The sequence below is a fragment of the Ruoffia halotolerans genome, assembly GCF_014049385.1.
Classification (GTDB): Bacteria; Bacillota; Bacilli; order Lactobacillales; family Aerococcaceae; genus Ruoffia; species Ruoffia halotolerans.
Window position 1 is genome coordinate 1 of the sequence record NZ_JACAOA010000018.1, and the last position, 46,443, is coordinate 46,443.

General features: G+C 36.7%; 42 protein-coding genes and 1 other annotated feature. Of the genes, 31 read left to right on the forward strand and 11 right to left on the reverse strand.

What is annotated here, in order from left to right:
- The 3 genes from HW423_RS07265 to HW423_RS07275 all read right to left on the reverse strand — a co-directional run.
- A partial coding sequence (locus tag HW423_RS07265; RefSeq protein WP_218931274.1) for a hypothetical protein occupies positions 1-767 on the reverse strand: 767 nt, incomplete at its 3' end.
- A complete protein-coding gene (locus HW423_RS07270; RefSeq protein WP_218931275.1) occupies positions 767-2,791 on the reverse strand; it encodes a hypothetical protein in 2,025 nt (674 codons plus the stop codon). The genes HW423_RS07265 and HW423_RS07270, both read right to left, overlap by 1 nt.
- Positions 2,788-5,592 carry a Z1 domain-containing protein gene (locus HW423_RS07275; protein WP_218931276.1) on the reverse strand — a complete coding sequence of 935 codons (2,805 nt, stop codon included), beginning with the start codon at positions 5,590-5,592 and terminating at the stop codon, positions 2,788-2,790. Before HW423_RS07275 ends, HW423_RS07270 begins: the two co-directional genes overlap by 4 nt.
- Before the next feature lie 242 nt (positions 5,593-5,834).
- Between HW423_RS07275 and HW423_RS11425 the strand changes: the two genes are divergently transcribed.
- The 6 genes from HW423_RS11425 (at position 5,835) to HW423_RS07305 (ending at position 12,217) form a co-directional block, all read left to right on the forward strand.
- Positions 5,835-7,013, forward strand: coding sequence for a phospholipase D-like domain-containing protein (locus HW423_RS11425; RefSeq protein WP_218931277.1), 1,179 nt, complete (start codon positions 5,835-5,837; stop codon positions 7,011-7,013).
- A gap of 90 nt (positions 7,014-7,103) precedes the next feature.
- Entirely contained in the window at positions 7,104-8,327 is a 1,224-nt protein-coding gene (dcm, locus tag HW423_RS07285) for a DNA cytosine methyltransferase (protein WP_218931278.1), read from the forward strand.
- A 101-nt stretch (positions 8,328-8,428) separates the two neighbouring features.
- On the forward strand, positions 8,429-9,418 hold the full coding sequence (dcm, locus tag HW423_RS07290; protein WP_218931279.1) for a DNA cytosine methyltransferase: 990 nt from the start codon (positions 8,429-8,431) through the stop codon (positions 9,416-9,418).
- A gap of 134 nt (positions 9,419-9,552) precedes the next feature.
- A complete protein-coding gene (locus HW423_RS07295; protein ID WP_218931280.1) occupies positions 9,553-9,972 on the forward strand; it encodes a nucleoside 2-deoxyribosyltransferase in 420 nt (139 codons plus the stop codon).
- Positions 9,973-9,974: 2 nt separating this feature from the next.
- A complete protein-coding gene (locus tag HW423_RS07300; protein ID WP_218931281.1) occupies positions 9,975-10,313 on the forward strand; it encodes a nuclear transport factor 2 family protein in 339 nt (112 codons plus the stop codon).
- Positions 10,314-10,486: 173 nt separating this feature from the next.
- Entirely contained in the window at positions 10,487-12,217 is a 1,731-nt protein-coding gene (locus tag HW423_RS07305; RefSeq protein WP_218931282.1) for a DUF1002 domain-containing protein, read from the forward strand.
- Between the two features lie 111 nt (positions 12,218-12,328).
- On the opposite strand, the gene HW423_RS07310 is transcribed toward HW423_RS07305, so the two are convergent.
- The 5 genes from HW423_RS07310 to HW423_RS07330 all read right to left on the reverse strand — a co-directional run bounded on the left by HW423_RS07310 (position 12,329) and on the right by HW423_RS07330 (position 16,658).
- On the reverse strand, positions 12,329-13,234 hold the full coding sequence (locus HW423_RS07310) for an ABC transporter ATP-binding protein (protein WP_138405226.1): 906 nt from the start codon (positions 13,232-13,234) through the stop codon (positions 12,329-12,331).
- Entirely contained in the window at positions 13,231-14,280 is a 1,050-nt protein-coding gene (locus HW423_RS07315; protein ID WP_235956390.1) for an ABC transporter ATP-binding protein, read from the reverse strand. The genes HW423_RS07310 and HW423_RS07315 overlap by 4 nt, the downstream gene beginning before the upstream one ends.
- Positions 14,281-14,288: 8 nt before the next feature.
- Entirely contained in the window at positions 14,289-15,362 is a 1,074-nt protein-coding gene (gene opp3C, locus HW423_RS07320; protein WP_218931283.1) for an oligopeptide ABC transporter permease, read from the reverse strand.
- Positions 15,363-16,304 carry an ABC transporter permease gene (locus HW423_RS07325; RefSeq protein WP_218931284.1) on the reverse strand — a complete coding sequence of 314 codons (942 nt, stop codon included), beginning with the start codon at positions 16,302-16,304 and terminating at the stop codon, positions 15,363-15,365.
- Positions 16,305-16,397: 93 nt separating this feature from the next.
- Entirely contained in the window at positions 16,398-16,658 is a 261-nt protein-coding gene (locus HW423_RS07330; RefSeq protein ID WP_218931285.1) for a hypothetical protein, read from the reverse strand.
- Between the two features lie 489 nt (positions 16,659-17,147).
- Positions 17,148-17,379, reverse strand: a binding site (T-box leader).
- 164 nt (positions 17,380-17,543) lie between these two features.
- Between HW423_RS07330 and pepT the strand changes: the two genes are divergently transcribed.
- Positions 17,544-18,797, forward strand: a complete 1,254-nt coding sequence (gene pepT, locus HW423_RS07335) for a peptidase T (RefSeq protein WP_218931286.1) — start codon at positions 17,544-17,546, stop codon at positions 18,795-18,797.
- A gap of 61 nt (positions 18,798-18,858) precedes the next feature.
- On the opposite strand, the gene HW423_RS07340 is transcribed toward pepT, so the two are convergent.
- Positions 18,859-20,502 carry a peptide ABC transporter substrate-binding protein gene (locus HW423_RS07340; protein WP_218931287.1) on the reverse strand — a complete coding sequence of 548 codons (1,644 nt, stop codon included), beginning with the start codon at positions 20,500-20,502 and terminating at the stop codon, positions 18,859-18,861.
- Between the two features lie 188 nt (positions 20,503-20,690).
- Between HW423_RS07340 and HW423_RS07345 the strand changes: the two genes are divergently transcribed.
- From HW423_RS07345 to HW423_RS07365, 6 genes are all read left to right on the forward strand, one after another.
- A complete protein-coding gene (locus HW423_RS07345; protein WP_218931288.1) occupies positions 20,691-20,927 on the forward strand; it encodes a DUF1659 domain-containing protein in 237 nt (78 codons plus the stop codon).
- A gap of 48 nt (positions 20,928-20,975) precedes the next feature.
- A complete protein-coding gene (locus HW423_RS07350) occupies positions 20,976-21,203 on the forward strand; it encodes a DUF2922 domain-containing protein (RefSeq protein ID WP_138405218.1) in 228 nt (75 codons plus the stop codon).
- 73 nt (positions 21,204-21,276) lie between these two features.
- Positions 21,277-21,543 (forward strand): hypothetical protein, encoded by a 267-nt coding sequence (locus HW423_RS07355; RefSeq protein WP_218931289.1) that lies wholly within the window; start codon positions 21,277-21,279, stop codon positions 21,541-21,543.
- Entirely contained in the window at positions 21,530-21,760 is a 231-nt protein-coding gene (locus HW423_RS11165) for a phage holin (protein WP_235956391.1), read from the forward strand. Before HW423_RS07355 ends, HW423_RS11165 begins: the two co-directional genes overlap by 14 nt.
- A complete protein-coding gene (locus HW423_RS07360) occupies positions 21,735-23,087 on the forward strand; it encodes a CHAP domain-containing protein (protein ID WP_235956392.1) in 1,353 nt (450 codons plus the stop codon). The genes HW423_RS11165 and HW423_RS07360 overlap by 26 nt, the downstream gene beginning before the upstream one ends.
- Positions 23,088-23,344: 257 nt before the next feature.
- Positions 23,345-23,593 (forward strand): hypothetical protein, encoded by a 249-nt coding sequence (locus tag HW423_RS07365; protein WP_218931291.1) that lies wholly within the window; start codon positions 23,345-23,347, stop codon positions 23,591-23,593.
- A gap of 412 nt (positions 23,594-24,005) precedes the next feature.
- On the opposite strand, the gene HW423_RS07370 is transcribed toward HW423_RS07365, so the two are convergent.
- Complete coding sequence (locus HW423_RS07370; protein WP_218931292.1) at positions 24,006-24,197, reverse strand: hypothetical protein; 192 nt, start codon at positions 24,195-24,197, stop codon at positions 24,006-24,008.
- A gap of 195 nt (positions 24,198-24,392) precedes the next feature.
- Between HW423_RS07370 and HW423_RS07375 the strand changes: the two genes are divergently transcribed.
- The 10 genes from HW423_RS07375 to HW423_RS07420 all read left to right on the forward strand — a co-directional run bounded on the left by HW423_RS07375 (position 24,393) and on the right by HW423_RS07420 (position 35,441).
- The gene (locus HW423_RS07375; RefSeq protein ID WP_218931311.1) at positions 24,393-25,532 is read left to right on the forward strand and encodes a glycerate kinase; all 1,140 of its coding nucleotides are present in this window, start codon (positions 24,393-24,395) and stop codon (positions 25,530-25,532) included.
- A 143-nt stretch (positions 25,533-25,675) separates the two neighbouring features.
- A complete protein-coding gene (locus HW423_RS07380; RefSeq protein WP_218931293.1) occupies positions 25,676-26,548 on the forward strand; it encodes an ROK family protein in 873 nt (290 codons plus the stop codon).
- 13 nt (positions 26,549-26,561) lie between these two features.
- Positions 26,562-27,527, forward strand: coding sequence for a LacI family DNA-binding transcriptional regulator (locus HW423_RS07385; RefSeq protein WP_218931294.1), 966 nt, complete (start codon positions 26,562-26,564; stop codon positions 27,525-27,527).
- Between the two features lie 94 nt (positions 27,528-27,621).
- Entirely contained in the window at positions 27,622-28,515 is an 894-nt protein-coding gene (locus tag HW423_RS07390) for an ABC transporter permease (RefSeq protein WP_218931312.1), read from the forward strand.
- Positions 28,515-29,402, forward strand: a complete 888-nt coding sequence (locus HW423_RS07395; protein WP_218931295.1) for a carbohydrate ABC transporter permease — start codon at positions 28,515-28,517, stop codon at positions 29,400-29,402. The genes HW423_RS07390 and HW423_RS07395 overlap by 1 nt, the downstream gene beginning before the upstream one ends.
- A gap of 47 nt (positions 29,403-29,449) precedes the next feature.
- Positions 29,450-31,084: a type 2 periplasmic-binding domain-containing protein gene (locus HW423_RS07400; protein WP_218931296.1), complete on the forward strand. Its 1,635-nt coding sequence runs from the start codon at positions 29,450-29,452 to the stop codon at positions 31,082-31,084.
- A gap of 2 nt (positions 31,085-31,086) precedes the next feature.
- Positions 31,087-32,523: a glycoside hydrolase family 32 protein gene (locus tag HW423_RS07405; protein WP_218931297.1), complete on the forward strand. Its 1,437-nt coding sequence runs from the start codon at positions 31,087-31,089 to the stop codon at positions 32,521-32,523.
- A 46-nt stretch (positions 32,524-32,569) separates the two neighbouring features.
- The gene (locus tag HW423_RS07410) at positions 32,570-33,670 is read left to right on the forward strand and encodes an ABC transporter ATP-binding protein (RefSeq protein WP_218931298.1); all 1,101 of its coding nucleotides are present in this window, start codon (positions 32,570-32,572) and stop codon (positions 33,668-33,670) included.
- Between the two features lie 303 nt (positions 33,671-33,973).
- Positions 33,974-34,252 carry a hypothetical protein gene (locus HW423_RS07415; protein WP_218931299.1) on the forward strand — a complete coding sequence of 93 codons (279 nt, stop codon included), beginning with the start codon at positions 33,974-33,976 and terminating at the stop codon, positions 34,250-34,252.
- Between the two features lie 37 nt (positions 34,253-34,289).
- The gene (locus tag HW423_RS07420) at positions 34,290-35,441 is read left to right on the forward strand and encodes an NAD(P)-dependent malic enzyme (RefSeq protein ID WP_218931300.1); all 1,152 of its coding nucleotides are present in this window, start codon (positions 34,290-34,292) and stop codon (positions 35,439-35,441) included.
- 84 nt (positions 35,442-35,525) lie between these two features.
- Here HW423_RS07420 and HW423_RS07425 read toward each other — a convergent pair whose 3' ends face one another.
- Positions 35,526-36,635 (reverse strand): Ldh family oxidoreductase, encoded by a 1,110-nt coding sequence (locus tag HW423_RS07425; RefSeq protein ID WP_218931301.1) that lies wholly within the window; start codon positions 36,633-36,635, stop codon positions 35,526-35,528.
- A 758-nt stretch (positions 36,636-37,393) separates the two neighbouring features.
- Between HW423_RS07425 and HW423_RS07430 the strand changes: the two genes are divergently transcribed.
- The 8 genes from HW423_RS07430 (at position 37,394) to HW423_RS07465 (ending at position 46,021) form a co-directional block, all read left to right on the forward strand.
- The gene (locus HW423_RS07430; protein ID WP_218931302.1) at positions 37,394-38,521 is read left to right on the forward strand and encodes an ABC transporter ATP-binding protein; all 1,128 of its coding nucleotides are present in this window, start codon (positions 37,394-37,396) and stop codon (positions 38,519-38,521) included.
- Positions 38,522-38,564: 43 nt separating this feature from the next.
- Positions 38,565-39,548 (forward strand): ABC transporter permease, encoded by a 984-nt coding sequence (locus tag HW423_RS07435; RefSeq protein WP_218931303.1) that lies wholly within the window; start codon positions 38,565-38,567, stop codon positions 39,546-39,548.
- A gap of 31 nt (positions 39,549-39,579) precedes the next feature.
- The gene (locus HW423_RS07440; RefSeq protein ID WP_218931304.1) at positions 39,580-41,283 is read left to right on the forward strand and encodes an extracellular solute-binding protein; all 1,704 of its coding nucleotides are present in this window, start codon (positions 39,580-39,582) and stop codon (positions 41,281-41,283) included.
- A 66-nt stretch (positions 41,284-41,349) separates the two neighbouring features.
- Positions 41,350-42,252 (forward strand): carbohydrate ABC transporter permease, encoded by a 903-nt coding sequence (locus HW423_RS07445; protein WP_218931305.1) that lies wholly within the window; start codon positions 41,350-41,352, stop codon positions 42,250-42,252.
- Between the two features lie 11 nt (positions 42,253-42,263).
- On the forward strand, positions 42,264-43,145 hold the full coding sequence (locus HW423_RS07450; RefSeq protein ID WP_218931306.1) for a metallophosphoesterase family protein: 882 nt from the start codon (positions 42,264-42,266) through the stop codon (positions 43,143-43,145).
- Between the two features lie 16 nt (positions 43,146-43,161).
- Positions 43,162-43,821, forward strand: a complete 660-nt coding sequence (locus HW423_RS07455; RefSeq protein ID WP_218931307.1) for a YesL family protein — start codon at positions 43,162-43,164, stop codon at positions 43,819-43,821.
- A 26-nt stretch (positions 43,822-43,847) separates the two neighbouring features.
- Complete coding sequence (locus HW423_RS07460; protein ID WP_218931308.1) at positions 43,848-45,203, forward strand: MATE family efflux transporter; 1,356 nt, start codon at positions 43,848-43,850, stop codon at positions 45,201-45,203.
- 38 nt (positions 45,204-45,241) lie between these two features.
- Positions 45,242-46,021: a DeoR/GlpR family DNA-binding transcription regulator gene (locus HW423_RS07465; protein WP_218931309.1), complete on the forward strand. Its 780-nt coding sequence runs from the start codon at positions 45,242-45,244 to the stop codon at positions 46,019-46,021.
- Positions 46,022-46,443 lie beyond the last annotated feature (422 nt).

Here is a 46,443-nt window from a genome sequence, read left to right on the forward strand (position 1 = left end):
ATTGCTTTTTGAATAACAAGTATAATAGATGAGACAATAATATTATTTAATGTATACTGATTCATTTTATTCGTATTAGTATAAAGGCGATCATATAATGGATGCGCGCTATTAATTAAGATTCTGATATTTGAAGAGTCAAATGAGTCTGAATATACATCAACCCAATCCATCCAGATTCTCCATAAGCCACTTTCGGGATCATGGAACTCTTCGATAGGGAATTCTGAACCATCTCCATCTACAGAGACAGAATATGCTAGAAGTGGTTCTGAGCTAAGCTGCATCCCGATTTCATCAGCTTGGAAAAGGGAAGTGTTATGTAGTTCATGAACGATTAAATAATATTCAAAAAAGATAGTACCTCGTAATGAATTTGGTTCGAAAACTTCTTCAAAATCAATCTCAATATTTGAATCTTTCATACCGAATTTTTTAAGAATAAGATTCTCAGTAAAGTTTGATGTTCGAGAATGTATTTTTACAGCAATCGCTAAGGTGTTTTCTTGAGCGGTTACACCCTCTAGACCAAATAATTTAGACGGGTGTTTGATTGAAATTGATTGTGTAAGTTGTAGTTCATTTTCGGTAGGTGACCAAATACTATCATATTCATTGATTTTGTAGGAATATGAATCGTCTAACTCTATGGTTTTTTCATCATTTAAGACATCGGCATATGACAGCCTTGGAAGCGAGAGGTAAATGCCTGCTTCTTTCATTAAGTTTTCATCAAGCAGTTTGTATAAAAGAAATTTTGAACTCATTAGTCATCACCTTCTTTTTTGATATGTTCGGTATTCATCGACAAGCTAGGAGCCATAGATAAATCATGTATCTCGATTTCAATCGTTCCTTCGATAACTAATTTTTCTTTATTTGGATTTGGTATTTCGAAACTAGCTGATTTTTTATGCGATGTATCTGTAACATTGTTTACTTTTTTATTAGCGATTTTTGTTAATTTAACTTTATTAATAATAAACGGAAAAGGAAGCGAACCTTCAAAAGTTTTATTCCAACTTTCTTGGTTATATACCTTATCTGTCGTGAGAACAGTAAAGAATAGCGTGCTCTTTGTATCTGCTTGCAAGGTCGCGTTAAATGATACTGAACGTAAATTCTCAGAAACAAACCCAATATCAGTGACATTGATGAGCGAATTCGGTGCCAATGTGTCTTTTTTCTTTTTTCTTTGAGGCTTTTGCTGAATTGTAGCAGATTTACCAAAGTTAGACATAGGTAGGAACATATTACCGAAGTGTCTACTTAAAGCTGATGTACGCCTAGAAGCCTTAGCTTCAGTATTATTTAAATCTGTTGATAATTCTTTAGCAACTGATCTTTTTATTCGATTGACAATAGTCACTCGCCCACTATCAATGATTTTATCAATCCAAGTTGCATGGTCTGCATTCTCAGTATCTCGAAGATAGCTTTCAAGGGTAGAATAATAATTCAAGTATTTCTTATGCAAATTACCATCACTATTAGGTACAAAGACAGCAAAAACATATGAATTTTCTTCAAGGGATAAACCCTTCATCCATTCATTGTCGTTGACAACATATTCAACTACCATCCCTGGCTTTCTCATATAAGCAAGAATATTTGCTCCATAAGGGCTACCGTCTTTAAAAGTCGCGTTACCAATATAATTAATAGGGGAGATAAATCCACTATTTTTATACGCCTTTAAGTCATCGATACTTAATTGCACATAGGCTAGATAACCAATCGGAATCTTATTATTCGACATCCCAGTAGAGGCTAAATGAATCGCCTTTGCTTGAATTCTTTTATGTGGTTTAGGACTCTCAGTTGAGTCTAATTGTATAGCGTATGAATACAATGATTGAAACCAACTAAAAGTCAAACTGAAATTTTCGGGTCGAATGGTACGTCCATTAACTGAAGGAACTAATATAGAATTATTAGTAAACTCACTATAATGGCGGTTATAAATTCTTGGAAAATACCATCTTTGAATAGCCTGTATAATAGATTCTTCAATATCAGTTTCCCAAGGGAAATCATTTTTTGAATTGTCTTCCATAGTTATTTTTGAATCATTTATGAAAGGCACAATTATAGTTGTCCCTGTTTTATCCCCACTGTACGATTTAACCCCTAATGAGCTAATAAAATCAGAGATAAACTGAGAGTCTGTAATCGGTAATGTTTTAGCATAGATATCTGAAGATTCTTTCTCGCCCCACCAAGCAATCCCTCTGTCGTTATTAGGCATAATTGCATCTGATTTATCAGAGTCTTCAATAAGACAGGCCGCTAATCGTTCCTCGTATTTATTATTATGCTTAACGCGTGAGTAGTATATGACAATGCCACTGCCCATTCTGAAGAAACTAGTTTTTCCTAGACCCCATGATCCACCAGCATCTACTTTGTCTTGATTCATATTTAGACCGTAAATTAACTTATATATATTACTGTTATTAAGTTCATCTTTATCATCCGTGTTAAACTTTCCCGTTAAACCGGACGTATTACTATCTCTAATAGCTACAATAGTTGACTCTCTTGGAAATAATTGCTTAAGTCGAGTATCGATAGAGTCAAAATGATGAGCAATTTTATTTGTTGCGATTTTGTCAATGGTTACGTCAATATTTGTTTGATCATTCTTAGGTAAAGTGGCATCAAGGCTATTTTGGAATGATTCACGAACAACTAAATCGACTATTGGTAGCGAATCATTCTGCAAAGACCGTAATATAGCTTTTCCAGAAGGCGCCATTCTGTCATCTATACGTGCAATTTCAATTTTCATTCTTCATCCTCCTTATGGGAATCGCCATCATCCTCATTAATCGGAACAACAATTTTAAGTTTTCTTGCAAGATTTTTATTTTTTCGTGCACCTGGAATCATGAGATTGATTCCGATTAAATCTTTTTCGAAGTTTAAAGGATATCTATTACTTGAAGTACTTCGAGCTTTCCTAAATTCTTCTTCAGTTTGCTTTCCTTTGTCAATTCGATAGATCACTAATTGTGGCACGTTACCCAGTCCATGTTTAGCTCTAAGTTGTTGTGCTTCTCTACCAGAAGGGCTCTTTTTCATATCTTCCGAATTTAATTGTTCGATATCGCTGATTAAATCAGAAGGTGTCCGTAACGCACCAATTGATACTGTTTTTCCATCATTTTGTGCTTGACCTAATCGCGAACGTTGGATGTTCGGTGGGTTATAACCATGAATATCCCAACCTGACTGATTATCCGATACTTTCGGGATATTTCCTTTCGAAGAAAGTATAATATTCCAATTAGCGTAACCATTCTCTTCGCGAGTATCATCGTACCAATCTAGAAAAGCTTTAATATTTGAAAAGGCAGTATCTTTATCACTAAAAATCATTGATTCTAAGTACTTTTTAACAAAATCATATTCAACATCACGCCAAATCATTTTATTTCTAGATAAGTCAAATTCATCAGTAAGAGAGTTCAAAAATTTTTCTGTCACTGTCAAATTATTTTCTAAAACTGATAGCTCGTTTTTAAATAGGATTGTTTGACGATTAAAACCAGAAAAATCAATATCAGATAATTCTGCTGATTGCATTTTATTACTTGAAGTAATTCTTAAAAAATTATTATTAGGTGAATTTTTAATTTTGACTCCAGCTTCATATGGTAAGTAAGTTTTAGCACTCATATCTTGAATATCTTCAATAAGTTCAGAATTTAATTGAGTAATGAATTCAAATCGTCTTTTAGTCTCACTATCCATCCAAACTCGAGGGAATAATTCATATGTAGGACGGTAACCAAACCATCTTCCCATTTGATATAAAGTATCAGCTTGCTTTGTTTGACGGATAAAGTAAGAGCTAACAAGTCCTTCTAAGGTTAAACCTCTAGAAAGAGTATTCCCGCCGACTACAATGAACAGTGGAGCAAAGCTAAGTCTCCTTTCAGGATAAACTAGTCGAACATGTTGGTTCTCAACGCGAGTCTGACTGTTATCTATAACAAGATGGAATCCTTTATGATACTCTAAAGCCTCATCATCTTTTAAACCTATATGATCAACATAATTTTCGTTATTTGAGTTGATTAGGCCTTTAAGTTGGATTAAAATATCCTCCCATTTAGGATAGTCATTGATGAACTCCTTACTTGAGTAAGATGTGACTGCTTCAGAGAAATCCTCTTTAGTAAATTCAGTCGATTCATGTTCAAATAATTCTTTTAATTTATCAAAGTACTCTTCACGATTCTCACGCATGCTCTCTAAATATGCACGAATTAAAGAAGCCACTTTTTCTTGATCAGCAATTTTTAAACTTGTATGAACTAACATTGATACGGGTTTCGTAAAACGTAAGTGCCTTTGCATTGCAGAAACCAACACGAACCAATCAATCGCTTTTTGAAAACTAGGCGGCAAATAGTTAGTATCCCCTTTATGCAGAGATTTTATTAATTCTTTATCTGTATCACTGATTGTTCTAATGATGGGTAAGGAAGGACCTGTCTCTGGTTCTGCTAAACCAAACATTTTATCAGCACCAAGATAGTCGCTTGAAGGTGTTAAGGTATAGATAAAATCTTTAGGGAATAACGAATAATCCCCAATTTCATTTAATACATTTGCATAAGGCGTACCAGTATAAGATATATAGTTGACTGCAAGGGCTTGCTTTCCGTTAAAACCATTTACTAAATCGAGAACTTTTTTATTAATAGTACTTCTTTCTTCATCTTCTAGTTTTTTTGTATTAATACTCGCTTGATCAGCTTCATCATCGATAATGAGTATTTTTAACTGTTTTAATTTATTTGGATCCGAATAAAGCCACTTTGCCAAATTATCTAGTCTAGATTTATTTTTCAATGAAACAACGAAATATTTCTTTTTGCTATGTTCCTGTAAGTTAATATTATTCCAATTATTCGGTGCACTTCTATCTGAAACTTTTGGATTATCAATATTAGTCCAATCCCACCAAGCTGCACCTTTATTTGAGTCTAAATCACCATATAACCTGTTAGCTGTTTGGATACGTAAATTTTCGATCACTCCTGATAGAATAATAAAAAAATTAAATCCGTTATCAGCAGCTATAGACATAACTGCCGCCATATTAGCTGTTTTTCCCGATTGTACATCACCGATCGTTAGCCCTTTAATTGCACCGCTTTCGCGTGTGTCCATACTTAATTGTTGGACTATGTTGAAGGCATCATCTTTAATATTTGCAATGGATTCAGCTGAAAACCCTTTGCTGACAAGTTTTCTCTCATATTGTTTCCATTGAGAATATGGATCGTCTGATAATATTGCATCATTTTTACTATTTTTAGATAATAAAGTTGTTTTTTTACTTTTAGAATCACTTTTCATATATTTAACAAGTTGCTGCCAAGTTGAATAATCAATATCTGTATCATTCGGTTTAAGCATTTGAAACTTAAACTCTTCAAATGCTTCTGAACCAATATCCTTACGTGTATAGAAATCGAAATCTGAAAGTGAGTCCCAACTTGTTTCATAATCCGTTCTGCGTTCTTCGATATAATTTCTATAAATATTAAATTTTTTGTCGCCAAAGTTTATGCTCATATAAACGCTCCTAGTTATTATAATAGTGTCTATATTATAACAAATGTTTGACTGAATAGAAGGGAATAAATTAGGTTTAATAGCATTAATACTGTCTTTTTTTAAATATATTTTCCATCAAAATATCTAATAGTCGACTAAGTGAATTTAATACGATAATATTAGGAAAAGTATAAAATTTAATGCAATTAAAACAGAATATTTTTATAATAGTACGCCATAATTTAAAGGGAGTGATTGGAGTGTCAGAATTATTTTGGAATGATCAATCTGAAAGTCAAAAAGAAGAGTATATTGAGATGTTGAAAATTTTAGGTTCACTATCAAACCTTTTTTCTGATAGCAATTCACCTTATCTTTATTATCGGGCACATGAGAATTTATTTTGTGCTTCATTTGATGCCAAAAACTTATCACGTGGTGACGTGTCTTATGATGCAATAAAAGACAGAGTTGGTATTGGCTTAAAAACATTCTTGCAAAATAATGGACGGACGTATCAAAAGGTCGCAGAGTTTAATGGTGATAGTGATAAGATTCGTAAACTCAAAAGTCATGAAGAGATTGTTTATATGATAGCTGAACTTAGAAATAAACGAATCGAAGTAACTCAAAATATTACAGATGCAACTGATTCGGTTTATCACTTAATTACTAGAGAGCCAGGCAAGATGAATGTGTTTGAAACACCTTTAGATTTAGTGGACATAAATTCTATTCGCATACAAAAGAAACAAAATAAAAATACTATTCGATTTACTGACAAATACAACGAATATTCCTATTCATTATCTAAAAATACACTTCTTAAACGATTTTATACTCAAGAACAAAATAAAATTGTAACTTTTGATGTAGACATCTTAGAAAATCCATTTGAATTACTAAAGTCTATGCAAGTTAAGATTGCTGATTCAAGACTTATTTCAGAATCGAAAGAAAACTATATTGTTTTACCTTTATATTCGCCAAATCGTGGAGATGTACCACAGCGTTCTGGATTAAATCAATGGAATGCTCAAGGGAGAGTGCGTCATCCTGATGAAGTGTACATACCTATTCCAGCATGGATTCATGAAACGTTTGATACATTTTTTGCATACGCGAAACAAAGGAAAGTAAAAGGGGAGAGTGCAAAAGATTCCCCAACCTTTCAAGTGGAGTTACCTAACGGTGATGTCATGAAGTGTAAAGTAGCACAATCCGGAGGCAAGGCACTGATGTCGGATCCAAATAAAGATTTAGGAAGATGGATATTAAGAGACGTCTTGAAGATTGTACCAAATCATCTGGTTAACATGAGCACCTTAAATGAAATAGGCATCGATAGTGTTAAATTAACAAAGAAAGCAGAAGATTATTATCTATTAGACTTCATGGAAACTGGCTCATATACTGAATTTAAAGAAGAAAACGCATAAAATTTAAGGTCAGAATAATTTCTGGCTGCAAATCACGTCTCATAATGATATAATAATAGCTTCGAAAACAAATTATAAAGGAGAGAGCAAATGCAAGAATCTGTAAGTTCTACAATAAAAAGCAAACATACAATTGCGTCATTCTTTGCTGGGGTTGGTGGAATTGAGCTTGGTTTTGAACAAACCGGCGAGTTCAGGGCCGTATATGCTAATGAGTTTGATAAAAAAGCACAAGTGACTTATCGAACAAACTTTCCGAATACATCACTAGATGAAAGAGATATTCATGAAGTCGAAGCAGATGAGATACCTGAAGTGGATATTATTACAGGAGGCTTCCCATGCCAAGCTTTTAGTATTGCGGGTTACCGAAAAGGCTTTGAAGATGAACGAGGAGATTTATTTTTTGAGTTACTTCGTATGATTAAAGAAAAGCAACCGAAAGCAATATTTATTGAGAATGTGAAAAATATGGTTACTCATGATCATGGAAATACCTTTAAAGTAATTCGTGAATCGTTAGTAGCAAATGGTTATTATATAAAATGGAGTGTCCTAAACGGTAAAGATTATGGTAATATACCGCAAAATCGTGAGCGGATATATATTGTTGGGTTCGATAATAAAGCTGCTTATGATACGTTCGAATTTCCAGAAGCAATTAAATTATCAACGACGCTTCAAGATATTATCGATTACGCCTCTGAAAAAGATGAGAAGTATTACTATAGAGAAGGTAAGCAACCTTTTTACGATAAACTTGAAGAAGAAGTTGATTCATATGAATCTGTTTATCAATGGCGAAGACAATATGTTCGTGAAAACAAATCAGGTGTGGTTCCGACCCTAACAGCAAACATGGGAACGGGTGGACATAATGTACCTATTATTTATACTGACTCAGGTATCCGTAAACTTACGCCTAGAGAAACATTTAATGCTCAAGGTTACCCAGCTAATTATGAATTACCTGAGCTTGCAGTTTCACATTTGTATAAACAAGCAGGTAACAGTGTCGTTGTTCCAGTTATACGTCGAATTGCTGATAAAATTTCAGAAGCATTGAGTAAACATGATCATTTAAGCCATCAAAGCTTGAATGAAGATGTTAAATATGCCGTGATTTATACTGACTTTAAAACAAAAAATTCAGGAGAGAGCTATATATTCGGTTATGCGAAAGACATGAATGAAGTCAATGACATGTTAAAAAACAAACCAGATTGGTTCCCAGTGATTGACAACACAGATTATAGAAACATTGTTAAACAAGGAAAAGCTATGGCATTTTATTCTATAGTTGACCTAGACTAGATTAGCCCAGTTAATGGGCTTTTTTTGCTACCATCATCCTTGAAAAGCGAACATATGTTCGCTATAATATAAATATATTATTTTATCTTGGAGGAAGAACAATGACATATAAGGTGGTTTCTTTATTCTCGGGTGTTGGAGGTATTGATCTTGGGTTTGAACAAACTGGAAAGTTTGAAACAATTTTAGCAAATGAGTTTGATATGCATGCCGCAAAGACTTATTCTTTAAACTTTAATAATCAAATAATTGTGGATGATATTCATAATTTAGATGCAAGTGAATTGCCAGATTTTGATGTCTTACTTTCTGGATTTCCATGCCAAGCCTTCTCAATCGCTGGTTATCGAAAAGGGTTTGAAGATGAAAGAGGCGACTTATTCTTTGAAACTCTCCGAATAATTAAGGAAAAGCAACCTAGAGTCGTTTTCTTAGAGAATGTAAAAAATTTAGTTACTCATGATCATGGGAATACGTTCAAAGTAATAATGGAAGCACTAAGTTATCATGGATACTATGTTAAATATAAAGTAATGAATGCTAAAGAATACGGCAATATCCCCCAGAATAGAGAAAGAATTTATATTGTGGGATTTGATAACAAGGAGGATTATCAAAATTTTTCTTTCCCCCAAAGTATAGAATTGACAACACCATTAACAGATATCATTGATTTTAATGGAAAAATCGATGATTCCTTTTACTACACAGCTGATAAACATGCCTACTATCTAGCATTAGCCGAAGGAATTACCTCTCAAGATACAATTTATCAATGGCGTCGTAAGTATGTCCGTGAGAATAAGAGTGGCGTAGTTCCAACTTTGACGGCTAATATGGGAACAGGTGGCAATAATGTGCCATTAATTCTAAGTGATTATGGTATTCGCAAATTAACTCCTAGAGAATGCTTTAATACACAAGGGTTCCCTCGTGATTTTCAGCTCCCTGAGGATATAGCTATATCTCAACTTTATAAACAAGCAGGAAATTCTGTTGTTGTACCTGTTATTCAAAGAATTGCAGAGAATATTGTTGATGCTTTAGATGGAATAATGGCTGAAAGTGTACAATTAGAATTATTTGTATAAAAGGTAAGTCAAATTCAGATATAAAATCAACCACTGATAAATGCTGTAAATAAAGCATTTATCAGTGGTTTTCTTCTTGTGTCATAACCTATTAATGCTACAATAACGATGAAAAACCTAGGGAGGTTACAGTCATGAAAGTGTATTTTGCAGCATCTATTCGTGGAGGTAGGGCGGATATTTCTATTTACAAGCAATTGATTGCTTATTTGTCTAATAACCACGAGGTGTTAACCGAACATATTGGGGACGATAGTATAATTGCCTCTGGGGAAGTTGAACGGACCGATAAAGCCATTCGTGACCGCGATATTCAGTGGATTGAAGAGTGGGATGTTATGGTGGCTGAGACGACTAACCCTAGTTTGGGAGTCGGATATGAGTTGGCTTACGCTGAACATATTGGCAAACCAGTTATAATTATACATCGAACAAATCAGAGTCAATTGTCTGCGATGATCGCTGGGACAGATTATTTTGATAGTATTTATTATTACGAAGAGATTAAAGATGCTATTGGAATTCTTGAAGCACAATTAGGGAAGGAAGAATAACAATGATAGACAAAATTGCACGGGATTTTTCATTAGGTGAATTTGAGTCAGCTTATTCCTATCTTTCTGAAGATATTAAGTGGCATGTCGTTGGCGAAAGTAAAACGCAAGGTAGAGAAGCTGTTATAGCAAGATGTAAGGAAACTCGAGCTTACTTCGATTCAATTAAGACGTATTTTACCGTGTTTAAGCTCATTGAGAGTGGGAATCAAGTGATTATAACAGGTTCAGCTATCATTGATAATAATGGCGCTGTGTCGCGAATTGATGCATGTGATCTGTATACTTTTGATGAAGAGAATCAGTTGATTGAGATAGAATCATATTGTGTGTCGATTTAAGAATAGGGTTGGTAACAAAGCTACATTGTTATCAATCCTTTTTTATTGGAATTTAAAAACAAACTACTAATAACACTCTAATTATATTCAGAATATATATGTACTAAATTTGAATATATGATAAAATTAATTTATAAACATTCTTGTTATATAAATCAAAAAGAGGTGCACTGATGAAAAAAATGTTTCTCGTCTTAAGTAGCATGTTGGTGTTATCAAATGTTGTTGGTGTGTATGCACAAGAGGATATTGAAAGTGAAATTGCTCAGAAAGAAGCAGAGTTAGAAGAGTTACGTAATCAACTTGAAGAAACACAGAGTGATGGTGAAGGTGATCCGGTAGAAGGAACAAATGTAGCGCAATTGGAGAAAAGAGTTGCTGTAGGTAATTCAAATTCAGATGAGCAGATTAGACAGCTATTAGCACTCTTTGGAATGGAGAGTAATGATCAATCTAACTTAATAAAAATTGATGGTGTTACTTTAAATGAACTTATCAGTGACGGTTCAAATGAATCAACAGATGTTTACTCAAGTGTAATGGTCGATATGCCAGAAAGTGGTTCGGGAGTTAATGTTGAAATACTAACTCCAGAAAATATCACCGTGGTGTCTGAATCAGCTTATCAAAATGCTGCAATTACGGCAGGAGCAACGAATGCAGATATAAAAATTGCATCTGTTATCGCAGTAACAGGTGAAGGTGCTTTAGGTGGTGTATATGAAATATTTGATCAAGCTGGTTATCGTTTAGATGCAGAAGATATTCAAACCGCTGAGAACCTTATCCAAATAGAAGAAGTATTATTAAGTGAAACAAATATGTCGGAAAGAGAAGTGTCCCAGTTAGTTACTCGCTACAATTTGGCTATTGTTCATGCAGTAGAAGGTAAGGAAGCATTAACTTTACAAGAAGTTAATGAAATACTTAGCGAAATTCTAGCTGATTACAATTATCAATATAGCGAAAATGTACAATCTTTACTACTAGATCACGGTGTTGCTTTTTCTAAATCATCAGTATCTAAAAACCCTGACACAAGGGCAGCCCTAGAAGAAGCAATGAGACAATACGAATCAATTAACCAAGTTTATAACCATGGTGAAATTCAAGTCGAAATTACCGATATGTATTTAACAGATGAAAGAAATGAATTTCTCTCAGAAAATTTTGATAATGTATTCACAGTTCATTATTCAGTGATGAATACAGGAGAAACGGAAACTCATGCTGGATATGATTTTGCATTGTATGTTAACGGTCAAAAAGCAGATGATTATTATTTAAACGATGATTTTCAGACGGCGGTTTCATCCAATCGCCAAGCGGATGTTAAACAGAGCTTTGGATTTAATGGGACAGCAAACTTAGAGGATATGGAGCTAGAACTAATGGACATGAGATCCTATGGGAAACCTCCGGTTGTAATACCGCTAGATGGAAGCGAGCCTTCAACCCCAGAAGATCAAGCTGCCGATGTAGAAAACGGAGTATCGAGTGAGTTTGCAGAAAGTGTGGAGAATGAAGAACTTGTAGAAATTCTTCAAGCATTTTATGATGCGGGACTTAATGTTATGGAACCTAAAATTATGACGCGTAATGATTATGGAATTGCGCCATTACTAGCTGAAGAAGCTGTTAGTTTTGGAGCACAATTTGCTGAGTTTATTTTTGAGAACGAAGATGGAAGCATTGAACAATTCAATTATGGTAGATTATTTTTAGTGAGAGATGAAAATGATCTTCAAACTATAAAGGCTGTGTATGATGATTTAGGGAAAGAAGCAGCTATGTTATATTCTCATACTTATTCAAAAGGAGATATATTACTTCAAATGGGTGGTGATGTCTCGGATGAAGACTTTGCTTTATATACTGCAGTGATTGATGAGGTAGTGGAATAAAGCAATTAGAGCATCTAACTTTAATTATGATATATAAAACTATCCCGCTAAATTCATGTTACGTGAATTTAGCGGGATGGTTTTAATTTTATACGATATTAAACCTTCAAATCACTGATACACCCAATGATTAGGCTCTGTCTCAATTAATTGATTCTCAGGATTATAGAACGCTTCATCTGGTTTATAAATAATTCGATGACGTTCTTTTTCATAATCTGGATCTGGTAATGGGATGGCTGATAGCAAACTTTGTGTATAAGGATGCTTCGGATGATCATACAAAGTATCAGCGTCCGCGACTTCAACAATTTTTCCTTGGTACATCATACCGATTCGGTCACTAAAGTACTTTACCATTGATAAATCATGGGCAATGAATAAGTAAGTTAAGTTATGTTTGACTTGTAACTCCTCTAGCAAGTTAATAATTTGTGCTTGGATTGAAACGTCTAAAGCAGAAATCGGTTCATCACAGACGATGAAGGTTGGTTCAACGGCTAACGCCCGAGCAATACCAATTCTTTGACGCTGTCCGCCAGAGAACTCATAAGGATATCGCGTAGCATGGTCTTTGTTTAAACCTACGGCCTCAAGTAATTCATAGACACGTTCAGCCCGTTCCTTCTTGTTTCCTACTAGATTGTGTACATCCAAGCCTTCCGCAATAATATCGTTAACCTTCATACGCGGGTTAAGTGATGCGTAAGGGTCTTGGAAGATCATCTGAACTTCTTTATTGAAGGCTAATTTACTTTGAGTGGATTGTCTTTCGGTCCATGACTTACCGTCAAAGATAATATCCCCATCAGTTGGTTGATATAAATTAACGATGGCACGCCCAATTGTTGATTTACCACTGCCTGATTCACCAACTAAACCAAATGTTTCACCGCGGTAGATATCAAAGCTGACACCGTCGACCGCTTTGACTTCATTACGAGTACCTTCATTATAGTATTGTTTTAACTGTTTAATCTGAACAAGAGGTTGTTTCTTTATTGGCTTGTCTGTCATTGAATCTCCCCTCTCTTTAGTTTCAATTCAAAGTGTTCATAGCGTTTTTGAATGGGCTCTGGCACTGTAATTGCTGGCGCCTTTGGATGTAAAAGCCAAGTTGCAGCGTAATGTCCCTGTCTTACTTCGAATAAGGGTGGTTGTTTAACAAAATCAATGGCCAATGAGTATTCATTCCGAAAGGCAAAAGCATCTCCTTCAGGTGGATTTAATAAGTCCGGAGGTGTTCCAGGTATGGCATACAAGCTTCCTTTTGAATCTGGGGTTGGCATTGAGCTTAATAAGCCCCAAGTATAAGGGTGCTGCGGATGATAGTAAATATCATCGACCGATCCAATTTCAACAATCTTACCTGCATACATTACGGCAACTCGGTCAGCCACATTGGCGACGACACCTAAGTCATGTGTAATAAAGATAATAGTCATTTGTTTCTCTTTTTGAATTTTTTTAAGTAGTTCAATAATTTGAGCTTGAATGGTTACATCGAGTGCTGTGGTGGGTTCATCTGCGATTAATATCTCAGGGTCTCCCGCAAGGGCAATTGCTATAACGATTCTTTGTCTCTGTCCTCCAGAAAACTCATGTGGATATTGCTTCATTCGTTCTTTAGGATTGGCTAAACCACATAAATCTAAGAGATTGATCGCTTCATCCACCGCATCTTTGCGGCTCATCTTTCTTTTCTTCTCAAGCACTTCTGTAATTTGTCTTCCGATTGAAAGTGTTGGATTCAAAGCGGTCATAGGATCTTGGAAAATCATCGCAATTTGATTTCCACGAATCGCTTCCATTTGCTTGTTTGTATACTTTAATAAGTCATTATTTTTGAAGATAACTTGGCCACTTTCAATCATCGAATTTTTGCTTAATAGTCCTATAATTGAGCGAGCCGTTACAGTCTTACCTGATCCCGATTCACCAACAATGGCTAAGGTTTCTCCTTGATAAAGATTAAAAGACAAGCCTCTGATTGCTTGTAATTTCCCAGAAAAAGTTTGGAAACTAATGGCTAAGTCTTTTACTGTTAATACTTCTTCCTTCAAAATATCACCTATTCTTTCATTTTCGGATCGAATGCATCTCTTAAACCATCAGCTAAAAGGTTAAATGAAAGCATAATAATCGAAATCACTGCTGCTGGATACCACATGAGATGAGGTAAGAATCGGAATGTTTTGTAACCGTCATTAATAAGAGTTCCAAGGGATGCGTTAGGAGCTGGAATTCCGATACCAATGAAGCTTAAAAAGGCTTCAAAGAATATTGCTGACGGTAAGGCAAACATGACTTGTACGATAATCAAGCCCATCATATTTGGTAAGATATGTTTGAACATAATTTTAATAGTGGGTTGACCTAACACTTGTGCAGCTAAGACATATTCCTGTTGCTTGAGTCGAATTGTTTGAGCTCGCACAACCCGAGACATCGTAATCCAACTGGTTAAAGCAATGGTAATAATAATCGAAACCAAACCGGGATTCATAACTAAAAGCATGAGTACGACAATAACTAAGTTAGGAACACCGGATAGAATTTCAAGCACTCGTTGCATGAGGTTATCCACGCGTCCGCCCATCCATCCAGAAATCATACCGTATGCAATTCCGAATATTAAGTTTATTAGCGCTGCTGCGAAGGCAACTATTAATGATATCCGTGTTCCGAAGATGATGCGAGACAATAGGTCTCGACCTAAACTGTCAGTTCCAAGATAATAATAAACTCCTTCAGGTACACCAGATTGGTCATAACTATCAATTAATGTACCCCCACGGTTTACAGACGTTCCATTGAACCAACTAAACCCTTCTAAACCAGGAATTTTTGGTGGTAGATTTGACCATGCAGGGTTTTGCGCATTTGGATCATGTGGCGCAAAGAAGGGTGCAAACACAGCGATAATGATAATCAAAGAAATAACAAAGAATGATATCATCGCGCCTTTATTCTTTTTGAGACGACGCCAAGAATCTTGGAGGAAGTTTAGTGTAGGAGCGACAATTTCCTCATTTCGATCAGATTCTAATTGAACTTTAGTTGTAAATAGTGAGTCGTCTATATCTTTTGTGTGTTCTACAATTTTTTGATTATAGTTTGTATTAGGAATCTCTGTATGTGACATTTACTTACCTCCTTGTGTAACACGCATCTTAGGATCGATCAATCCGTAAAGAATATCTACAATGAGGATAATGACAACAAGAATAACTGAATACATGATTGTCACACCCATAATAGTTGGATAATCGTTCACTAGAATCGACTTTGTGAACTGTTCTCCAATTCCAGGAATGGAGAAGATATTCTCAATAACGAGTGATCCAGTCATTAAACTAGCAGTTACCGGTCCTAAGATAGTTAATAAAGGAATAATTGCATTTCTTAACGCGTGTTTACTGATAATATATATTCTTGAAAAGCCTTTGGCTTTGGCGAGTTCAATATAATCGCTATTAAGCACTTCAATCATCTCCGTACGAATGAACCGGGCAGCTTCAGCCGTCGGTGAGATTGCTAAAGCAATCGTCGGCAGGATGCTGGATAAGAAGCCATCTCGCCAAAAAGCAATCGGTAGCCATTCTAAGTCGACGGCAAAGATGAATTGAAGTAATACAGCAAAGACAAAGTTTGGAACGGATCGTCCGCCAATAGCAATCGTTGAAGTTAATGTATCAATCCAAGTGTTTTGTTTAACTGCTGCGATAATTCCAAGAATGGTTCCCACAGTTGTTCCAAGCACCATCGCTTGGAGTCCTAATTGAATCGAAGGTCCGGCTCTATCTGCAAGAATTTGTGTCACAGGGATATTATTGAACTGGAAGGAAACACCAAAGTCTCCTTTGAGTACATTTCTTATATAATTAAAGTATTGAATATGAATGGGTTCGTTTAATCCATACTTTTCATATAATAAGGCAAGTTGAGTCTCAGTTAATAATTCTTCGTTGGCAAAAGGTGACCCTGGTAAAAATTGCACCAATAAAAAAGTTACAGAAATAATAATAAATAATGTAACTGCCATTAATGCAACTCTTCGTAAAATATAACGAAAATATTGTGTCATTCTAAACCTCTTTCTATTATATAACTGTGTCATGAATCGGTATACGATCATGATACAATTTGACAATTGACTACACTAGCAACATCTTAATAACTAGCAACGTAAGTCCGTTGAACTACTGAGCAGAAATATATACTTGAGTAAATCATAACTTCGACCAAAAGGTAACACTTTCAAGCCTTTTACTTCTGGGGCAAGCCAGAAAGGATTGTCTCTTTGGTAAATCGGAGCTACAGCTGCTTCTTCTTTAATACTTAGTGTTTCAGCTTCAATTAAAGTTTCCCAACGGCCATCTAAGTCATTTACGATGTCATATTTAGCTGAGCAAATAAGTTCTTCTCGACAGGTCAACATCAGAGACAAGTAGTTCTAAGTCTATTGTATCAAATTCTAGTTCTTCTTTGGCAGTATTCCAATCCGATTAATTATAATGTTCTTTATCGAAGGCTCGAGAAATCGCACGTCTTAAAGCAATGTTGCCCGTGTTTTCACGAGCTGTATTGAAACCTAAGTAACCAAACTTTGCTTTTGGAAGGGTATGAAGAATATCACGTCCTGTTCACTAGCTTTGAATCAATCAACCCCAGTTCTGATTTCTTTTATCACAGATATGTGAGCAACATCAAGGTATACATTCTCAGCGTCCCAATAATTATCATTTTTTACAAAAGTCCATTCCAAGTTTACACCGATCCAACCTCTTCACAGGCAAGAAGCGAGTCGCTAAAAATAACTTTGGAAAGTAATCAGCCTGGTACTCAAGTATAATTTCCAGTGTCTTTTCATCCAATGCCATCCCCTCTTTCGATGAAAAAAAGGCCCTTCTGTCAGAAATGTTCTAACAGAAGGGACGAATTTATCGTGTTACCACCCAGGTTCCGAATTACTTTCACAAGTAATCGCTCAATAAGTATCAATGAATACTTTGCGCGTTATCGGGCGCAACCGTCGATTTAAGTTGAATCATTCGAATGCTCCAAGTTCATCTTCATTCACCTTTAACTATCTGTTTTCACCAGTCAGACTCTCTAATAAAGTTAATTAAGTAAATGACTCGTCTCTTCATTGCATTTTCTCATGGAATATTAATGATATAGTACTAATTATAAAAGCGTTAGTCAATAGTTCTGCTTTTGCTTCTTTTTTATTTTATTCATTTGTTTTTAATAAAAGTTGAAATTTATATTTGTTCTTTTATAATACATCTTAATTATATTACGAAAAGAAAGAAGGACTATGATGTACTCAACAATACTTGAACGATTTATCCGATACGCTCGGTTTAATACACGAAGTAACCCAGCCAATAAACATATGATCCCTTCATCACCAGAACAAGTCGAATTTGCTTTGAAGCTTGAGAACGAATTGAATTTATTAGGGCTAGAAGAGGTATTCTATGATGAACGTGATGGTTTCGTCACAGCTAAGGTATCTAGCAACCAACCAGACGAAGATATTCCAGCGATTGGTTTTATGGCTCACATAGATACAGCTGACTTCCCATCTGAGAATGTAAACCCACAAGTTCATTACAATTATGATGGGAAAGATGTTGTGTTAAACAAAGAGTTAGATATTGTGATGACCGTCAAAGAATTTCCTAATTTAAAAGATTATGTTGGGGAAACATTAGTGACAACGGATGGGACAACTTTATTAGGAGCGGATTGTAAAGCAGGGATGGCATCAATTGTTGAGGTAATGAAACATCTTATCGAGAATCCTGAGATTCCTCATGGAGATATTTGGGTAGCATTTGGACCGGATGAGGAGATTGGGATTGGTGCAAGTCGCTTCATTGCAGAAAAATGGCCCGTTGAATTTGCTTATACCGTTGATGGAGGACGAACTGGCCAACTCGATTATGAAACATTTAATGCGGCGCAAGCGGTTTTAACTTTTACTGGTACGAGTGTTCACCCAGGAGCAGCTAAAGATGTCATGGTAAATCCATTAGCGGAAGCAGCGAAGTTTTACCAAAAAATCCCAGCGAATGAAACTCCTGAAACTACTAGTGGTTATGAAGGATACTATATGTTAGGTGGTCAAACTGGGGACTTAAACTCAGTGACTGCGATTTATAATATTCGCGATCATGACTTTGATAAGTTCGAAGAGCGAAAAGCACAAATTAAGGAATGGGTCGATGAACAAAACGCTACTTATGCTTATCCAAGAATTTCATGTGTGATTACAAATCAATATGCAAATATGGGAAATATAATAAAAAATGATTCAAGATCATTTGATTTAGCGAAGCAAGCTTACGCAGCAGTTGGTGTCACACCGAGAATTAACCCTATGCGTGGTGGAACAGACGGGAGTCATCTCGCTTTTAAAGGCATTGCGACACCTAATTTATTTAAAGGGTCTGAGAATTCTCATGGGCAATACGAATTTGTTACCGTGGAAAGAATGAAATTAGCGAGTGATGTCATACTATCTATAATTGAACTCGTCCAAGATCAACCAGTGGTTTATCACATCTAAACAAGAAAAAAGGTCGAACAAAGAGCGCTAAGCTCCCTGTTCGACCTTTTATTGTGGCATGTTATTCAGTAACATAAGTTGTACGTAAGTTAATTGTACGACCAAATGGATAGACTTCAAAGTTTTGAACACGTGGATCTAGTAAGTAAGACGATGAAGCTTGGTAAATGGATGCAGTAACTGCATCTTCTGCAATACCAATGCGTTCAGCTTCCAGTAATGCTTCACGACGTTGTTGAGGATCAGTTGCGTATTCAACCTGTGCTGCTTCTACAAGAGCATCGTACTCTTCATTTGAATATTCAGCAAAGTTGATTCCGCCATCCGTGCGATATTGTTCAATAAAGTTAATCGCATCTTGGTAATCAGGTGCCCACGTTCCATAGAAGATATCGAATTCTAGATTTCTTTGGAATTCAATACGGTTTTGTAATGGGACACTACGAATTGTTAATGTTAAACCAGGTAGGATTTCTTGTAATTGAGCTTGTAAATATTCAGCTGTACGTCCTGATAGGTCAACATCTGATGTTAATAATTCAAGCTCTAATGAATCCACACCTAACTCATCAAGTCCCGCTTGCCAATCGGCTTGAGCTTGTTCGACATCATAAACTAAGATATCTCCTTGCTCATCACGGAAATCAACACCGTCTTCACTCACATCAAATCCGACAGGTACTAAACCATTTAATGGTGTTGAACCATCTTGAATAACCGATTCTGCATATAATTCTTTATCGAATGCTTGTGATAAAGCACGACGGATATTCGCGTTACCAGTAGCTTCTCTAGTTGTATTATAACTTAGATATCCAACAGTAGATTTAGGTACGGAGTAGAAAAATTCACTTCCAGCATATTGTTGTACAAAGTCATCTGTTAAGACAGCATAGTCGAGTTGTTGCGCATCAAATAAATCAGCTCCCGTACCTGTTTCTTTCACTACTTGAACGAGGACATCTTCTAAGTAAACATTATCAACATCCCAATAGTTAGGATTTTTCACTAGATTCCATTCAAGGTTTGAACCGTTCCAGTTTTCTAATGTGAAGGGTCCATTACTTACAAGATTTTCTGACGAAGTAGCATAGCTACTACCAACTTCTTCTACGAAAGCTTTGCTAACTGGTAAGAATCGACTTCCTGTTAGCAACTTTGGTAAGTAAGGCGCTGGATATTCAAGTGTAATTTCCAGTGTTAAATCATCTAAGGCTACGACGCCCAATTCATCCAGTTCCATGTCACCATTTCGAATACTTGCAGCATTTTTAAAGATTTCGACCGTCGTTGAAGCAACTGAACCTGAATTAGGATCAACCAAACGTTGGTAACTATACACAAAGTCATGCGCTGTAACAGGATCTCCATTACTCCAAGTTAAGCCCTCTCTTAGTGTGAATGTATAAACGAGCCCATCATCACTAATATCAACATCCTCAGCTTGACCTAATTCAACTTCACTCCCCGTTGTTACACGGTACAACCCTTCATTGATTTGACCGATCATATCTGATGTAGGGACATCATTGTATAATGCACTATCTAAAGTCGATAATTCTCCATTAGTTGCGATACTTAATGTTTGTTCAACAGAAGGATCCACCTCTGGTGCATCTTGAGCAGAAACAGGAACACTTGAAAACACGCTACCTAATGCCAAAGTACTAATCAAAAGAGAGACAACTTTCCTTTTTAATTTCATTCTCAACACTCTTCCTTTTCTAAATAATATTTCTTTCAATTTAGCACGTTCAAATAATAAGTCAATGATAAAGATTAAATTAATAAAAAATTAGAAGTATGATAAATAAATAAGTTTAAAGGATTTTTATTATTTTCCCAAAATAGGGGTGACACTTTTTCTAAAAAATACGTTTATAGGGGTGTAAGTTGTTTTACTTACAAACAAAAACGAGGAGGGGTACGATGAACAAAGAATTCCTATCAGCAAGCTTAAAGCTTACTGCGATTAACCCGGTGACGGAGAAAAAAACAACGGTGACGTTGAATGATTTAACTCAGGATGCGCCAGTAGAGGATGTTGAGGCTGTTCGCAATGCACTGCAAAGTGTGATTGAGGAGCCAATCGCAACGGTAGAAGCGGTTCACACATTCGCGTTCGCGTAAATATTGTCAGATAAAGATGCTTAAGTGAAAAGAAGGGTGGTATACACAATGGAAGAAACAAATAATTTAGAATTGTTATTCAAAGACGAAGCAGGATCAAACAAAAAGGTCACACTTCGTAACCCTAAGCTGGGCCTGACAGCACAAGAGGCTCAAGCAGCATTGGACGCAATTGCTGGCGCTGAAATCTTTGTTAATGAGAATGGTGATGCTTACGCGCAAGCAGTAGGAGCTCGCTACGTTCGTCGTACGGTTGAAGACATTTACGCTGCTTAATCGCAGCGCACCCCCAATGCCTCGCTATAGTTATTAGCGGGGCTTATTTTTTTGCGAAAAAGGAGGAAAAGGCATGTCTGTGATTGAATTAGGTAGTTTGGCTGGGGCAATGATTACGGTAATAACGCTCATCTCGAAGATGATTAGTTTAATTACTTCGATTCAAAATCTAATTAACCGCCTAGATACGATGCAAACAGAGCTGGAAGCGAATAAGCATGGTTTAAGTGATTTAACCCAACGGGTCAATAACCATGATGTGAAGCTTCATACCTTAGAGGTGGAACAGATGTCGTTGTCGAATCAAGTAAAGGAGCTGGCCTCTTATGCGTTTAACTAATCGAACGTATGATTTACTGAAGTGGTTTGTCTTAGTGGTTTTACCAGCTGTGGCGGTACTTTTCCAAGGTTTGGGAGAGTTGTATAGCTATGCGGATGTGGAAATACTCGTTTCGACCATTAACTTATTCGCCGTTTTTCTCGGGACGATCTTACAAATTTCAAGTAAATATTACAATGGAGGTGACGGGAATGGCCACAGTACAGTCGTTGCTTAAAGTCGCGCAAAGTTATATTGGTGTGAGTGAGGGGACGAACACCTTCAATAATTTAATTGCAGCCTATAATTCAATACGCCCCATCCCGATGGGGTATCAGGTCAAGTTGACTGATGATTGGTGTGACGTGTTTGTAACGGTTGTTTCCGATCAGGCTGGGATGAGTGATTTGATTGGGCGAGAGTGTGGTGTCCAACGTCATATCAACATCTTCAAAGCGAAAGGGATTTGGTTAGGAAGACAGTTCCCTAAAGCGGGTGACATTATTACTTTTGATTGGGATGGGAATGGTTGGGCTGATCACATTGGGTTTGTGGAGTCGGTGGAGAATAACCAAGTGAAGACCATTGAAGGCAATAGCCAAGCCAAAGTGAAGCGGAATACTTTTCAATGGAATGACAAGCGCATCCTGGGCTACGCCCGACCGAAGTATCAAGTCGTTGGTGAAGTGAAGAAGACCATTGATGAGTTGGTTCAAGAAGTCATCGCAGGGAAATGGGGTGTCGGTCAAGCAAGAATGGCTCAACTTGCTGCTACAGGTTATGACTTTAACCTTGTGCAAAGTAAGGTCAATCAAGTCTTAGTTGATAAAAGTCAGGTGTCGACAGAAGTAGTATCAGAATCCGCTTTGACGTATCAAGGTGCTCAGTTATCGAAAGCACATCTAGATAAGTTACTCGCCTTATCAAAGCAGTATCAAATTTTACCAAGTTTGCTTATTGTTATGTTGCATTTTGAAGGGGTTTGGGGTCAGTCCAATGTCGCAAAATTAGATCATAATTGGGGTGGAATGACCTGGTCAGCCAGCTATGTCGGTAACCCTGATATTAAGAAAGCAAAAGGCAGTCCACGTCCTAAGAGCGAAGGTGGTTACTATCTTCGCTATGCATCGGTGGAGGATTTCTTTGAAGACTGGATATATTTACTGAGACCCGGTGGGATATATAAAGTAAGTGGCCAAAGGAACTTCAAGGATGCAGTCAAAGGACTGTTTCAGGAGGGTGGATCTATGTATGACTATGCTGCTTTAGGTTACACGAAGTACTTAGAACGCATGGAAGCAAGAAGAGTTGGGATAGATAAAGCCAATCCGGGCGTCTTGAAGAAGTTAGATGCAGACTGGTTTGCTGGAAGTGAAGGAAATGAGAAAGTGATTGTATCGACCGATGCGACCACTTGGCAGACCGGTGAGCGGATAGCAACTTGGGTCAAAGGCAAGGCTTTTGATGTATTAGAAACGAAAGAAGTAATGCAAAAAGCTTTTCTATTAGCGGATAATGGGACCGTGTTAGGTTGGCTATTAGGGTCAGATGTGTTGAGTGCTTAATTGAAATAGGAAGAACTTCTCGCGATTGCGGGAAGTTTTTTTATTTGAGATTATTTCGCATTTAAATGAAATTTAATTGATGGGACAAGGATCGTTTTTTTCCTGTGAATGTCTTATTTCTATGAATCATGAGAATGTTGGGACAATAAAATTGTAAGCGGTATGATAAAGCCTATAATGGGTTTAGAGAATCATTTCAATGATTTCAAGAAGTCACAAGTTTTAAGGAATTTGACGATTAAAGAGGGGTGAAGTAGATGGGTATATCACATAAGCTACTAAGAAAAGCATTGATGCCGATGGCTTTTGTAATGATTGATCAGACAAGCCAGAAAGTATTCATAGCAGCCTCTGTCTTTAGAGTGGGGACAAATATATCTGCACCCACAGATAATTTCCGTCGTCATGGCATAAGTGTAGCCGTTGACCCGATGACGGGTCACTTAGGTGAGGGTGCTATGATTCCAACCGATGGTACAGTGACTTGGCATGGGGGCCCACCCTGATAACGGGGTTCAAAAAAAGGGCCTAATTATTCCCCATTGCGACGATGCATTGATGAAAGAGTAATTTATAAATACCTAAAAAATAGTCCTGTCTTCAGTCGAAGCCAGGGCTGTTTTTCTATTCAATGATCTATATTTCATACTATTCATAAGTTAATTTAAATCCTGCTTCGTAGTAATTACCATCACCATTTTGGTAAGCGTAACTTTCTCCTGAGACTTCAGATAGAAAGTCTTCATCTTGATCAAACGTTAGTTTTGATAAGACATCTTTAATACGTTAAGCAGTATTCAATCGCCAGTCTTCATAAGGGCCTAATACTTGATTGTTATTCTATCTTTAAAGAATAGACCATCAGAAGATTCTAGAACTCCAACGGTTGTAACTCCGATACGAGGACCATCTTCAATATCATAAAATAGTAATTGCACAAACTCTCGTAAATCGAAACATCCTCGATGACTTGTTGACGGTATTTTTCATCGGCATCATTTGATCCTCTATCTCTTCCCATTCAATAGCGTCTAATTGCGCTTCTTTTGCTAAGGCGAATGCTTCTTCAACTTTTCTATCGAGAAATGTAACTGAACATAGGCCAATCATACTATTCCTCCTATAATTTAGAGCGCTCACTCTAACTCTATTTCAGAAATGATATGGAGAGAATACAAATTTATTATCTTGTGTTTGCTTACTCTAATTTAGCGAGGAGCATTTTGAAAAGTAAATCTGTTGTGAAATAACCCCAGACCCTTTAAGATAAAATTATATAGAGTGAGACACATTTAAAAAAGGGGGATTTGTGATGAAAAAATATTACTTGCACCAGATTCCTATAAGGGAAGTTTGACAGCGTTAGAAGTGTGCCAAGCGATGGAAACTGGGATTCGGCGGGTCTTGCCGGAAGTTGAGTTGGTTCAATTACCTATGGCAGATGGTGGTGAAGGGACTGTACAATCTTTAGTTGATGCGACCAAGGGCAAACTATTAAAGGCAGAAGTGACAGGACCTTTAGGTGAAGCGGTTGAGGCTCACTTCGGCATACTGGGTGATGGTGTAACCGGCGTCATAGAGATGGCGGAAGCGAGCGGTTTGAACCATGTAAATTCAGTAACTCAAAACCCCCTTGTGACAACGACTTACGGAACGGGCGAATTGATAAAATTATTAATTGAAGCGGGAATTACTAAGATCATATTAGGATTAGGTGGATCAGCTACAAATGATGGCGGTGCTGGGATGGCACAAGCGTTAGGATACGAACTGATTGACTTCAATGGATCGGTCATTGGCTTTGGTGGAGGCGCCTTAGACAAACTTGATAATATTTTGACTGAAAAGGTTCATCCTAAATTAAAGGACGTTTCCTTTATCGTTGCTTCTGATGTGACGAATCCATTATGTGGACCCAATGGGGCTACCAGCGTATTCGGTCCACAAAAAGGGGCATCTTTGGAAGATGTAGATATTTTAGAGGCGAATTTGAAACATTATTCACGAGTCATCGAGCGAAGTCTCGGACATGAAGTGATGGATATACCTGGATCCGGTGCAGCGGGTGGCTTGGGAGCAGGGCTCTTGGCTTTTACCCAAGCAGAGATGAAGCGTGGCATTGACATTGTACTCGAATATTCAGGCTTTAAAGAGAAGGCCAAGGGAGTAGATGTGTGCTTTACAGGCGAAGGTGCGATGGATTTTCAAACGAAATTTGGTAAGACACCTCACGGTGTTGCGAAAGCGATGAAAGAAATTAATCCAGATGCAAAAGTGATTGCTGTCGTTGGTAAAGTTGGTGAAGATATTGAGGAACTATATCCCGAAGGGATTGACGCCGTGTTTCCAACGGCTGCTGGAGCAAGTTCTTTGGAAGAGTTGATTGAGAAGGCTTCGGAGAATGTCAGTCGGACGGTGGAGAATATTGTAAGGGTAATGGGGTAGAGAAGAAAAAAGAGTTTGAATTAAACAAAGATTCAAAAGAGGTAAACAAAAATATAAAAGCCCTTACAAAAAGTTCTTGACATCGACGGGAAATATTTTATAATGAAAATATGAAACGTTTCAAATTACGAGGAGGCAGTTAAATGTTATATGGGGCAATTGAGGCAGGGGGCACAAAATTTGTTTGTGCAGTTGGAAATGAAAAGTATGAAACTGTAGATAAAATTAGTATAGAAACAAGTCAGCCTGAAGAAACATTCGAACAGGTCATAAACTTTTTTAACAAGTATTCAGATGAGATGACTAGTATTGGGATTGGGTCATTTGGACCAATTAATAATGACATGAATTCATCAAAGTATGGATATATTACGAATACTCCCAAGCTATTATGGAAAGATTTTGATTTTTTAGGTACACTAAAATCATCATTTAATATCCCTATGTACTGGACAACTGATGTTAATGCTTCTGCAAATGGTGAGTATCACTTTGGATCAGGGAAAGATTTAACGAGCATTGTGTATATTACAATCGGGACTGGTGTTGGTGGAGGTGCTATCCAGAATGGGGAATACATTGGTGGTGCCTCACATCCAGAGATGGGGCATATGATTGTACATCCATACGATGACAAAGCAGAAAAAGGGATTTGTCCTTATCATGATTTTTGCTTAGAAGGCTTAGCTTGTGGACCAGCCATAGAACATCGAACTGGGGTTAAAGGGAAAGATTTAGATTCTGACAGTAAAGAATGGGATATTGAAGCATACTATATTGCGCAAGCAGTGTATAATATAACTTATATCCTTCGACCTGAACGAGTGATCTTAGGTGGAGGAGTTATGCACAAAGAAATGTTGCTAGAGAAAGTTCAGCTTAAGTATCAAGAATTAGCTGGCGATTATCTCGAGATTGATGATATTAAAAAGTATATTGTCTTACCAGAATTAGGTGATGAAGCTGCTATTAAAGGCTGTTACCAATTAGCGGAGAGGGCAATAAGTATGAAATGAGAGAAGGGTAACCATGGCAACGATGAAGGATGTAGCAAAACTAGCAGGCGTTAGTGTGGGTAGTGTGAGTAATGTATTTAATGGTGTTAAAGTTAAGAAATCGACTTATGATAAGGTGATTTCAGCGGTGAAAGAATTGGATTATGAAACGAATAACTTGGCTAGAAGTTTTAAATTAAATCATACGAACACAATCGCTCTAATTGTGCCCACTATATGGCATCCATTCTTCTCTTCGATTGTTTTTCATTTAGAAGAGATTGCTGAAAAAAATGGTTATCATGTCTTTTTATGTAATTCAAATGGGAGTGCGGATAATGAGCTAAGCTATATAAAAATGCTAAGAAAGAACAAGGTAGATGGAATTATCGCAATAACATATACAGATATAGATTCATATGTAGAAGGATCGCTTCCTTTTGTGAGTATTGACCGACATTTCAAAGATGATATAAGTATCGTATCAAGTGACAACTTTGAAGGTGGAAAATTAGCGGCTAAAAAATTAAGTGAAAAAGGAGCAAAAACGCTGCTATTCGTAGGATCTCATAACCTACGCGCGAATGAGACAACAAAAAGACGGTTAGGGTTTGAAACATATTGTATAGAGAATCATATCGATTATTATATAATTGATCTTTTGGAACCACATAATAATTTCACAAAAGATTTGAAGGTTCTGATGGAAGAGCATCCAGAAATTGACGGTATCTTTGCGATTAATGATTATGTTGGATTGGATATAATAGACACTTTAAAGCAACTCGGCAAAGAAATTCTAGTGGATTATCAATTAATTGGTTTTGACGGTATTAAAATGAGTAGAGAAAGAGGTTATCTAGTATCAACAATCGTTCAACCAGTGGAAGAGATTGCTCACCAAGCTTTTGAAATTTTGATTAAACAAATTAATAATCCAGAATATAGTGAACAAAAAATTCTACCAATTAAATTTGCGGAAGGAGGAACGACATATTAAAAATAGATATTTCTCTAAGCAAAAATGAAACGTTTCAAATTAAGGAGTGAAAATAGTGACGCAAGTAAAACAAGTAAATAATAAACAGAGATTTATGACGAAGTTAAAAAATCAAAAATATTTACTAATGTTACTCATACCATCTGTTTTGATTACATTAGTGTTTAAATATTTTCCAATGTATGGAATCACTTTAGCTTTTAAAGACTACAATCCTATTTTAGGAATTGCAGGTAGTCAGTGGGTCGGCCTTGAACATTTTAGAGATTTTTTAACATCGCCTAATTTCATGAGATTACTAGAAAATTCGTTAAAACTTTCAATTTATGGTCTTCTATGGGGATTTTTCCCACCAATAATAATTGCTCTAATGCTAAATCAAATCATGTCAGAAAAAATAAAAAGTACATTACAAACGATACTGTATATGCCCAATTTTATTTCGACGGTTATCATCGTCGGGATTATATTCTTACTCTTTTCATCGTCAGGACCGATCGTTTCAATTTTAGAATCAATTGGAATAAATGTTCCAAACTTTTTAACTAATCCAGGTTCATTCCGGTCGTTATATATTATTTCAGGAATTTGGCAAGGAATGGGATGGGCGTCACTGCTTTATACAGCCGTGTTATCTGGAATCCCACCAGAGCTATACGAAGCAGCTGATATTGATGGCGCAACCATTTGGCAAAAAATATTATATATTGAATTACCTACAATGAGGCCATTAATCATCATTAATCTGATTTTATCAGTGGGAGGTATTATGAATATTGGTTATGAGAAAGCATATCTAATGCAAACCAGCTTAAACCTTCCAGCATCAGAAATCATTGATACTTATGTGTATAAAGTTGGTTTACAATCGGGAGATTATTCATACTCAACCGCAGTGGGATTATTTAATACAGTGATCAATTTAATACTATTAATAACAACAACATTAATTGTGAATAGTATCAATAGAAGAAAGGAGATTAAATAATGAAAACCTTTACATATGAAGGAAAAGATAGTTTTTTTAAAATTATCAACACAATCCTATTGTTGTTAGTTGTGATATCAATCGTTTTACCTGTCGTTTACATTATAGCAGCAAGTTTCATGAATCCGACAGTGTTAATAAATGAAGGGATTAGTTTTGATGCTAATGATTGGACAGTTGAAGGATACTTAAGAGTATTAGCTGATTCTTCAATCATCCGAGGTTTTATTAATTCATTTTTATACTCACTTGGCTTTGGTCTGATGAATGTATTAGTGACGATGTCAGCAGCCTATCCAATGAGCCGTAAAGATTTATTATTTAAAAAACCACTTATCGCTTTTTTTGTTATTACTATGTTTTTTGGTGGGGGACTTGTTCCAACATATCTACTTATTAGAAATCTCGGTATGTTAGATACACCATGGGCATTGATATTACCAGGAAGCTTGTCGGTATCACATTTATTGCTTGCCACTGTTTTTGTTAGAGGCTTACCTGATGAAATGATGGAATCCGCAAAAATCGATGGTGCAAATGACATACAGATTTTTATAAAAATGATATTACCATTAAGTAAACCGATTATGTTCGTAATATTTCTATACTCATTTGTAGGAATGTGGAATAGTTACTTTGATGCTATGATTTACATAAGTAGTCCGGAATTAGAACCGTTACAACTGGTATTGCGAAGAATTCTCGTACAAAATCAACCCCAATCTAATATGATTGGAGCGCAAACAGCAATGGCAGAGATGCAAAAAATTGCAGAACTTATTAAATATGCAACCATCGTTGTTTCAAGTGCGCCATTGTTAATTATGTTTCCATTCTTCCAAAAATACTTTGAAGAAGGCGTTATACAAGGATCTATTAAAGGTTAAAACTAAAAATACATTATATCTTATACGATATATGAAAGGAAAAAATTATGAAGAAAAAACACTTTACTTTAGGAGCTACATTAATGGCAGCCACATTGGTATTAGCAGGCTGTGGTAACGGTGGTGCATCAGAAACATCGTCTGAAGATTATGAATTAGCAAACGTTGAATTTCCAGTACAAGAAGATGTCACTTTACACTTAATGACAAACTCATCGCCACTAGCGCCATCTGATCCAAACGAAAAATTAATTTTCCAACGTTTAGAAGAAGAAACGGGAGTACATATTGAGTGGAATAATATTGTTGATGATTATGCTGAACAACGTAACTTAGCGATTGCTGCTGGGGATTTACCAGACGGAATGTTCAACTCTGCAGCAAGTGATCAAGAGTTATTATCATGGGCAGAGGATGGTGTCATCATTCCAGTCAATGATTTAGTCGATGAATATATGCCAAATCTAAAAGCTATCTATGAAGAGTACCCAGAATACAAAGCTTTGGCAACTGCTCCAGACGGTAATATGTACTCATTCCCTTGGATTGAGGAACTTGGAGAAGGAAAAGAGTCAATCCATACGGTTAATGGAATGGCCTGGATTAATGTTGAATGGTTAGATAATTTAGGGCTTGAAATGCCGCAAACAACAGATGAATTAATGACAGTGTTGGAAGCGTTTAAAAACGAAGATCCAAACGGAAATGGTGAAGCAGATGAAATTCCATTAAGTTTCATCGATTCACCAGGAAATGAAGACTTTAAAATCTTGATGGCCGCATTTGGAGGTGATGGAGATAATGATAATCATTTAGTTGTGAATAATGATCAAACCTTAAACTTTACTGCTGATGATGAAGCATACCGAGAAGGAATTGAATACTTTAGTGAACTATATCAAAAAGGCTTAATTGACCAAGAAGCTTTCGAACATGATTGGAATGCATATGTATCTAAAGGAAACGATCACAGATATGGTGTGTACTTTACATGGGATAAAGCAAACGTAACTGGCTTTAATGATAGTTATGATGTATTACCTGTTTTAGAAGGACCAAATGGAGATAAAAAAATCACAAGAACAAATAATTTTGGTTTCCAAAGAGGTCGTTTCGTTGTCACTAGTGCGAACCAGAATTTAGAATTGACAGCAAAATGGGTTGATAAGATGTACGAACCACTGCAATCAATTCAAAATAACTGGGGAACTTATGGTGATGAAGAGCAACAAAATATCTTTGAATTAGGTACTAACGAAAATGGCGACCCAATGTTACAGCATAAAGATCTAGAAGGTACTGCACCTGGGGAATTAAGACAAAGAACTGAAGCGGGTGGTCCATTAGCTGTACTTGATGAATATTACGACGTATATACAACATCACCTGATGATGCTCAGTGGAGATTAGATTTAATGCACGAGCATTACTTAGATTATATTGAGAATGATTATAACTACCCTCAAATATTTATGAACAATGAAGATTCAGCTAGAGCTGATCAAATATTGGCAGATTTAAATCCGTATGTCGAGCAAATGCGAGCTGAATGGATTATTGGTGGTATATCAGATGAAGAATGGAATACATATTTAGAAGAATTAGAAAGATTAAATCTACCAGAATTAATGGAAATTTATGAAAGAAATTACGAACAATACATGAGCAACACGGAGGACTAATAATGAATTTATTAGAGAAAGCGAATGTGTTTATCTCAGAAAATAAACACAAAATTGTAGAACAATTTAGACCAGAATTTCATTTAGCACCAGAGTATGGGTGGATGAATGATCCAAATGGTTTTGTATATTTCAAAGGCGAATATCATTTATTCTATCAATCAAACCCGTATGACAGTAAATGGGATACGATGCACTGGGGACATGCGAAATCAAAAGACTTAATAGAATGGGAACATCTTCCTGTTGCCTTAGCACCGGACCAACCGTACGATAAGAACGGTTGTTTCTCCGGGTCAGCCATTGTTATTGAAGATGAATTAGTCCTCATGTACACAGGTGTTACTGAGGACAATGGGACAGTCAGTCAAGTTCAATGTATCGCAACATCAAAAGATGGGATTACGTTTGAGAAACATATTAATAATCCAGTTATTGATCAAGCAAATCTTGGAGAATTAGGTACAACCGTTGACTTTAGAGACCCTAAAGTATTTAAACGAGGTGATACTTTTTATTCAGTTGTCGCTTCAAAAACATTGGGTAAAGAGAAGACACAAGGACAAATCTTTGTATTCACGTCCAATGACCTAGTGCATTGGTCTGAAGCTTCTGTTCTTCTTGAAGGAAGTGACAAATTGGGTAATATTTGGGAGTGTCCAGATTTAATTGAATTGGATGGAACTGATGTCTTGATTTTAAGTCCAATGAATATGCCTCAAGAAGGTACACAATACCAAAACATAAACTCTTCTATAGCGATATTAGGTAAAATGGATTGGGATAATTTATCTTTTGAAGCAGCTGAATATCAAGAAATTGATCAAGGTTTAGATTACTATGCTCCACAAACTTGTCTAGATGATCAAGGACGACGAATTATTGTTGCGTGGCAGCAAATGTGGGGAAGAACGGATATACGAGACCAGAAAAATCACGGTTGGTCTGGGCTAATGACTTTACCAAGAGTTTTATCAATTCAAAATGGAAAATTAATCCAAACTATTCCATCTGAATTTTATGAACGATTAACTCCAGTGTATGAAGAACATGATATAAGCAACAAACTCAAGATTAAACAAAGTGACTTTGATTACATTAAAATCGAAACAGAAAAAGATTTAGAAGAGTTATCAGTAACTGTTGGTAATGAAAGTGGCGAATACTTCTCAATTAGCCTTAAGGAAGAACTATTATCAATATCAAGAGAGAATGTTAACCCAGAAATAGAAGGTGAAGAAGGTTATAATCATAGCCGAAAAATGGTGATCAGTAATCTAAAAGTTTTAGAAATACTAGTTGATTCTTCATCAATTGAAATCTTTGCTAATGGGAAGACTATGAGTAATACGGTTTACTTTAATGATGTGATTAATACGATAGAGATTAACAGCCAAACGAATGAAATTAAACAAGTAACTTTAAGTAAAATCAACTAATTGCTTGTAGCTTAACAATTATATAAATTGCAAAGGAGTCCTTAAAGTGGTAGAAATTAATTTATCGAGCATTTATAAGAAATATGATAATGCTGAAAACTATTCTGTAACTGATTTTAACTTAGATATTTTGGATAATGAATTCATTGTGTTTGTCGGTCCATCAGGATGTGGGAAATCAACAACCTTACGAATGATTGCAGGTTTAGAAGAAATTACTGATGGTGAATTGTACATTGATGGCAATATGGTTAATGATACTCCACCTAAAGATCGAGACATAGCAATGGTATTTCAAAACTATGCACTATATCCACATATGTCTGTATTTGATAACATGGCTTTTGGATTGAAGCTTAAAAAGACACCAAAGAATGAAATTAAAGAACGAGTGGAGCATGCGGCGGAACTACTACAAATCACTGATTTACTTGATAGAAAGCCTGCAGCTCTTTCAGGTGGGCAGCGACAACGTGTTGCTTTAGGTCGTTCTGTAGTGAGAGATCCAAAAGTATTTTTAATGGATGAACCACTATCAAACTTAGACGCTAAGCTTCGTGTTCATATGAGAAAAGAAATTGCGAAATTACATAATGAATTAAACGCAACAATGATTTACGTGACGCATGATCAAACTGAAGCAATGACTTTAGCGGACCGAATTGTCATTATGAATGCGGGTGTCATCCAACAAATTGGAACACCGTTTGAAGTGTACAATTCACCAAATAATGCTTTTGTAGCTAGCTTTATGGGTTCACCAGCGATGAATATTGTTGAACTAACTTACCAAAACGGGAAAGTCATAGATCATAATGGTTTAGTGTTACAGGTGAATAAACCTATGAGAGACTTATTAGATAAACAAGGCTATGATGGTAAAGAAATCTTATTTGGTATACGACCTGAAGATATTCAAACAGAACAAGTTGCCTTAGATGCATCTGAATCTATTCTTAAACCTAAAGTATTAGTTTCTGAATTAACTGGAGCAGAATCTATATTATATCTAGATGTTTTTGGAACAGAGTATATAGCAGTCGTTGATTCGCGTGATTACCACGAAGCAGGTAGTACTTTAGAAGTATCATTTAATATGAACAAAGCACACTTTTTTGATAAAGAGACTGGTAATGTAATTAAATAAAAGAGTGGTTTCATAAGAACACGGCAAGCTAAGTTAAATTAGTTTCTGTGTTCTTTTTTGCATTTAATTTATTAAAGCGCTTCCTAACATGCTATAATAAAACTATATAATATATTTATACCAAAACACATAATGGACAGTAGCATTGATTAAGAGATTGATGAAATTGATATTGGTATTTATTTTTTCATTTTTACGGGAGAAGTTGGGCCTGATCAGTCACTTGAAGAGTAGCGAGAAGAAGCTATTAGACTTTATAAGGGGGGTACATAGAATTATACATATGAGTAAGTTGAGGCATATATGAGTAAACAAGAAGCAGAGACCCTAGCAACAGGGACAGTGAAATCTTATAAGGGTTATGATTACGGAATAGCTGGAGATCAATCCCATGCGCATGGACTTAGTATGGCAGAATATATTGATAATTACTTAGAAAGTAACGCAGATGATAGTAATGGATATGTTCATGTGAAGGGTTTTAGGCATCAAAATAATTTAAAAACAACTGTGATAACAGTCACGCATCCTGAAACGGACGAGGAGATTTTAGTAGTACCTTATCCTTGGACAGAGTGGTAATTAGTAGAGTTCAATCATAGAAAGGAAGCAAGATAACATGGACGTAAGGAAAGAAGCACTTAGATTAAGCGAGGAACTAGGCGGGAAGATTGAAGTTAATCCTAAAGTATCCATTACAAATATGGAAGAATTATCCGTAGCATACACACCAGGTGTGGCGGCAGTTAGTTCAGCGATTGCGGAGAATAAAGAAGATGTCTATAAATATACAACGAAACGTAATTTAGTCGCAGTTGTCACTGATGGATCAGCTGTATTAGGACTAGGAAATATCGGACCTGAAGCTGCGATTCCAGTGATGGAAGGGAAAGCTGCTTTATTCAAAGCGTTCGCAGATGTGGACGCTGTTCCCATTTCATTAGATACACAAGATGTTGAAGAGATTATCTCACATGTTAAAGCAATTGCTCCTTCTTTTGGTGGAATTAACTTAGAAGATATTTCTGCACCGCGTTGTTTTGAAATTGAAAGACGTTTGAAAGAAGAATTGGATATCCCAGTATTCCACGATGACCAACATGGGACAGCGATTGTCGTATTAGGTGCTTTATACAATGCATTGAAAGTTGCTGATAAGAAAATAGAGTCAGCAAAAATCGTTATCAATGGTGGTGGATCTGCCGGAACGGCAATTGCTAAGAAAATGTTAGCCGCAGGTGCTAAAAATGTTATCGTCTGTGATATCGATGGTATGATTGCTGAAGATGATCCTGCTTTAGATGAGCGTCACAAAGACTTAGCTAGTTTAACAAACCCTGATAACTTGAAAGGGGATTTACAAGAAGCTGTGAAAGATGCGGATGTTTTCATTGGTGTGTCAGCGCCAGGCGTGTTGAAGAAAGAATGGATTGCAACGATGAATGAAAAGCCGATTATCTTCGCAATGGCGAACCCAACACCAGAAATCATGCCGGATGAAGCGAAGGAAGGTGGCGCATTTATCGTCGCAACGGGGCGTAGCGATTTCCCTAACCAAATTAATAACGTTCTAGCTTTCCCTGGTATTTTTCGTGGAGCTTTAGATGCACGCGCAAGTGATATTACAGATGAAATGCAAATTGCGGCAGCTCAAGGAATTGCGAGTGTGATTCCAGAATCAGAGTTAAGTGTGGATAATATTATTCCAGATGTCTTTAACCCCAAAGTAGCAGAAGTCGTTGCGGACAGTGTTCACAATGCGACAAAATAATCGAAGATAAAGTGAGTGGTTGAATTTCTAGAGAGATTGATTAATTAAAAGAGGGGCAGTGCGTCAACACTGTCCCTCGTGTTTTTATTCAAACGGTAATTTGTAATCTGACCAGCCTAGTTCATCACGAATAGCAATCATTTCTTGTTGAACCCCTTCATTTAGAGGCAGACCGGTATCTTTGCGTTCTAACCACACGAGATGTTCTTTTTCACCGGCAGTATAAATGCGTTCTTCACCTGGTGCTACTTCTGAATTTCTTAAGGCTCTTAAGATATCCCCAGCAGTTTTTTTGAAGCTATCTAAACCAACAAAGGCTTCTGTATCAATAGCAATAAAGAAATGTCCTAGATGGAATTTTTGTTTCTCGCCATTTTCACCAATACCTGATAACATATGCAAGAAATTTCCTTGTTGAAGGGCAGCTGATAGTACTTCTACAAAGGTTGCATAACCATATCCTTTATAACCGGCAAGTTCTTCACCGATACCACCAAGTGGCGCCAGAGCCGCTTGACCATTGACTAGTGCTTCAAGGATTTCAGGCGAGTCCGTCATTGCTTTTCCGTCGCGACCAATCACCATTCCGGCTGGAGTATCTTGACCAATGCGCGCGTAATATTCAATTTTTCCACGTTGACTAATTGAAGTCGCACAATCTAATGAAAATGGAAAATCCTCATCGGTTGGGAAACCGAGTGTGAGTGGGTTTGTACCTAAAATATTCTCAACCCCAAAAGTAGGCGCAATTGAAGGGCGCGCATTCGTCCCAGTCATGCCGATACAACCTGCTTTTGCGGCCATATCTGTATAATAACCCGCAATTCCGTAGTGAGTTGAGTTTCGAACCGCAACCATACCCATTCCGAACTCTTTCGCTTTATCGATCGCCATCTGCATGGCTTTATAACCAATCACTTGTCCCATACCATCATGTCCATCAACAACTGCTGTTGTCGGTGTTTCACGAACAACTTCAAAATTCGTCTCCGGATGTTGAATACCTGCCTTAATTCGATCAAGATAAATTGGTTTAAAGCGGTTTACCCCATGTGATTCAATCCCTTTGCGATCAGACGCAAGCAATACATCGGTACAAATATCCGCATCTTCTTCTGGAATCCCATAAGCCATAAAGACATCTTTAACAAACTTCGTTACCCAATCCCATTCGACAGTAAAAGATTGACTCATTTTCTATTCCTCCTAGTAATTTTAACCGGTTTTGTAAACGTTTCCTGATACTTTAAAATTAGCATATTCAAGTTTAAATAACAAGTAAATTATAAATAATATTTATAAAAATGCAAAAACTTTATAAATGTAGAAACATAGGATACGCCAGCTCACTTACCTGAGCTAGCGAATCAAAGTCAACTTCGCCAGCTCGCTCACTTGAGCTAGCGAATCCATATCAACTTCACCAGCTCACTTACCTGAGCTAGTGAATCCATATCAACTTCACCAGCTCGCGCATCTGAGCTGGCGAATTCAAGACAACTTCACCAGCTCACTTACCTGAGCTAGCGAATCCAAGTCAACTTCACTAGCTCGCTCACTTGAGCTGGCGAATCCCACTTCACATCTCCACATTTACAATTTATCTCTACAAACATGTCCGATTTCTCTAGGAAACCATATAACCTATGTCCGTTTGTTTTCTTTTTTTCTTACTTCAAAAAATAATTTAAAAAAAACTATACGTTAAATTGTGAGCTATATAAGACAAGTAGTATATGGCGTTTTGTAGCGTTACTAAGTATTTAAGCGACGTATTTTTTTCGGATTTACGTTAAATTTACAATTATTTTTTTATTTACACAAAATTTTCATTAAATTTACTTAAAATTTACATTCGTCTAGTATTATCTATTTCAGAAACAAAAGTAAAACAAACATAGATATGTCTGTTTTGATTTGTTTTGTTTGAAACTGTAAAGGAGTAGTGAAGCGTGGCTAAAATTAATTTGAGTCATATTTATAAAGACTATAGTGATGATGTTCGTGCAGTAACTGACTTTCATTTAGAAATTGATGATGAGGAATTTATTGTTCTGGTGGGACCATCAGGATGTGGGAAATCAACAACACTTAGAATGATTGCGGGACTTGAAGATATTTCTTCTGGAGAGGTTCTAATTGATGGGCGTAAACAGAATGAATTACATCCTAAAGAACGCGACATCGCAATGGTATTCCAAAATTACGCTTTATATCCACATATGACTGTCTTTGATAATTTAGCATTTGGATTAAAAATGCGTAACGAAAGCAAACAAGATATTCAGCACCGCGTTGAAGAAGCTGCAGAGATTCTAGATATTCATGAATACTTAGATCGTAAGCCAGCGGAATTATCAGGAGGGCAACGCCAGCGTGTGGCATTGGGGCGAGCGATTGTACGTGAACCAAAAGTATTCTTAATGGATGAGCCGTTATCAAACTTAGACGCTAAATTAAGATTTCATACACGTGCTGAGATTACAAAATTACACCGTCGTTTAGGCGTTACAACGATCTATGTTACCCATGATCAAACAGAAGCGATGTCAATGGCAACGCGTATTGTCGTTATGAACCGTGGACTAATTCAACAAATTGGGACACCTAAAGAGATTTATATGAAACCAAATAATATTTTCGTTGGCCAATTTATTGGTTCACCAGCGATGAACTTTGTTCCATTAGGTTATGATGGACAGAATTTTAACTTAGGTGAGAATTCATTGAACTTACCCCAAGAATTAAAGCATGATTTAGATATTGAAGAGTACGGATCTAGACGAGACGTAATTCTAGGAATTCGACCTGAAACTATGGAAGTCTTAGAAGAAGGTATGGATACAAGTAATTACTTTGTATTCGAACAAGAAATTGTTAACGCTGAATTAATGGGATCAGAAACACTCATCTATATTGATATAGACGGGCATACACTAATCTCAAAGGTGCAATCAATGGAAGATTTCTTTGAAGGCGATACGATTCGTTTTGGTGTCCCTTATGAAAAATTACATTTCTTTGATAAAGAAACTGAATTACGTATCCCAGTAGGCGAGCGAGAAGAGGTTGTTATTTAATGCATAGTATAGAAAGAATGAGTGATCGAGGGGTGGAGATAGGATGGTAGAGAAGCGCGTCGTTTACAACGGTGAACTTCGTTCTCAAGAAGAGCTTGATGCTTATTATAAACCAGTTAAAAAGTCATTTTGGAAACGAATCTTACAACATAAAATTTTTTATTTAATGATTTTGCCTTGTTTGATTCATTATACAGTTTTCTCGTATTGGCCAATGGCTGGAAATATCTTAGCATTTAAAGAGTTTGGTTTTAATACTGGAATGTTTGGTGGCGACTGGGTTGGATTTAAATATTTTGAGCAGTTTTTCAATGACCCAAGAAGTATGTTGTATGTTCGTAATACATTAGTGATTAGTTCAATGAAATTATTCCTATACTTACCGTTTCCAATTATGTTGGCTTTGATGTTTAACGAAGTGAAGCAACCAAGGTTAAGAGATACGCTTCAAACAGTCACATACTTACCTTACTTTATATCATGGGTTGTTGTGATTGGTTTGATGAACGCTTTACTTGCTCCAAATACTGGTTTACTCAATCAAGTGATTGCGAACTTAGGTGGTGATGGCAGTAAGTTTTGGATGATGGATCGAACATTATTCTATCCGTTAACTTTCTTGAGTTATTTATGGAAGGAAGTTGGTTGGGATTCAATTATTTACTTCTCAGCAATTGTTGCTATTTCACCGTCATTATTTGAAGCAGCTGCGATTGATGGTGCAGGTAAACTTCGTCAAATGTGGCATGTTACGATTCCAGGGATTCGTGGAACGATTATCTTATTATTCATTATGTCGCTAGGGAGCATTTTATCAGCAGGTTTCGATCAAGTATTCTTGATGCAAAATCCAGGAAATGCGGACGTGTCAGAAATTATTGATACTTATGTTGTTCGAACAGGTTTACAAGGAGGCCAATTTGGTTACTCTACGGCAATTAGTTTGATGCAAGGTTTAGTCGGCTTAGTTTTAACAGTAATTGTAAATCATATTGCAGATAAGAAATTTGATAGTGCAGTTTGGTAAATTTATATACAATTTTAGGAGGAAAATACATATGAAAAACATTTTAAAGAAAGCTTTAGTCACATTAACTGCTTCAATGACATTAGTTTCGCCACTTTTAACTCAAGCGCCAGCGGTATTAGCGCAAGAAACGGAATCAGAAAACTTTATTGCTGATCGTACGATTACTGGGTTAATTTTCCAATCAGCAGGGGATGCATCTGTTGAGATTCCACAAGAAATCTTAGATGAAATTAAACGTCAAACAGGTGTAACTTTTGAGTTACAAACTGTGACAAGTGATGACTCAATTACAGCTTTAGCCGCTGGATTAGCTGCAGGTGACTTACCTGATTTTATTGCCTATTACTTAAACGATTCAGGTCGTCCAGAAATGCAATTTTTATTAAAGGCAGCGAATGAAGGGCAATTCCATGATTTAACACCTTTAATGCAACAAGAAGGGTTAGAAGTTTATAACAAATATCTTGAAGAAGGTTACTTACCAGTAGATACACAAGAAAATATTATGTTCCGTAACGAATGGGGTGGAGCATCTTACTTAATGCACATGGCTATCCAACGTGAGGGAGCACAAAAACCAGTAAACCCACAAATCGGAGGTCTATATATTCGTTCAGATATTGCTGAAGATTTAGGTGTAGAGTATGACGAAATCAATACATCAGAAGAATTACATGCTTTAGGTCAAGAAATTCAAGCCGCTGGATATACGGACGACAACGGCGTGCCAGTAACACCATTTGGTCCAACTGTTTGGGGTGGTTCAGAACGCCCTTGGTTATATCAAGATTTAATGTGGACTGGTTCAACAGGCGAGCCATTCATGGAAGATGAAGAAGGAAACATCTTACATGAAGCACAATCACCAGTTTTAATGGAACGTGTGAACCAAGTACATAAATATATGGCTGAAGGTTTAATGACACAAGAATATTACACAATGAATGAAACACGGGCACAAGAAGGTGTGATTAATGGATCATTCGGTATTGTGACAGATATTCACTCATACCGTCCTGAAATTTCAGATTTATCATATATTCCATTAGGTGACTTACAACGTGCTGATGGAACAGATGATATGGTTGTTAGCTACAAATCAGGTTACGCTGGATGGTCAATTCCAAGTACAACTGAAAACCCTGAAGAAGTGATGCAATTTGCTGATTGGATGGCAAGTCGAGAAGGAAAATTATTATACTTTTACGGAATTGAAGGTCGCGACTACGAATTAGATGAAAATGGTAACCCACAAGTGTTTCCAGAAGTGGTTGAAGAATTTGATACAAATCCAGAATTAGCTAAATTACGTGGTTTCCGTGGAGTACGTTCATTCTGGGGTGAGCACTTAGGTTATACAGATATGGATAACATGGCTGACTTTGGTGAAGCTAACTGGGGAGATAATGTTCGAGCAGAAGATGAAACAGATATTGCTGGTAAACAAATTGAAGAGTTAGTAAATTATGATGAGCAATTTGAAAATGCACGTGTTGAAGATGGACTTTCTGTTCAGTCATATTTATTCGAATTTGAAGGTGACGAAGGAACATTAGCAACAGCATTAGCACGTTACCAAGAAGACGTCTTACGTATGTATTACGCAGGTAGCACAGAAGGCGCACAACAAATTTTAGATGAAACTTTGTCTAACTTAGAAGCAGCTGGCTTAAATGAATTCATTGACTTTGTTGAACAAAAACGTGCTGACGGTGACGTTGTTCGATTCTAATAAATTATAAAATTTAAGTGGGAAAGATCACCGTCTTTCCCGCTTTACTTTAAAGGAGGTATTCGATTGGAAAGTAAAAGTTTACAAGGTCCAAAATGGGCAAGAGTATTGAATATCACACTTCTTATTATATTTGCTGTGATGATTCTTATTCCTTTCTTACATGTATTAGCAGTTTCTTTTAATGAGGGAACGGATGCCCAACGCGGTGGAATTGGCTTTTGGCCAAGAATGTGGACCCTTGATAATTACTTGGAAGTATTTAAGCAAGATAATTTATTAAATGGTCTATTAATTTCAATATTTAGAACAGTCGTGGGTACAGTATTTGGTGTTGGGTTAATGTCAATGGCGGCGTATGCTTTGACAGTAAAAACACTTCCAGGTCGTAGTTTCTTCACTTTCTTTATCTTTTTCACGATGTTGTTTGGTGGGGGACAAGTTCCTTATTACTTAGTATTAAGTGAGTTAGGTTTAACAGGGTCTGTTTGGGTTTATATTATACCTGGTTTATATGGAACGATGAATATTTTGCTATTACGGACGCAATTTCAACAACTGCCTTATAGTGTTATTGAATCTGCACGTATTGATGGCAGTAGTGAGTTTTATATTTTTAGAAAGTTAATTCTTCCGATGAGTACACCGGTTCTGGCAACTGTTACGTTATTTACGGCGGTAGGGCATTGGAATGATTGGTTTGCTGGAACGTTTTATGTTCGTGATGCAAACTTGAAACCACTTGCCACTTTACTTCAAGAGATGTTAACGCAACAAAATGCACTGGCAGATATTTTACTTCGATCAACAGGTGCTCAATCATATTCAGCACTAGATCAAGTAAGTATTACAGGGCAGTCATTACAAATGGCAACAATTATTGTTGTGCTGTTACCGATGCTGTTGACGTATCCTTTTGTTCAAAAATATTTTGTGCGAGGAATCACAGTAGGTTCAATTAAAGAGTAGAGGAGTACAGGATGAGATTAAGATATAGAGAAGATAATACATTTAAAATTGTACAATTAACTGATTTGCACATCGGTTCTAAGCCTTATGACGATGATGATTACAAAACGTTTAAGTTAATTGACGAAGCATTTACTAAATTGGATGCAGACTTGATTGTCTTGACTGGAGATTTAATGTGGAGTCACGGTGTACCAAATGCGATGGAAGTTTACCGAGAATTATTGGAACGCTTTAACCAATATGATGTGCCAATTGCCATCACTTATGGGAATCATGATTCAGAAGATGAGTTTGTTCGCTCAGATATGCGTAAGATGGAAGAAATTTTACATCATCACGTGCCTAAGTCTAACTCAATGATTGTTAGAGACCGTGAAAGTTATACAGTTGAAATTTTTGATTCAGAAGGTAGAAACGTCCAAAGTGTCTTGTATTTATTTGATACAGGATCTGATGCACCGCTTCCTGTTGGAATTTATGATTGGGTTCAACCAGAACAAGTGACATGGTTTAACCGTATTTCAAAATATTATCCAAGTCATGAAGGACGTAAAAATGATTTAGTGTTCCAACACATTCCTTTACCAGAATATTGGGAAGCAGCTAAGCAAATTGAATCTGGTGAATGTAATGAAACGAATGACATGATTTCAGCACCGTATATTAATACAGGGCTATTTGCCTCATTGTATATGAATGGTCAAGTTGGCGGTGTATTCTGCGGGCACGATCATGATAATAACTTCGTTGGTTTACATCACGGTATTCGTCTTGTTTATGGACAAGTGAGTGGTTATCAATGTTACGGAGACTTGCCACGTGGAGCGCGAATTGTTGAACTAGTAAATAATAAAATGACAACTTATACGAAAACTCAAGCAGAATTTTAAAGGAGATAGAAAGATAATGAATATTCAACCTCGCATCAACCAGATAGGAGAATGGTTATTTCGGTTAACCATATTAAATTTTTTATGGATTGGCTTTGCCCTTTTAGGCCTAGGATTTTTAGGAATATTCCCAGCAACCAGTGCACTATTTGCGGTGATTAGACAGTATCGTTTAGATCATAAGAAAATTAAGTTAAGGCATGAATTTATTCATTATTATAAAAAAGACTTTGTTCAAGCTAATCTGATTGGTTATATCTTCGTCTTTTTGATGAGTGTCAGTTGGATTGATTACCGTTATCTTTTAAGTACTCAAAATTATTGGGTTGTTTCGTTATCAATGTTGTTTTTGCTTGCAACTCTAGTCATCATTTTTGCAAGCTTCTTAGTATTTGCATTGTTTGTACATTTTGAATTGCCCTTATTCAAGACAATTATGAATCCTTTCCGGTTTATGATTAACCATTTAAGACGCAGTATCTTAACAATCGTGCTGCTGTTGGTTTGGGGTAGCTTTGTTCGTCACTTGCCTGGTGTGATTCCGTTTTTAAGTGTGAGTGTGTCAGTGTTTATTTTGAGTCGCATGGTTGAGCCAATTCTTATGCCAACGAAGGAAAAAGAGCGTGTAAATCAAACAAATTATGTGATGAAGCAAGAGGACATGTTGTATTATTAAAATGAATTGTAGAATGCGGGTGGGTTATGAATGAAGAAAACTTAGGAAAACAGCCTGACACCAACGTGCCGGTGTTTAGACGGCTGTTCTTCCCTTTAGTAATTGAGCAATTATTCGGAATGCTTCTTGGAAGTATCGATGTCTTAATGTTAAGTCAGTATAGTGATGCTTCTGTCGCAGCGACAGGTTTATCCAATCAGTTAATAAATGTAGGCTTAATGATCTTAGGAATCGCTTCTTTAGGGAGTGGTATTCTTCTAATGCAGACGGCCGGAACAAGACAAAATTCAGAAGTAAATTTAATTATTCGACATGGCGTCTATTTAAATGTGCATATATCTCTAGCTATGGCAGCGGTGTTTTTAATCTTTGGGCAGCAATTATTGCGTTGGATTCAAACGCCTGAGGAGATACTAGGTAGCGCCTATAGTTATTTAGCGATTGTATCAGTAAGTCTGATTTTCCAATCAGTGATGACTAGTTTTGGCTCTGTCTTTAGAAGTTTTACATATGTTCGGATTGTGATGGTTGTTTCAATACTAACAAACTTATTAAGTATTTTAGGGAATTATACCGTTCTATTTACACCCATTGGTCTGTTTGGCGAAGGGATTCACGGTGTAGCTAATTCAACCTTATTCGCGAGATTTATCGGAATGTTATTGCTTATTATCGCTTTTTATTACTTATTACCGAAGCATCGTGCGGCCTTTTCAACATTGAGAATGGATAGCGTTACTGTAAAAACCGTTATGAAACTTGGATTTCCATCTGCATTAGAAAACATCTCTTATACGACATCGCAGACAATTATTACAGGTATCATCGCTTCTTTTGGTACAATGATGGTAACAAGTAAAATTTATACACAAAACATAACGGGTTTGGTCTTTACAGTTGCGGCTGCGATTTCGCAAGCTAATCAAATTATTATCGGGCGTTTTATTGGTTTAAAACAAAAAGACCAAGCACGTGACTATACTGTCAAACTATTAATAAAATCGATGGCTTTTGCATTTGTGCTCTCAACTTCATTAGCACTCGTCAGTCATTGGATAGTAAATTGGTTAACGGATGATCCAGTAATTCGCAGCAGTGTGATACAGCTGATTTGGTTAAGTATATTGCTTGAACCAGGACGGTTAAGTAATGAAATATTAATTGGTGCATTGAATACAGCAGGAGACGTTAAGTTTCCAACCATGATTTCGATTCTTTCGACGTTCTTATTCACTGTTCCAATGAGTTATGTTGTTGGAATTCATTTTGGATTTGGTTTAGTTGGCGTGTGGATTATTTTCATTCTTGATGAATGGGTGCGTGCAGTGGTGTTATTCATTCGTTGGATGCGTTCTAGTTGGCAAAGTATTGAGCTATTCTAGAACTGTTGTAAAAAATGTAGAGTAAAGTAGTGATATATATGAAACAAAATATTAGCGTGAAGTATCAGCGACACGAGTTTATTTTAAATCGAGTAAAAGAAGACGGGAAAATTTATGTGACTGAGTTAGCGAAAGAACTTGATATCACACCCGAAACACTGCGACGTGATTTGACTGAACTTGAAGAAGAGAACGAACTTGTTCGAATTCATGGTGGTGCAGTGCCGGCTCCTAAAAGTGAAGGAATAGAGTTAGAATTTCGTAAGAAGATGGTACTAATGAGTGAAGAAAAGAAACGTGTAGCTAGACGTGCCGCAAAGGAAATTAGAAGTGGGATGACCATTGGTGCTGACGTCGGAACCTCAATCATGTACATTCCAGACATGTTAGAAGATATTGAAAACCTAACTGTAATTACTAACTCATTAGCAACAGCCATTCGCTTCAACAAGGCAATTGAAGAGGAGCGAGTACAAGGGCAAGTCATTGTTCTTCCGGGAACTACCAATCCATTTCAATCATCAATTAAAGGAAGCTATACCGTTGATTTCTTAAAGCAATTCTCTTTAGATTTAAGTTTTATCTCATGCGGTGGGATAAGCAAATCCGCAATTTATGATTATGACTTGGAAGAGTCTCTCGTTTCAAGAACTTTCATTCAGATGAGTCAGGAAAATATTACTTTATTGGATCACAGTAAAATTGATCAACGTCAACTGATTGAGATATGCCCAGTAACAATGATAGATATGTTTATATGTGATGCTCCTAAACCGGCGAGCCTAATTAATGTGTCCGGTGAGTGGGTTACAGCATAAAATTATTATAAATAAATAGCTTAATATAACGAGGAGGAGTATTTCTGGTTGTGCTAGGCTATTTTTTGTGATGATAGTGCGGGATTCGCCAGTTCGAGAGGCTGAGCTGGTGAATGCGAGGGAACTACACCAGCGCCCGCACCTGAGCTAGCGAATCCAAGTCAACTTCGCCAGCTCGCGCATCTGTGCTGGCGAATCAATATCAACTTCACCAGCTCACTTACCTGAGCTAGCGAATCCAGGCGAACTTCGCCAGCTCCCGCACCTGAGCTAGCGAATTCAAGACAACTTCACCAGCTCACTTACCTGAGCTAGCGAATCCAAGCGAACTTCATCAGCTCGCGAAATGGAGCTGGTGAATCACCTCAACTTCCCGACCCAACCCCGAAAAGCACAACAAAAGCGACAAAGTATGGCTCTTC

Bases quoted from the DNA above. Each gene is read 5' to 3' on its own strand.
- HW423_RS07270 (WP_218931275.1), bottom strand. From the start codon at position 2,791: ATGAAAATTGAAATTGCACGTATAGATGACAGAATGGCGCCTTCTGGA.
- HW423_RS07275 (WP_218931276.1), bottom strand. From the start codon at position 5,592: ATGAGCATAAACTTTGGCGACAAAAAATTTAATATTTATAGAAATTAT.
- dcm (WP_218931278.1), top strand. From the start codon at position 7,104: ATGCAAGAATCTGTAAGTTCTACAATAAAAAGCAAACATACAATTGCG.
- dcm (WP_218931279.1), top strand. From the start codon at position 8,429: ATGACATATAAGGTGGTTTCTTTATTCTCGGGTGTTGGAGGTATTGAT.
- HW423_RS07295 (WP_218931280.1), top strand. From the start codon at position 9,553: ATGAAAGTGTATTTTGCAGCATCTATTCGTGGAGGTAGGGCGGATATT.
- HW423_RS07300 (WP_218931281.1), top strand. From the start codon at position 9,975: ATGATAGACAAAATTGCACGGGATTTTTCATTAGGTGAATTTGAGTCA.
- HW423_RS07305 (WP_218931282.1), top strand. From the start codon at position 10,487: ATGAAAAAAATGTTTCTCGTCTTAAGTAGCATGTTGGTGTTATCAAAT.
- HW423_RS07310 (WP_138405226.1), bottom strand. From the start codon at position 13,234: ATGACAGACAAGCCAATAAAGAAACAACCTCTTGTTCAGATTAAACAG.
- opp3C (WP_218931283.1), bottom strand. From the start codon at position 15,362: ATGTCACATACAGAGATTCCTAATACAAACTATAATCAAAAAATTGTA.
- HW423_RS07325 (WP_218931284.1), bottom strand. From the start codon at position 16,304: ATGACACAATATTTTCGTTATATTTTACGAAGAGTTGCATTAATGGCA.
- HW423_RS07330 (WP_218931285.1), bottom strand. From the start codon at position 16,658: ATGTTGACCTGTCGAGAAGAACTTATTTGCTCAGCTAAATATGACATC.
- pepT (WP_218931286.1), top strand. From the start codon at position 17,544: ATGTACTCAACAATACTTGAACGATTTATCCGATACGCTCGGTTTAAT.
- HW423_RS07340 (WP_218931287.1), bottom strand. From the start codon at position 20,502: ATGAAATTAAAAAGGAAAGTTGTCTCTCTTTTGATTAGTACTTTGGCA.
- HW423_RS07350 (WP_138405218.1), top strand. From the start codon at position 20,976: ATGGAAGAAACAAATAATTTAGAATTGTTATTCAAAGACGAAGCAGGA.
- HW423_RS07355 (WP_218931289.1), top strand. From the start codon at position 21,277: ATGTCTGTGATTGAATTAGGTAGTTTGGCTGGGGCAATGATTACGGTA.
- HW423_RS11165 (WP_235956391.1), top strand. From the start codon at position 21,530: ATGCGTTTAACTAATCGAACGTATGATTTACTGAAGTGGTTTGTCTTA.
- HW423_RS07360 (WP_235956392.1), top strand. From the start codon at position 21,735: ATGGCCACAGTACAGTCGTTGCTTAAAGTCGCGCAAAGTTATATTGGT.
- HW423_RS07365 (WP_218931291.1), top strand. From the start codon at position 23,345: ATGGGTATATCACATAAGCTACTAAGAAAAGCATTGATGCCGATGGCT.
- HW423_RS07370 (WP_218931292.1), bottom strand. From the start codon at position 24,197: ATGATTGGCCTATGTTCAGTTACATTTCTCGATAGAAAAGTTGAAGAA.
- HW423_RS07380 (WP_218931293.1), top strand. From the start codon at position 25,676: ATGTTATATGGGGCAATTGAGGCAGGGGGCACAAAATTTGTTTGTGCA.
- HW423_RS07385 (WP_218931294.1), top strand. From the start codon at position 26,562: ATGGCAACGATGAAGGATGTAGCAAAACTAGCAGGCGTTAGTGTGGGT.
- HW423_RS07390 (WP_218931312.1), top strand. From the start codon at position 27,622: ATGACGAAGTTAAAAAATCAAAAATATTTACTAATGTTACTCATACCA.
- HW423_RS07395 (WP_218931295.1), top strand. From the start codon at position 28,515: ATGAAAACCTTTACATATGAAGGAAAAGATAGTTTTTTTAAAATTATC.
- HW423_RS07400 (WP_218931296.1), top strand. From the start codon at position 29,450: ATGAAGAAAAAACACTTTACTTTAGGAGCTACATTAATGGCAGCCACA.
- HW423_RS07405 (WP_218931297.1), top strand. From the start codon at position 31,087: ATGAATTTATTAGAGAAAGCGAATGTGTTTATCTCAGAAAATAAACAC.
- HW423_RS07415 (WP_218931299.1), top strand. From the start codon at position 33,974: ATGAGTAAACAAGAAGCAGAGACCCTAGCAACAGGGACAGTGAAATCT.
- HW423_RS07420 (WP_218931300.1), top strand. From the start codon at position 34,290: ATGGACGTAAGGAAAGAAGCACTTAGATTAAGCGAGGAACTAGGCGGG.
- HW423_RS07425 (WP_218931301.1), bottom strand. From the start codon at position 36,635: ATGAGTCAATCTTTTACTGTCGAATGGGATTGGGTAACGAAGTTTGTT.
- HW423_RS07435 (WP_218931303.1), top strand. From the start codon at position 38,565: ATGGTAGAGAAGCGCGTCGTTTACAACGGTGAACTTCGTTCTCAAGAA.
- HW423_RS07440 (WP_218931304.1), top strand. From the start codon at position 39,580: ATGAAAAACATTTTAAAGAAAGCTTTAGTCACATTAACTGCTTCAATG.
- HW423_RS07450 (WP_218931306.1), top strand. From the start codon at position 42,264: ATGAGATTAAGATATAGAGAAGATAATACATTTAAAATTGTACAATTA.
- HW423_RS07455 (WP_218931307.1), top strand. From the start codon at position 43,162: ATGAATATTCAACCTCGCATCAACCAGATAGGAGAATGGTTATTTCGG.
- HW423_RS07460 (WP_218931308.1), top strand. From the start codon at position 43,848: ATGAATGAAGAAAACTTAGGAAAACAGCCTGACACCAACGTGCCGGTG.
- HW423_RS07465 (WP_218931309.1), top strand. From the start codon at position 45,242: ATGAAACAAAATATTAGCGTGAAGTATCAGCGACACGAGTTTATTTTA.